Below are 56574 nucleotides of genomic sequence, written 5' to 3' on the forward strand. Positions count from 1 at the left end.
GTGCGGATGGTGCCATCGGTAAACACAAAGGTGATTGACTCGACCTGTCCACGTACGCAAGACAGGGTCCAGTCACCGGACGCGGTGCCGCTCATTACGGCACCCGCGACGTCTGGCAGGTCGATGCCGTTGGCGGTCAGGTTCTCAGGGCCGACCAGCACTTTGAAGGGATAGGGATCATTCACAGTGCCGTCCACCGGGACGCGGCCGATCAGCGCGGTCATGGCGACTGAGCCCATCAATGTCGCGTTTTCGGGGATGGTGTAGACCGGCTTCGCCCCTTCGGTTCGGTCAACGGATCGCGTCAGGTCACGCTCACCCTTGGTGACTGCACGTAGCTGTTTCTGGCTGCGATCAATAGGATTGTCTTTCAAGCCTTCCAGTGAGTTGAAGGCGGTAGGCAGACTCAATGCGAGGGAGGAGGTCTTGGTTTTGCCTCGGGTGTCGGTGCCCGAAGCATCCGAGGGTTCAATCCACTGCAGCGCATCATTGGCAGGATGCTGTCCGTCAAACTGAGCACCGTCGCCAGGCTCGAGCCCCAATCCGATTGGCATATCCTTGCCTTTGCCGGTCAGCCCCGACAACTGATCCTGCAATTGCGTGAGCAGGCCGCGAGCCTGACGACTGTCTTGTTCCGCTTTGAGTCGGGCCTCGTTGGCTTGGCGGCGGCCTTCGTCGACCTGCTGGGTCACACTGCCAAGCGCGGTCTGGATACGCGAATCGACACTGTTTTCCCGCTCGCGTAGGCGGTTGTTTTCCGTCTGCAGTGAGTCATTGTGTTTCTTCAAACCGAGCATGTCGCTGCGCATGGCCTTCACCTGGCCGACCAGGGTGGCGACCGTGTCGCGTGGGGTATCGCCCGCAATGCCGAGCGACTTGGCTTGCTCGGCGGATAATTGAATATTGCCCTGATCAACTGGGTGCTCTGGAGAAGGTGTGCTGCCACCCGGGACCCAGGTTTTCAGGATGATCAGTACCACGCCCAGCAGCGCAGCCGGTACCAGCCATTTGAGCAAGGCGTTAGCTTTCATCGTCAGCACCTCGCGCAACGGGCGGTAGCAGCACGGCTTGCTCGAGGCCGGCACCGCGGGTGACAAGGTAGGCGATCGTGGTGTCTTCAGCGCTGCCGACAGGCCCGAGGAAAGCATGCTGGAAGGCCGCGGCGAACAGCTTGGCCTGAAGTCGACGTGGATCGAGTTGCACCGTCTCTGAACCACGATTGCGCAATTTCACCGCCGTCACCCAGTAATCACCGAGTCGCCAGACGGCGATGGGTGTGCTGGACACGTTTTCGGTCGGCAGCAGGGTCGGCAGTTCGGTACGCAGCTTGAGCGGGACGCGGCGTACACCGGGCAGGGACTCCACGGTGCGCAGCGGCGCGTACAGGCTTTGCGCGGCGTAGCGCGTCAAAGCGACCGGGATCGGTGTGCGTTCTGGAACAGGGACGGTGCTAGATTCAGCCTCGGTAGCTTGCCCCTGAGCATTCTTGAGAATACGTACGGGCTCCAGCGGTTGATCGCCGGGAGTGGCCGCGATATCCAGGAGGATGATCTCGCCCGTCGTGACCGATTGCAGCTGCAGTCGGGTCGGTGCAATGGCTTCCGACGCTCGCAGGTACAGCGTGCCGCCGGTTGATTGCACACGCAGCTTGCCGGTCAGGGTTGAGGGCACACCGACGCGAACAGCCTCATCGATAAAGACCACTCGTTCCTGATTGATCACCAGCGGGACCGCGAGGGGGAGGCGTTCCCAGTGCATCAGCTCGACGGCCTGCGCTACAGCTCCCCATAGCATCAGTGCAACGGTGAGTCCCAGGGTAGAAATCCGCTTCATGGCTCACCTCCAGGCAGGGAGATTTTTTGCGGAGTGCCCTGATAACAATCCAGTGCCAGCCCCCACTTATTGCGTTCGGGGTCCAGATCAAAACGCACCACGCGCAATGGATACCGCACCACCACCCGTTTCACCGGTTCGGCGGCGTAATATTCATCGGCATTGAGATCGAGCTTGACCAGCCAGCTGTCGCGGTCGAGTTGCTTGACCCTGAGTTCCGGATCTTCGCTGTAGCCTCGGCCCAGAATTTCGTAGACGCCACGCACCCGCTGGCGCAGCTCGCCGGCGGCCTTGCGGTACTCATAATCACCGTCGAGGAAGGCCTTGCAGGCGGGTGTCAGGTAGGACTGCAAGCCATAGATGGCGCGGCGATAATCCTGCTCGCCATCCGAAGGCCAGCGGTTGAGTTGGCCAAAGATGTACAGGGCAAAGGCATAGACATTCTCTGGGGGGACATCCCACCACTTGCGAGTGCTGCCCGAGCGCAGATCCGGGGGGACATGCACCGTCAGATCGGTCGGTGCCGAGCGCCAGCCATACCAAAGTCCGGCACAGACCAGGGCCAGAATCACTACCGCCAGACGCAGGCTGAAGATGTGGGCGTGTTGGGCATCCACCTTGTTCCGAAAACGATTCATGGTTGCCACCGGAACAGGGCAGGGCGCAGTCGACGCGAACGGCGAATCGTCCAGGCGCCGGAGTGGAGAATCAAACTTCCGCGCCCCAGGCGCCAACGGCTGGCGAGTATCCATTCGAGCTTGCGGTACAACCAGGTCTCGGGGCGAGCCCGTTTGGCCCGACGCAAAAGCGTACCACCGGCAAATAACACCAGCGCCATGCTTGCGATCATGCTGGTCGGCGCAACGGCAATAGACGAGGTGACGATCCCTAGAGGAACGCCCAGCAGCAGGCCAATGGCGGCGCCAGTGCCGAGAGCTACCCACATCTCATCATTGGTCAAACCGCGCAGTACGGCAGGATCGCGGTTGAGTCGCTCCGGCAGAAAGACCAAGGTGCCGTCGGCAAGGCGTTCGATAGTGTCGTTCATGTCGACCTCACAGAATCGCGGCGGCCTTGGTCAGGAACCAGATGATGATCACCACCAACAGGGCGCCGATGCCGACCACCGCGCCGAGGTCCTTCCAGGTCTTGCGCTGGTTCTGCACGTCGGCATAGACAGTTAGGGAATGCCAAGCCACCCCGAGAAAAGCGAGCAGGGCGATCAACAAACCGAGCAGGATGCCGCCGTCATAGGCGTAGTTTTTGATCGTCTCGATCAACCCGGAACCTTCACCACGCGAAGGAGCCTCCATGGTGGGAAGCTCGGCAAAAGCCAGGCTTGGGCCGAGCACCAACAGCAGGCCGATCAAGCGCTGGCTGGCACGATCACGCAGGTTGTTTTTTAGAGGGGTAAAGCACTTGAGCATGGCAGTGATCTCCTGGATTAGGACAGCGTGAAGAACATCAGGACTAGTAGGGCGAGCAAAACACGTGCGGCGCTGCCGCCAAACGCGCCGAAGCGCACACTGCCGGTGGCCCAGCCCCGGTAAGCCGTCCACATCACCCAGGTGCACCAGAGCAAAGCCAGGACGAGAACCAGGGACAACCAGAGTGTCGAACTGCTCTGTGCCGAGAAACCGGAGGCGTTTTGGAACGCTGCGGTCTGAGCGTCGGTCATGCTCATGGCGACGGTTCCACGGACGGGATGTCGAGGCGGTAATCGCCGACCAGCTCACCAGCGTCGTGAGGTTGAGCACGGGAGGGCGACAGATAGTTCTGCATTCCTTGGCGAATGCGTTGGATGTCCTGAGACAGGCGGGGATAGTCGAAGCGATAGCGTTCGTTTGGTTCGGAGGTCCTGGCTACCTTAGCTTGCGCCGCAAGGCGCTCAATAGTGTCGACCTGCTGCTGAACTAGGCTGAGCTGCTCGCGCTCATGAGCAGATGCGGCATAGCCGCCGCTATGGAACGTCATCAATATGAGCAGTAGGCAGATTCGGAAAAATGTAGTCGGCATGTGGATAGCCCATTTGGAGATGGGGCCAGCATTCAACTAACGTCCAGGACTCAGCAGTAAGAAACACGAAACACGCTGCGTCATTTTATTTCGATACAGTCTCTGATCGTGGAGCGAGTTCGAACACCGTATCGAGAGCTACGAAACGCGGAAAAATGACACGATTGGACCGCAAGTACAGCATTGGTTACTCATGAAAAACGATTAGTAGCCGTTAACTTTTGATTCCGCTAACAGCATTGTTAGCGGGGCGCAGATAAGCGCGGACGAAATCAGTTAACGAAGAGTGATAGCAGAGAGTGAACATCCAACAAGCAATTCGGCGGTACCGTATTCGACAGGCCGTGGGCTTCTCCTTGATGGTCTTCGGGGGGCTATTTTATTTGGTTTCATCGTTGATTTTTCTGCACCATCAAGCAGAGACTCTCGCGAGCACAAAATTTTTTGGGCATTTGGGAGGGGTTGTGCAAAATTTAGTAGCCGATGTTTACCAGGTCACATCACCCTACATCGGTTTTGTATGGGAGCACGCGCCTACCCTCAGCCAGGAAAACCCGCTCAGCTATGGAAATTTGCTGTTTTTCGGTTTGCTGGGTGTGATGATTATTGGAAAGCAAATTCTCCTTTCCGCTAGCCAACTCAAGAGGCGTGTTCAGGTTCAATTCGAACGTCTTGAGGAAGCTCAGTGGCGCAACTCGATGCAAAATGGAGCAGCCACCCAAGTCAACGCAAATCAGATCGGGCAGATCAATTTTTATCAGCAGTCTATGCCGCCGTCCCCTAGCGGTGATTGGTGGCAGCGGCCGTTGGGTATTGTTGGTTTGTCTATTATTGGCGGTTATGTCGTCGCGATTTTGGCTAAATTCACCGGAATGGTTTAACACGTCAGCGTTACATTTTATTAAATGTATTTTTTAAACGTCGCCGCGGTGATGGCTGTCGTTATTCCGAGCATCATCGCGCAAGGCAAAAAGACGGCCATAGGATTGAGCGAAAAGGGCAGGGACAGATACATGATCCAGGGTACGAGCAGCAGGGGTATCACTGCTCGTTTAGCTCGGTGATAGACAAAACTGCTTTCTCGCCCGGCTCCAAACTTGCGCAGGTCGCGGCGCATCAAACCATCGACAAAACCGGTGAACGAGGCCAACAAAAATAGCGGTGTGGCCAGAGCCAAGATGGTTAGGCGCACTACGAAGGTAAAGGTCACATACACCGCCGCCAGTACGAAATCCTCAATGCTCACGTAGAGCTGATTCGCCCAGCTCCAGAAGCCATTGCCCTGGCCCGAAACCCGCGCCTGCCGGGCAAAATCCTCAAAGCCAGTCTTGACCAGCAGCCACTGATTGAGGAGCTCCAGCCACTGGACAATTGTTTTCCCAGGCTGTTGGATGAGAAGTGAAGCTTTGAAGTGCTCGCTGAGCCAGCCCAACTCACTGGTTAGCATAGCCTGACTATGCCGCCAGCCCTGATCACCCCAGAACAGTAGCAGCCCGGCGAACTCGATGAGGATCGAGAACAGCAACGAGGCAATCAGCAAACCGATGATGCGCAGGACTAGGCTGATCGTCGAGATGATCAATCCCGGACGCTGGATCGGTTGTGGCGGCGTGTTCTGGGTGGAAGTCGCCATAGTTCACCCCATTGCGCGCTGCAGAGTTGATGTGGGCAATACGTCTCCTGGATCGTTTTCTGCTGAATCGAAACCTGTTGTGGGGTAGGGCTACCCCACCTGATCCAGATCGAAGTTGGTAGTTGGGCCGCCACCGCTTGCGCTCCACCATTGCCCCGCCTGCGCGTTATAGGCCGCCCGCATCCGTTGAGTGAGTTCCTGTAGGTCCTTGGGCATGGCGTCGACGTTGGAGGGTTTTGGCAACGGCATGCGGACTTTCCAGAGCTGCCCACCGGCCTGGAAGGAGAACATTTGCCCCTTGGGCAAACTGACGATATGAGCAGGCTCGATCAGCGGCACACTGGTGCTGCTGACACGGTCCTGGGAGGACGAGGTGAAGTCCGTGTTGGCGTCCGGATCGGATGTGTCCGTCGCACCCGACATCAGGGTCTTGGTCAGCACGTTAACCTTGGGTAACTGCTGGGTGAGCAGTTCAGCGGTGGCGGTTTCGCGCACGCGGAGCATCTGCAGGGTGTTGAAGTTGCCAATCACCTGGCCAGCTTTGGCGCGGTTGCCGATACGTGCTTCGATATCGCTGAGGGTCTGGGTGTAGGCGGTTACCTGGATACCGGCGCCGCCACCCTTGTTGATCAGGGGGATGAACTCATCGCCCATCAATTCGTTGAACTCATCAGCGTGCAGGTTTATCGGCAGCTTGTCACTGCTGCTGCCTGATGGGGGCAGGCCGTGGTCAATGCCATGTTTGTAGATGTGGCCCGCGACCGAGACCAAATCAGCGAACATGGAGTTGCCCACAGCGGCTGCGACTTCGGCGTCGGTCAGCGCATCCAGGCCGACGTAAACGATGCCGCGTTTGCGAATGATCTGCATCCAGTCGAAGATTGGTCGCGGGTCATCTAGGTCGGTGTAGTTGGGGGCCAGCAGTTGGGCGGTCTTGCCGGTGGTGAGTTTCTCCAGCAGCGGCAGCAGCGAAGCAACGATTTTGTCGAAGTAGGTGCGGTCGTAACGTACTGCCGAGCGCAGTCCATCCAGCACCGGATCGAATACCCGTTTCACCGCCAGGTACTGTTCGATGGCCACCACACGCTTTTCGCGTCCCACCATATGCCGGGGAATGTTCTTCTCAGTGAGTTTGCCTTCCAGTTGGACGATCACTTCCCAGGCTTTCGGATCGGTCTTGGCGAAAAACTGCTGAGCGTATTCGATGAACAGCGCGTCTATATTGACCACATGTCGCTGGATCTGCAGGTAGTCTGGGCGCCGGCCCAACTCGATCAAAGCCCGGGCAATGATGTTGACAAAGCGCCAGGCGAACTCGCGAAAGGCTGCGGAGTTGCCTTCGCCACTGAGTTGCCCAGCGATGCGCGATGCTACCTCCGAGATGCGCCCGAAACGTCCCACCGCGTTGTAACGCGCGGAGATCTCTGGCCAGCCTAGATGGAAAACATAGAATTCCTTTTCCCGACCGGCCCGTTTGGCTTCGACGTACATGCGTTTGAGCAGGTCGGCATCGCCCTTCGGATCGAAGACGATGACCACCTCATGTTCGACGCGGTGAATGTCCTGGGTGATGTACACCTCGGCGAGTCGCGTCTTGCCGACACGGGTAGTGCCCAGCACCAGGGTGTGTCCGACCCGTTCGCCCAGCGGCAGACTGACTTCCGTTTCGTTGGGCTCGACCCCATGCAACAGAGGCGAGCCACCGACTGGGGGTAAAGGGCGCAACGGATTGAAGGCACTGTCCCAGGCGGTGACACGGGCCAGTATCGAGAGCGGAAACGGTGCATGCTCCAGGCGCCGTTCGAGTTCACGGGCCAGCCGGTAGTGGGTCGGTTGGTCGACATAATGGGCGACCGCCGGATCCTGGGCCTCGACCAAGCGCTGGGTGTGCAGGCGGGTCCAGCGAAAGCCGCGACCCATGAACAAACGCTTACGACTGACCGGAATCTGCCGGCTGGTCAGCTCGTAGCGGGGCAGCCGGCGGATATTGCGCCGATAGCGCAACACCTCCCAGGCTTGTCGCAGGCGGATCAGGCCGAACAGGGTATAGGCCAGCGCCGCAACCTGCCCGATCTCGGGTGACAGGGCCACGGCCCAGGGCGAGTACACGCACAACACCGCGGCGGCGATGCAGATTGTTACGGTGTACAACTCGACCGCTGGCCGGAGCTTGGACTCCATCGCATGCTCGGCCATGACCTGACTCACTGTCCCAATGAGGTGGCGGTGATCAAGACGGGGTAGTGCAAAATCTGCAGGCGGGTGGCGATGTCGTTGCCGTTGACCGGCAGGATGGTGATGTCTGGAGCGGCTGCGCGAATTCGGGCCAGGGCTTCAGTGTCGGCTACTTCGACGGCGAGGCCAGCCGCGCCCATTTCCTGCAGTTCAGCAGCGCGCTGACGCAGCCAAGTCAGCGACAGGGGATCGTCACCGACCAGAAAAAATGGCCGCAAGCCCGGCATGTTCAGGGCGCGATACGTGATCTGGCCGGGGCTCAAGTGGGGGCTACGGATGGGCAGTATCCAGGCTTCATCGGCAAACGTGGACAGGTCCGCATGCATGGCCCGATCAGGCTGGATCTTGTTGTTTATTAGCGGCCTGGCAACTTGAAAATGGTGTCGGGTGAAGTCGCTAGGCTGATCCCCGGCTACGGTCAGTTCCGGCTGGGCGAAAGATACCAAAAGCAGGATGAAATAACAGGCGATGGGGATTCGCTTCATGGTGGTGTGCCCTGTTTGAAAGAAACCAGCAACCGTTCGAGTTGCCGGGAAAAGCCGGCGCGGTAACGCGCGGCCGGCGTTCCTCCTGCCGGGCGGTGATATCGGCCGGCAGCTGATACCCAATCACCGGTGGTGGCGTGATGCTCCTGCAACAGCGCGGCGGTCACGGCGAGATTTCGGTAAGGGTCAAGGGCTTCGCAGGGGCTGGAATAACGTTGCCCGTGGTAACCCAGGTTGGTTTGTCCAAGACCGACATCGACCCGCTTGGCGTCATGTCGCGCGAGCGCCTGAAGTAAGGCGTGACAGGCGGCCTGGCGAGTGGCGAAGCGGTAGGGTATTCCGGCGATGTTCAGGGTCCAGGGCCAGGGCAGCAATCGACCACGGACGTGGATACCACTCTCCTGCAGGGCAATTGCGAATAGCACCATAGAAGGGATGTCGGCGTCATGCGCCGCCAATTGATAGGCCGGAGGCGGAAGTTGGTCGGCCTGGACGGCGAGCACCGTCAGCACCAGCGCAAGACCACTCAGTCGAGGCGTTGCCATTGTCCATTCACCTGTTGAAATGTGGCAGGCATTGGCCCCGGGGCACCCAGGCTGAACCAGCGACCACGGTCATGGTTCAGGGTGATCTGCCGGCGTTGAACCTTGACGGGATCGATGCCCGCTTGCCGAGCCCAGCTACGGACGCGTTCATCCTCGCCTTGGCTGCCCACCAGGTAGATATCGAACGCCGTGTCGCTGCTTTGCAGACGCTGGGCTTCGGCGGTACACGCTGAGCAGTGGTCCTCCACAAATAGAGCCTGGCGCGGCGCGGCCGCTGAGCTGATAGGGGGCGGGGATGCCATGCCCTGGATCGGTAGCAGCCCGGGAAACAGCTTGGTCCAGGCCGCGGCGTAAGCGTTTTGGTAGGCCAACTCGCGCTCGGCGCGTTTGGCTTCCAGCGCTACCTGTAATTCGGCATAGCGCTGGCGCTCTTGGTCGGTCTGGGCCTCAACCCCGAGCGCGGTCAACGGATCGAGGTTCGGGCTCCAGAAACCGCGTGGGCCGGATTGGATCTGTTCGAAGCGCGTCCACTCCTGCCCCGTCAGGCCCCAGCTCGCTGCCTGTTCAGAGTCAGAGCGCCCCAGCGGAGCAGACTGCGTGTCCTGGGTCTGTGACTGTGTCGTGACGGGGTTGCCCATCGCAGCGTCCATGGCCAGTAGCGAAGCGAGACAGACGACGGTGGGCAGTAGCGCTCTGTTCATGATCGCTTCTCAAGGGAGGTGCACGGTCTGGTCTGGCTGAGCGGCCACCGCGAAGATGGCTGAGTTCGGCTCCAGCACTTTCAGGTACCAGGCTCCGAGCTGCTCGCCGCTATGCAGCAGCCGAACATCTATGAGAGAGCGACTGTCATGAGGTGCGACTGCCAAAAAGCGCTCACCACCACGGGATTCGACCCCCAACACCGAGAACGGTGGCGAGAGCGGGACGGGCTTGGGGCGAGCGGTCTTTTTCGGTTTAGTCGCGGAAGGCGACGGCGGTGGGGGTGATGGCTGGGTCTTGTGCTCCTGGAACTGCTGCTCGACCTGTTCAAGGTGTGCGCGCAGCGCTGTCAGTTCTGCCACGGTGGCGCGGGCTGCCAGACCATCGCGCAGCTCCTGTATTTCTTGCGCCCACTGATCCAGCATCGGATCGAGGGTATTGGCCTGTTGCTCACTAGTATCGACCATCTGCTTCAGGTCTTTCAGCGCGTACTGCAGCTTCTCTTGTGCATCCTTGAGGGCGCTTGAATCATGTTGCAGGGTGTCCAAAGTTTGTCGGTATTGCGTGTCCGTGCTCTGCAGTTTTGCCATGCGTTGATACTGGTTATACAAACCACCGCTCAGCCCGGCGACCGCCAGGCAAAGGAGCCCGATGATGAGGGTTTGAAACGTTGAGGCTTTCATGACCGCGCCTCCGATTGATGGGGCAAGACGGGTGTAATCAGCGCGACACCGGCATCCGTTTTCTGCTGTTCGAAGCAGACCGAACGGCTGACTTCATCGGTCGTGAGTTGCCAGGCGGGGCCAGCCAGCACTTGTAGCGCGCGGCGCAAAGGGATTGGACCAAGCCGGTAATGGGCTGCAGGCAGAGGCCGGGTAAACAGCAACTTCACCGACGCAGTAACGGGGCAGAGCGAATAGCCCGAGCGCTGCAATACGTACTGCAACGCATCCTGCACTGAGGGGTTTAGGCTGGACGGGATGTTCACTTCAATGATTTGAGCGAGAAGATAGCGTTGTTCCGTGGTGGGCTCGGTGCTGACCAGCGTATAGCGGCCATAGCGGAGTTCTGTCGGATGGTTTCCTTCCGCTGTGTCCCTCGAAAGCTGGGCCCGATTGGAGCCACTGTCGATCTCTGGATGGGTTGGCAATGTATTGGGGATTTGCGCGGTGCAGGCGCTCAACAAACCCAGCAGGCAGACAGGCGTGAAAAAACGCTCCATGGAAAAAACCTCATGACAGATTCAGTGCAAAACCTGACATGAGGTGAAGGAGCAACTCAGTGAGAAAGTTGATTCAAGGCGGGTCGTGTTAACGCTGAACGCGTTGCTATTCATCAAAAATAGCGAGCCCATTCAAGACGGCAGCGTCGGGGTCGAAGATCAACAATCTCGCATCCGCCAATGCCGCCAGGTACAGTACGTTGACTAGGACTTCCGGTGTGCCTGCGTCGAGTTGCTCTTGTCTCAAGCTTGAATAACGTTTGCCCTCAATGTTCAGCAAGTTTTCGTCCGTCCATGGCGTGCCAATCAGCTTGCAACTGATGCCGCAGCAATCCGGCAACTCGAAAAGCTCGAACAAAAGGCCGGTTTGCCTCGGAGCGGAGTTACTTGCCCATCCTTCCAGATAGAACATCGCTTCTTCAGGAAGGTGTGCGGTACTGATCTCCCAGGCTCGACTGTAGTGCCCCGTTTCGAAGCTCAAGCGATGGACCATGGCTTGGGCTTCTTCCAGGGAGTACAGATCGCCGAGGTGATGCCGCTCGTTGAGCATGTCGCCCATCACGGCGTAGATCACTTGGCGCACCAACCCGGTGGACTGGCAGCGTTCATCTAATTCATCCAATTCATCCGGAATGGATTGGCCTTCGCTGATCAAGGCGAAATCGTCATTGAACAGGCAGGTGAACAGTTGCAGCTCATTGTCGGGCAGATGTGCTTGTGAGTCGTGCACTGGTCGAACGCAGGGAGGGCAGTCGTTTTCGTAGGTGATCAGTAGCAGCCGTTCGATATGAAGGTTGTCGTAGCCGCGAGCAAATGGGGTTGAGGCCATCAGCAGAGCTGGGGCTTGGTGTGCGGGGTTCATGAGGGTTCTCCAGAATGAAAATGAACAAGGCGCCCGAAGGCGCCTGTGAGGGTTAAAGCCAGCCGTATTCGGCAAGGGAGAGAGGACGACCTTCACCCACGATGAAGTGATCCAATACACGCACTTCGATCAAGGCCAAGGCCTCCTTCAGCCGTGCGGTCAAGACGCGATCCGCCTGGCTGGGTTCTGTACAACCCGAGGGATGGTTGTGAACCAAAATGGCGGCCGCAGCGTTATGCGCTAGGGAACGCTTAACGACTTGGCGGGGGTAAACGCTGGCGCCATCAATGCTGCCGTGAAAGAGGACTTCGAATGCCAGCACCCGGTGCCTGGCATCGAGAAAGATCACACCGAAGACTTCATGCTCTTGTTGCGCAAGCTGCAGTTTTAGGTAGGAGGCAACAGTGTCAGGCGACGTCAGGATAGGGCCGCGGGCGAACAGCCGACGATCCAGAATATGCTGCGCTTCGTCGATCAGCTGGTTTTCTTGGACAATGCGATCAGCCTCGAAATCCGAGGTCTCAATCAGTGTAAGTTGGGTGCTCATGGCGGTACCTCCGAAGGGAACAATCAGGGGTACACGCCCGAGGGGAGTGGTATCCCCCAAGGTGGGTGTGGAGTCTTGGGCGTTAGCAGATGGCGCGCTGTTTACAGCCGAGTGAATCGGTGGCGTTGACCGTGTAGATGTGAACCACAGCCGTCGCAAGGCGATGGAGAAAAGGTTCTTATTCCCCAGCCGGCTTCGGGATCGAAGTCGGCACTGATGGGCATCAACCGAACTAGCTCACGATGTATCGCGGCGATGCGTTGTTCGACCTCATCCTGCGAGTAATACAGCGATAAGGTGCTGTAGTCCTCGTAAGCTGTAGCGAACAGGCAGTCGTCGCAAAGCCAGAAGGATTCCATAATGGTCCCCTGTGCTGATTGAAGAAAAGGCGCTCGACGGAGCGCCTTGATGAGGAACATCGTGGACTGTTCAGGCGGACTGAACGGTACGGGTGGCATCACGGCGGGCCGTGCGCGGAGCGGGTGGAGATTCAGGTTCCACCCGAGCCTCTATTGGGTTTTCGGTATCCTCAACTTCGGCATCAGCCGACGGTGGGGATGGTTCACTGTTTGGCGCTTGCTCAGCAGGTGCTGTTGCTTCCTGCCTGGCGGGTGCTTTGTATTCGAACGTGCCGTTGATCTTGATCCAGTCGATGAACAGCAAACGACCTTTCAGGCTGGCGCCCGGTTGGCCTTGTTTCTCGCCTTTCTCATAGAGAAACGGATCGATCCACAGGTCGCCGATACGGAACGACAGCAAGACCTTTTTCTCGGCGTTGACGGCGTCCATATAGAGACGAATCAAGCGTTCAGCTTCACCCCCAGCGACTTTGCAGTCGAAGCGGGTGTACTCCACCGCATCGGTGGCACCGTGCAGGGCTGCGATATCGCAGGCAATGAATGGTTGGCCGCGGCGGACTTGGACTTCACGAACACGGTTGAGGTAGCCGATACCGACGGTGTGCAGGTTGAAGTAAGTGGTCGCTTCTTTGGATTGGTTGGCGTGGGCCATGGTGGTTCTCCTGTTTCAAGGGGAAACGGCGACGCACAGTCCCTGATGGGGAAGTGAGCCCCCGTCAGGGTGGGTAAGGTGAAGAAGAGCGATGAACGACTCACCACCGGCAAGCCGATGACGATCAGAACGATGCGTCTGGCGGAATAACGGTGCAGCTGAGGAACGTCTGCGGTAGTGGTTAGCAGACATGGGGTAGTGGGCATTCATCACCGCTGAGGCGGTAACCGTGCGAGCTTCCGAACGCTGATCGCACTTGGGTAAACCACCACGAACGTGGCGTAGCCTTGAAGGTTCAAGCTACCTGGGCTGGGCTGTCAACGACAGCAAACCACGCCCTTTGTATAAGCCTGTCACAGGGGAGCGTCAAGACGCTGCAACCCGATTTTTTATAGCCGGAATACAGTGGCAGTCACTGGACTGAAGAAAGTGAAGAGTGGGCCTGACGGGATGCCAGGCGAGGAAGAAAAAAACCACCTTTGACGGTCTTACGCAGTCGACCAGCGCCTCGCAACACTTGGTTGAACTGCGCCATGATTCGCCAACCGACCCTTGTCGTGGCCTGGGTCGGAACATGCTGGCACGCATCCGCGCACAAAAGGTGCCCAGTGTTTCCCCGGCGGGCTCCGGGACTGAATACGATCGCCGAAGCGGATGACCGCTGTTGCCGGGTAGAGGCAACAGTGGTCATCCGCCACCACGATCAGGTCAAGCACAAAACGGGAATGAAATCCCGCAGAAGAGAAGGCTCCGAACTCGACGAGTTCGACCGAGCTACCCGGAGCAAATCGGTCTTGGGTCGCCATTGGCGATGATCCTGAGGCACTACAGCAGAGAGGGTGGGACGACGTCAAGGCAGAGAACGCACCGTTCTCATAATGATCGTCCCATGGAACATCATGAGCGACGCGTATCTTTACTGATCGACACAGTGCCCTTGCAATCTGGGTAGTGGGAGCATGACCAGAACTGCCCTGATTTTCCTTTACGTCTACGCATCGAGGCATTGCAAATGGGGCAGGCCGGGCCGGCTTCGACAGGTACCGCCAAGGTGAGTGCGCCACAGTGTTCGACCAATTGTGCAATCCAGTTCGCCTGCTTGGCGACGAACGCATCAAGGGTCAGGCGTCCCGTTTCGATTTCGTCCAGGGCCTGTTCCCATATCGCGGTCATGCCCGGATCTGCGATTGCGGCGGGTACCGCCTCAATCAGGGTATGGGCCGCTGCGGAGGCCATTAAGGCGCGTTTTTTCTTCAGCAAGTAACCGCGATCAATCAACCCCTTGATGATGCCGGCTCGCGTGGCTTCGGTACCGATACCGGTAGTGTCCCGAAGTTTCTGTTTCAGGCGTGGGTCGTTGACCAGCTTGGCGACGTTTTTCATCGCCTTGATCAGATCGCCCTCGGTGAGTGGTTTGGGGGCGGCGGTGCGCATGGACTTGAGTTCGACGTCGTCCACTGCGCACTGCGTGCCCTGTTGCAAGACGGGTAAGACTTGGGACTTGTGACTGGGTTCGTCCTCCTCGGTGTTTTCGGAGAGCAAGCCTTTCCAGCCCTGGACCAGGATCTGTTTGCCAACAGCGGTCAATCGTTTTTCGCCACATTCCAGTTCGACCTGGGTTCGATCAAACTCATGAGACGGAAGAAATTGCGCGAGGTAGTGGCTACGAATCAGTTCGTAGACTTGGCGTTCTTGTTCGGACATCCGCGCAAGGTTCGCCGGCTCGGTGGTGGGAATGATGCCGTGGTGCGCGGTGACCTTGGCATCGTTCCACACGCGGGAGTGCAGTGATCGATCGAGTCTTCCGAATGCGGGCCGCAGGGTGGGATCGGTTTTGAGCAGGGCATCGAATACCCCAGATACCTCGTCGAACATACTCTCTGGCAAATAGCGGCAATCACTGCGCGGGTAGGTGGTGGCTTTGTAGGTTTCATACAGAGCCTGGGCGATATTCAGGACTTCCTGAACGCCGAGTCCCAACTTGCGCGAGCAGACTTCTTGCAGCGTGCTCAAGTCGAAGGGCAGGGGCGCCGCTTCGCGGAAATGCTCAGTCTGCAGCGAGAGTACTGTGGCGGTCTTGCTGCAAGAGATCGCTTGGACCGTTTGACTGGCAAGCGCCTGTTGCAGGCAACGACCCGCTTCGTCCTGTCCTGAGCTTGGCGGTAACCACGATGCGATGAATCGCTGACCCCTCGACGATAAGTGCACTTCAACGTTCCAGTAGGGCACCGGAACGAAACTGGCAATCGCACGATCCCGATCGACCACTAGGCGTAAAGTGGGTGTCTGTACGCGTCCAACCGACAGCACGCCGTCGTAGCCTGCCCGCCGACCGAGGAGGGTAAACAAACGACTGAGGTTCATGCCGATCAGCCAGTCAGCACGGCTGCGGGCGAGGGCTGAGTGATAGAGCGGGAAGGTCTCCTGACCAGACTTCAGCGAGGACAATGCTTTGCGAATCGACGCCTCGTTGAGTGCCGACAACCAGAGGCGCTGAACGGGGCCTCGATACTTGCAGAGTTCCAGTAACTCGCGGGCAATCATTTCACCTTCGCGGTCGGCGTCGGTCGCGATGACGACGGTGGTGGCTTTACTGAGCAGGCGCTTGATGACTTTGAACTGTGCCGCAGTCTTGGGTTTGACCTCGACCTGCCACTGCGCGGGAATGATCGGTAGATGATCTAACGACCAACTCTTGAAGTGTTCACCATAAGCTTCAGGCGGTGCTGTCTCCAGCAGGTGACCGATACACCAGGTGACGGTTGTCTCGGGTGCGATTAGGCAGCCATCGCTGCGCCGGCTGGCTCCGAGAACTTTGGCGATGTCACGACCTTGGGAAGGTTTCTCGCAGAGGAAGAGGCGCATAAGACTGCTCCGGATGGGGTCCGGAGCAGAGTTGTTGGAAACAGCAGCTACGAGATATGAGAAACCTGACTCGCAGGTACCTCATATTAGTCGGTGAGGACTGCCTTGACGATCCGATGCTGTTACCCCGTTTTAGCGTGGACGACAGTGTGGGTCTTCACGAGCAGCGAGTAGTAATACGCCAGCAACTTCGCGCAAAGGCGCAATTTTTATGCCTAATGCTCGTCATTCCGGAGGTGGCGGCCCTGTGCGCTTTTTTGGCTTCGACGCAGGTGAGCTGGCTTGCTCTGTATTTTGCCCGACGTGTTTCGCAGATGCTGCCGGTTCATTGGATCGCTCCCGCATGACCACGCTGTGCACTCGATGAGGCAGGATGCCGACTCGACGGGCCTCGATCTTGAAGGTCACCCGCGCGTTGTCTTCGCTGTCCTCCCACTCATCTCGTATCGTGCGGCCCTCGACCAGCACACGCATACCTTTCTGGTACAGCGTGCTCCAGTGTTCAGCCTCGCGGTGCCAGAGCTCAACCGGCGCCCAATAGCCGCCTCGATCTTCGTAGCCGCCCTCGCGTGGCACGGGGTTGTCGAAGTACACATTCAGCCGTAGCAAACGCCGTGGCTCGTCATTGCCTGAGGCGAATTCCTGGAACTCTGGCGCACTGCCGATGTTGCCTTCGCCGACGAAAAAAGTACTCATCGTGATATCTCCGCTGCGGTTGTGAACTGGCGCAGCAGCCGTTCGGCACTGGCCATTTTGATCGCGCAGGTCGAGGCCTGGCGGTAAAGCGAATGCACCACGCTCATCTGCAGGTTCAGTGCAATACGGTTGCATTCGAAACGGTGCAACCCCTCGCGTACGGCCTGCGGTTGGGTCTTGTTGCGGACCTGGCGTTCCCAGACCGCAACCCCCATGCGGGCGAAGTCACGGGTTCGCCAACGCAAAAAGGTGCTGCCCGCGCTGGTGTTCTGCAGCACCAATCGAATATCCAGCAGTGAGTACGGGGGCTGTCCGGCTTGCTGCACAACAGCTTCCATCAGGTGACATAACTGCGCCTCGATTTCCCTCGCCACCTGCGCCAGGTGGTCCAACTCCCCCTTACCCTTAAAAGGTTTTAAAAGGCCTTTTAGGGAGGCAGCGTGTTCGAGCTGTCGATAGGCATCCGGTGTTAACGCTTCGAAGGGCATTGGTTGAGCCGGGATCATGAGATTCATGCTTCGTCCTCCGGCTCATCCACCGTCGCAGATGGCTCTCTCGCTTCCTCTGCCAATGCGTCCGCGTCATCCACTGCCACAGCACCACGACGAATGATCGGTGGCGCGAACTGGGAGCGGCGATGACCCTCAAGAATGTCCATGGGGGGCAAACCCATCTTCTCGATGGCCGCCAGAGCACGGGCATTGTTCGCTGCCATGTCATCACGGGTGACGCCAGAATGCCGATAGCGCTGCGCCTGGCCGAACAGGCTGCGCAGCAGATGGGCGCCGTCATCGATCCAGGCTTCCATGTCGACGCGGCCGATCAAGGCTGTGTGATGGGCCAATAGGGTACGACGCACCAGGGTGTCGTAGTCGGTCAGCAGGTAGACCGCCAGAAAACCCAGCTGGCTGCCGATGTACAACGGCAAGGTGACGGGGTGGATGTTGAGGTTGTCGCCCATGTCGATCTGTGTCGGCAGGTCCTGTCTGATCCGATCCAGCTGTTGGGTCAGTTCCAGCATCCCAGCCTTGGCCTGCACCAGTTTTTCTTCGAGTTGTACGATGGCCCAGTCGGCATAGGGATCGTCCTGAGCCGCGGTTTGTTTGATCAGGTTGGTGACACTGATGTAGCCGGCCATGCCCATGATCGAGTGAACGCCTTCGCGTGCGGTCCGCCCTTGCCAGATACGGGCGGCGTGGTGAGTGTGCAGGGTCAGGGTGATGCTGCTGCGCAATGAACCCAGGTTGAGTTGGTAATGATCGGCCACGGCGTTGTCCTCGCATTCGCTTGGACGGAAACGTTGCGGCAGATGAGGGTCAAGGACAGCCAAAAAACTGAATGCGGTCTGTTCGGTTTGGTTTAAGAGGGCTAATTATGGAGACGTCAGTAGATTTGATGCCACCGGCATCAAATCTACTGACGTCTACGTTCATCGAAAGAGATGTCCCGGCTTTTCCCTAAGAGTTTCATAGTTTGGTCCGATGTGTTCGTAGAGTGGAACACCATGGATTTGATGCCACTGGCATCAAATCTACTGAGGTCCACCGCGTTTGCCACGCAGTTGGCGCAGCTCATTCAGGCACGCTTGTGCGAGGGCAGACGCGGGTTCGCCCTGTTGTCGAGATGGCCGCGAGGGAGCGGGTGGAGGTGATTCTGCAATGGGTGAAGGTTCGGCCTGACCTGCCCAAGGACGAAAGTCACCTTTCAGTGCGCGCTGGATCAGGCCCATCAGATACGCCGCTGGCTTGCGGATTCCACCGGCCGCACAACGTGCTCCCGCTTCGTTGAGCACCGCCTGCCGATCCGCTGGTTTGAGTTTGTTCAGCGCCACGGCGACGGCCTGACGCTCGCTTGGGCTCAGGTGCAGCGCAGCGGGCCAGTGCAGGTTATCCACCGCTGCGGTCGCGCGCGGTACTGTACAAATACTTTCTTTTAATACAGTACAGGCGGCGTTCGGATTCCGAACGGTGTCTGAAACATTGACGTTCAGGCCCGGTTCGGAATCCGAACGAGGGCCTGCACGATTCCGAACGCGGTGATCTTCCTCCCGTTCGGAATCGTGGAAGGCATCAACGGCTGGCTGATCCAATCCTTGCTGCGTCCAGTGTTCGCCCCAGCTGTCGAGCCGCGTCGGTAACCGATCACGATCGATATTCGTGTCCTGGCGGACTTCCTCCACAACGTGCTGAGCGACAATACGCACCGCCTTCGTCGCATGACCGAGGGCATGCCCGACCAGCGCCAGGTAATCCTGATCCAGTTCCATGGCTTCGGCGGGGGTTAACGGCTCATCGTGCAGAACATACAGAAAACCTTGAAGACGTCCGCTGAGCTGATCGCGTCCGCGACTCACCAAACTGAGCCAGCGCGTCAACCTGAGCATCGTCAACACCCGAGCAATGGTTTCACGGGAGGCTGACGCACCGTAGGGCACGCTCGACAGGTAAGGCTGCAAATCCTCATAGCGCGGCGTGACCACGCCCTGGCCTTGCAGCATGAGTCGAAACACCTGCCAGGCATTGCGTTCCAACGGCGTCAACCGACTATCCAACAGCAGCCGACGTGGCACGACTTCGTGAGATTGGCCACTGAATAGAAAGCCAGCTTGCAGGGCCTGGTTGGAGGGTTGTTCAGTGGTAGGGCGTACGGGCCAGCGTTCACTCAGATGCTGGGTGCATTGCTGCAGGACACGCTGCCAACGACTGGAAGGGGCTGTGTTCATGTGCCGTTGCTGTACTGGTCGATTTGTTGCCAGACGATGGTCAAGCTGACTTGTTGCTCCTCCGCCAGCATCATCATGGCGTCGAGCTGGTCCTCGGTACTGTCCTGAGCGCGTAGTTGGCACCAACGCTGCCAGAGCGCATGCTCCTGCGCCTCGCTCAAATTCTGAGGGCGACCTTTTCGGGTTTCTATCTTGAGCAGACGTCGACGCAGGGCGGTTTCCGAATGCGCCAAGCCAAAGCATTGGTACATGATGGTGCTGCTGGCGCCGAGCTTGAGCGCGCGGTTGATCAAGCGCTCGTTCTGCTCGTCACGTTCGGCTTGCTCGATCAACCGATGCAGCACCGGCGAGTCAATCTTGATCTCAACCCAGGGGATGGTTGCATGGGCCAGGCGCGACAACGTAGTGGGCGGTAAGGATTGCAACAGGTAGATGTCGTCCTCACCCAGTCCGAGTGCCTTGCAGCGCTGCAGGTTACCCTGGCGCAGCTCATGCAGTATCTGGGTCAGCATGGCCTGGTTGAGCACATTGAAGGACAGGTTCATGGCAGCTCCTTCGGTGAGCTATCTTCAGGGGGAATCGTTAAGTCGATCAGACGCCGGGCCAGGCGGATCAGGCGATACAGTTTGATTAACAGCCTGTCGGGCAGCCGCTCCAGTCCCACGTCCACGGCGGGACGATTTGTGAGCGGGAGTTGATAGATCCCCAGCAACAATTGGCCGAACAGCGCTGACGGCAGTTGCTTACGATCTTCCCAGTTGACGTCGTCTTGAGCGCGCAGCAGGGCCATGAGCAGTAGGTGAACGCCGGTTGCGTGAGGCGCTGCAAGATCAACTCGCTCGATGTTCAGGGCGAAGCCCAAGCCAAGCGGCTGACCGATGATGCTCTCGGGGTATCCGGCATAGGCCGCCATTTCTCGCGCCAGTCCGGCAATGGCTAAACGCAGTTGTTCGGGTGTATCCAGCGTTGGTGTGATCGTCCAGAGGTCGTCGATTGGGCAGGTTTCGACTGGAGACGTCGCTTTGGTGGCTATCTCGCGATCGATTTGCTCACGAATCTGTTGAACGCGTGATCGAGGATTGACCGCTGGTGAAACATTTGTTTCGGGTTCTGCGAGCAGTTCTTCTGAAACTGACTCTATCCTGCTCTCGACCTGGGTTGATTGTGATTCAGTGTCGGAGGAGGGCGGTTCTGCCGCGGCTTCATGTTCGCTTGGCGAATAGATGTTCTCTGAGGGCCTGGTAGTGACAGCCCCAGGCGTGGATACGACCCGTTGGGTATCGCTCAGCTCCAGGGCCAGCATACGGTAGGACTGTCCGAGCAAGCGGCTCATGCGTTCGAGTAATTCATCCTGGATCTTCTCAAGATCAAAGGATTCAGGATCGCAATCGAAGTAACCCATGGATTCCAGCCAGAACTCTGCAAATGCAACTGTGGCAGTTGGATAACGGTTCCAGATTCGCTCAGCCTGACTACGTAGACCGATCAGACGCTCTATCTGAGGCTTACCCAACCCGGCATACAGAGTTTGTGGAATGGCGGGTAATAAGTGTTCGAGGGTGTCCAGCATCCGGCTGATGTGCGACTGTGAAATCGGATAGCCCCCAGCGGCAAGACGTCGAGCCAGCTCCCGTTGTGAGAGCTGTGGGCCATCCGATTCAAGCATGGTTTTGAGTTTGGCTACCGCCAGAGCCCGTTCGATGAACGTGAGTTGGCCGTGCAGATCGCTTTCCGCCAAATGGCCGAGTAGGGCGTTGGTTTCATTGCTCCAAGGTCGGAACAGGCAGTGAATCCGAAAGAAACGCTCGTCGCGAGTTTCCTGCCACAGCTCGCCGAGAATCGCCAAGCGCGTATTACCGCCGTTGCGGATGATGAAATAGGTTTCTCCCGGGCGACGGGTAATCGGCGGTGGTTGATCCAGCCCGCGTTCACGGATCGAAGCCTTGATATCGTCATACAGCGGATTACGAATGAATCGAGGGTTGTGTTCGTAGGGCCGCAACTGCTCCAGAGTGACCAGCATAGGCGTGTCAGTAGGTGGATCGGATAGCCGCTCCAGTTCTGGACCTCGAGGGAAGTGGTCCTGGTGCAGCTTGTCGGTGATCTGCGCCTGACTGAGCTTCTTCATCGGAACAACCTCAGTTAACGCCGGTTACGCAAATGGTCACCGACCTCGAACTTGACGATCTTGGCAGTCCCCGAACCTTCGAAATGTCTGGAAAGCTCTGCGAGGAGCCAACCCATGGCCGAGCGTCCACCCTGCAGGCGAAAGACGACAGTGCAGTATTCATCGCCAGATGGGTGGTGTGGTCGAGTGAATGGTGGAGCGATGATGGGAAGTTGATCCAACATCAGAAGACTCCTTGCCAAACGCTGTTGGCTATAAGGTCGAGCAAACACAATGATTGGGCGAGAAGTGCCGGCATGGTGAATGGTGTCATTTAACCTCCGTGCACCTGCCCACCCTAGAAATCGCTTCGCGCCATTCCGGAAACAACTCGATGGCCAGCGCTTGCATGGTTTCCATCGCGGATGGCGAGCGTCGTTCCCGTGACTGGCGTGTCTCGACTCGGTGGACCGGTAGGCCAAGGGAGGCGGCGTTGAGGTACGCCACTCGCTCCGGAATTGCGGTGTCTAGAACCGAGATGTTGTTAGCCCCTGCGAAGGTCTCGCGCAGGCCACGGATGATCATCCGGGTGTCCACTCGAATGGCATTCACCTGGTTCAGGAGCAGTCGTAAGGGTGGGGGTGGAATGCCCAGGTGGCGGAAAGGTTCGAGTTCGCTGAGTAGCTTCAAGGTGCCACGCTGCAGTTCGCGGGCGGCGAGCATTTCCGGGGTGATGGGAGAGAGGGCAAGGTCGGAGGCCAGGATGGCCATCTCCAGCAGCACGCTACGCGCACCTTGGGTGTCGATCAAAAGCAGGTCGTAACGGGCGCGGAAGTTGTCGAGCAGATTGCGTAGGCGTAATCGCCCGTCAGGGGCGTGCAGCAGCAAGGTACTCAGTCGACCTTGATCGTCGTTGGAGACGATCAGATCGAGCCCTGCAATCACTGTCCTGGAAATAATCTGGGCAGGCATAGCTAGGTTGAGTGCGATGAACTCGTACGCACCGACATCAGCCTTCTGGCTCAAGGCGTAATAGCTGGAGAGGGTGGGTTGGCTATCCAGATCCAGTAGCAGGACGCGTAGGCCTGCGTCAGCCAGTAGGCCGCCGAGATTGGCGGCTACTGTGGTTTTGCCCACCCCGCCTTTGGTGGAAACCACCGATACCACACGCATGGCATCAGGCCTGTTTGCCTAAGCGTTCAACGACCCACTGCTCGATTTCTAGCGAGTCCCAACCGACTGCCCGCAATCCAATGCGTTTAGCCTGAGGGAATTTACCTTCCTTCATCAGGTTGTAGATGTGCGCGCGTTTGAAGCCGGTTTTTCGCTCCACCTCGTCACGTCGCATGATGTGGCGTTCTACCTGCAGTTGAGGTGCTTCAACGATGGGTAAGGATTGGCTGGACATGCTGGTCACTCCTGGCGCCGATTGGCGCGTGGTGGGAAGTGACCTGAATTGAATAGCAGAAGTGGGGGAGAGTCATTGCACTGCAATCAGAGGTATTGCAGTGCAATTGCTCCACTCAGATACCTTTTTTGAGTATGCGATTGGCTGCGGCGAACTTTGCATCCAGCGTGCGTTTGCTCAGGCCAGGATCGTCTTTGCGATGAGCTGAGATGGAATTGACGATGGAGGATTGACTATCAAATACTGAGTGCGGTTTACCTGATGGCGAGTGTCCTAAGATTAGTTCAAGCAACGCCCCTATGACTTTCAGGTAGCCGATTTCACTGCGGTCACTGAGTTTACTGTTGGACTTTAGTAACTGATGGATATTTTCTCTTTCCAACCCCATTGCCTCAAGCTCATCGAGTAGTTGTTGATAAGACGCTTCTATATTTTTTATCCGCAATTGCATTGCATCTCGGTCGGCTTGTAAGGCCAGATAGGTGCCAGGGCTGATAGCTCCTTGTTGGTTGAAGGACTGTTCGAAAAGAAAGCTTGGTCTTTGGTCAGGGTAGTAGCGCGCCATCCAAACTCTGAGGTCAGTATGGCGGATAGTTATCTGACTGCAATCGATGGGCGTGCCAATCGTGACCGACACGCCGAAGCAGCCATAGGCCAGGTCGCCATGGCGAATGGCATCTATAATTTTTTCGGTATTTGCCTGTAGGCACGGCCATTGGGGGAAGTATTTTGACAGGAGCGCAGGACAGTCCCAAGCCGATTCTAGTATTTGGGTTTCATGAGCCATGAGATTGCACCAGCGTATAGCTGCGTCAATGGGCCGATAAAAAATTTTTGCAAAAACGTTGTAGCTGTCGGGTTCATACATAGGAGCAGCCTCATATTCGAGGGAGCAGATCCGCTAACTACGTTTTTATGGCCTTTACTAGCTGGGCTTCCGTGCGGCAACTGTCCCTTGATTCGGTTTTATTTGTTGGTAAATCGATATCCTTTTTTTCGTGAGAGATCCGAGCATTAAGCACCTAATGCACTCTGGTTATCGAGTTCTTACGCTTGTTTCAATTGACGATTTAGACGCACAGCACCACGGTGCTTCTCCCAATAACCTATGCATCGCTAGACTTTGAAAGAGCTTATTCTGTGGTGCAGCAACTGACTTTGCTTATTCAGGAGTCGTGCTCCATCAGCCAGGTCATTGACATAGTGGGAGACTCCATCACTCAGTCGGTGAATGGTGATGATATTTTCGTTCACCGTTTCCGCGACAGTACTCTGCTCCTGAGCAGCCAAAGCAATGTGTTGGTTCATTTCATTGATGCCCTGAATGTTTTCGCTGATTCGCGTCAGGAACTCACCGACTTGCCGTGAGGTGCCCACCGCATCCTGCAGCGCATTCTGGCAACCCTCCATGGCTTCTCGTGCCTGATGCGCTGCGCCCTGTAACTGGGTGACAATATTTTCAATGACTTCGGTCGACTGGCGGGTTTTTAGCGCCAGGGCACGGACTTCGTCAGCGACCACGGCAAATCCTCGTCCTTGCTCACCGGCTCGTGCGGCTTCGATGGCGGCGTTCAGGGCGAGAAGGTTGGTCTGCTCGGCGATCCCGCGAATAGTGACCACCATCGCACCGATCCCCTCGCTGTCTCGCATCAAGTCACCCAGTTTCAGAGCGGTATGGGCTATCTGTGTCCCCAGGCGTTCGACCATTTGCTGGCTGGCGTCCATCATGGCGTTCCCTTCGCAGACATGGGCTGCCGACTCGCGTGTTTGTGCGCTAGTGCTCGAGGCGTGTCTGGCAACCTGGATGGCGGATCGAGCGAGTTGCTGCACGGAAGCGGCTACGGATTCGACCTGCTGAACCTGCTGGGCGGTAGCGTGCGAGGTGTGACCAGTTGTTATGTCCATTTCACCGGCATGCTGATCGAGAGCGCTAGAGACGAGCCCGACATCCGCAATCAGGTTCGATAGCCGTTCAAGCACTAGGTTGAAGTTGCCAGCCAACTCACCAATTTCATCAGGGCAACTGGCATCTAGGCGTTTACTCAAGTCAGCTTCACCTCGTGCTATCTGCGCCAGGCAAAGGCTGACCTCTTTGACTGGTCGCAGAATGTGACGCCGGGTCAATAGCCACACAGTCCCCAAGGTAGCGAGCAACAAAACTGCGGTGACTGCCAAGTTTTGCAGTAATACAGTTTTCAGGGTCGTTCTCAGCGCCTGGTTGTTGAACTCAATATCCAGCATAGCCAGCGCCTGACCATGATGCATTACCTGTGTGTTGAGCCGGAAGGAGACATTAGCCGCGTTTTTCTGACTGACAGAAGTTGAACGTTGCGTACGGGAATCGCGCACCGTTAGTCCATTAACATCGGGGGCGCGCAACAGTTCATTCAGCAAGTTTTCGATCTGAGCCTGATTACCACTCGCGAGCGGTTCGCTTAGGGATTGTGCCGCAAGCTCAAGTAACGTAGTGGCTTGCCTGAGTTGCTGTCTGCTCAACTCCCGAGACGTGAATTGATAGTTGAGCGTCGCGACAGCGAGTGAAACGCAAAGCATGACCAGTGTGAGCGTCATCATCATTTTGCCTGCGAGCGAATATTGCATCATGGATCTCGTTTTATTGGCGTGGTCTTTCAGCAGAAACGATGCAGGGTTAATTTCATCCTGATGCGACTCGCGGCATTGCGGAGTAGGCGAGATAATCGGCGAAACGCGGATCTGAAATTTGTGTAGAATTAAGAATTACTGAGGTAGCACAAGTCATAGGCGATCTCGGTGTGAACGACGGATATGTTCTCGGTAGCGCTAATCTTCAGTGCAGCCGGACAAACGCAAAAGACACACGAACGGCTATTGTGCTCGGTAGGAGTTACCTGCAGATTGCCGTTCAGCTCGTTGAGGCCCACCTTCCATTTGTCGACCCACTTCCATATCCAATATTTATTTCGACGAACGGTTAACTTGGAAGCCAACGCGTCCGTGGCGGGGAAGAGTTGAGCGCCACCTCGACGTATCGCTACATCGAGGATAATGCTCTTGACCTCAAAAGGTGTGCGCGTAACGTACCTGCACGACGTAGTCGTTGCGTGCGCGGTTCTCTACTTCGGTCTCACGATAAGTGTTGAACCAGACACCATCACCATCGCCTACTTTCCAGAACACCCCAGGGCCAATCCCAAGCACTTTTTCGCGAGAGTCGGCGAGGCGGTGACCATTGACCTCATCATCACTTATTTGTTTGAAGTAATACCCATTGAGGCCAACTGAGACGTTGGGTATCACTTCATAGGAGGCAGTAAAGTTAATCCATGCCGCTTTGCCTGCCTGGGTATCACGCACAGGCTGACCTTCGAACAGTTGCACTGAACTGCTGGCTGGGTCCTTGTTTTTAAAGTTTTGCAGATAGTGCAAGCGCCAGCTCACTTCCCAGCGGGGTGCGGGCATCCAGGTCGCCGCCCAGTAAGGATTGATCGAGTAGAAGTTAGATCCTTGGTTGAGGTCCTTGTGTTCATCGTATTTACCGACGGGTAACAACACATCCAGTGCCAGGCGCTGGACGAAAATAGGTCGTCCATGCTCATCGACAATAGGATCGAACTGCACCAGCGGGCCGGTGGTGACGTCGCCAACTCCAGTGGCGTTGTCCTTGAGTTGTGGACCGTTGCTACCAAAGTCACCGTCGAGTGAAACGATCGGCACAATGATGTTCCAGCCCAGGTGTGCGCCCGCGCCAATAGTGTTGGGCGAGTAATAGCTGAGTTGGTTGATCAGGCTGGTGACATTGATCTTCGGGTTATCAAAGTCTTTGATTTCCTTACCCGAGTTATTTCGAATCGAACTGGCGCTGGTGTACTTCAAGTATTGCTGGAACGAAAAGCCGGGCAGGCCGGCAAATCCATCGTAAAAACTGGTGCCTCCCAGATTGATCCCGTTCGGCTCCCCAACGCTAGGCGGTGGAGGGCCGTTGGCGGCTACAGTTTCTAGGGACGAGAGAGTGGCGAGGACTAGCAAGGCTGGACAAATTTTTTTTATTGTGTTCATCGTTGTTGGCTCTATTGTTATTTTTTTTGGCGCTATTTGGTAATTCCCAGAGTGCTTTTGCATCAAGCAATCTGGTACCAATGTGCTTTTGGCACATTATTTTTTTGCTTGCGTGGTACCTGGGCTCGCGGCATCAGACGCTGAGGGCTTTGCTCTGAATCGATGGAAAGGGCAACCCGCGACTTTCGCCTGCTCGCTCTGCTGATCTGGTGTTTTAGATGCACCCGCAGCGCGCTTGGCGGCATGCGCCACTTGCCGGCGTTCCGTGAAGGTGTCCTTCGGATCAGGGATCACCTTTTCCCCCATCCACAGAAAACCGGCAGTAAACAAACGCAATGCTTTCCTGGCCAACGGTGAGGGTCGTTTGAGTTCGTAGGCGCGGATCAGATGATCGGGATAAAGACTGATCACCCAGGCAAATACCAGAGAGTGTGAGAACTTTGGAAAATAACGATCGGCGAACTGTTGGATTATTGCTCGCGCCGCCGGTGGGCCCATGTCGTGTTTGGGAATATCCTCACTTTCCCAGCGATCCATGAAGGCCATGATTCCATCAAAGGAATCAGGGAAGCCTGTAATCGCTTCGCCCGTCCCGGCGTTGCGAAAAATGGTTGACATCTGGTGCCAGTATTTAACAGCGGCGAGCTTCTCTTTTTCGCTCATGCCCGCCATACCTACGCGTTGCATCAGGCGATGCATGCCGGCTGCTTCATAGCAAAGCGTGTAGACGTAGGTGTCGTTGCGGCTGAAGCTCTCGCCAAATCGCTGAGCGTAGTGGGAGTGTATTTTGTTTATCGACTCAACGTTTTCGCGGGTCTTGTCGTGGTGTGAACCGTAATGCCACCAAACCTGCATCTTCCAGGATGTGTCATCGGAGCGTCTGAATGAGTTTTTTAGAATTTTCCCGTCACCGTTGTCAATGAGAGGCAACGCGTCCAGTTCCCTTACGAAGAAGTGAGGGAAAGTGACGGCGTACACAAGATTCATGATGAAGTCGGTTGGCCGATAAGCCGCAGAGAGTTTCCAGATCTCGTCATAGTCGGTAGCAGGGTCGAGCTGATCAATACGCGCGGCGATCCATTTGCGGGTCATCGGGTTTTCCTCTTATTTTTGTTGTCATCTCACTGGGCGCATGGTCATTGCGCTTCCTGCGGATGGCTTACAAGTTAGAAGAAGTACCGAGCGCAGTCATTAGGCCGGAAAACCAAAATAATGATTGGTTTTGGTATTGCAGTACGGCGGCCCTCGAGCGCTTGAAACGTGCGTTGATGGTCTATCGACTGGGATACATCAATCTCACTGTTTACCTGTTTCTATTCCCTTTCATGCTTGAGGACACGGCCCTCGTACTGGGTGATCAGGTGCAAGGCGCAGCGTATTTCGAGCTCTCGTTGCTTGATAGGACAACCCAGCAGTAGTTCTATCTGTTGCAGTCGATACACTAGCGTGTTGCGGTGAATACCTAGCGCTTCAGCACCGTGGAGCAAGCTGTTGCCTGACTGCAAGTAAGCGCTGAGTGTTTGGCGGTAGCCGCCGGCTTTCTCTGATTTGTTTGCCAGAGGTCCGAGCACGGAGTCGACATACCACGCGGCCTTTTCAAGATCCTGACCGACCAGGATCGTCAGGACATGGTCAGCCCAGCGCATGACGCCTTTGATTGGGGAAAGGATTGCAACGCTACTGACATCTCTGGCTTGAAGATGAGTACGCCTGAACCCAGCAGGGCCCTTCGCTGGTTCACCCAGTGCACATTGAGTTCCACTTAATTGCCCCAGTGTTTCTTCAAGTCGTTTCAGTTGGGTCGGAGTAGGGGCGCGCGGTGTACTGACCCAAGCCCATGTCAAATGCTGAGTGAAGGAAACTACCAGCGGTGTATCGCCGATGATTGCATCTTGTAAATTGCGTTGTAACTCACCCAAGTCTGAGCTGAGCTTGGTGTTGAGATCAGAAATAATGATACCGACATGGAAATGCTCAAGATCCAGGCCATGATCTTTTTTGATTTGCTTTAGCTCGAATGGTTGAAGCGCGCCCGCATTGCCGATCAACTTTTCCACAAGGGCGCGGCGTCTCGCGATTTGACTTTCCATCAGCACCTGACGCTCGTCCAGGTAGCACAGCACAAAGTGCTCGATGATTTCATCCACCACGCATGCACCGTTGGTGACTAACCGTTGAACCGTTGAGGGTGCAAAAGTCCTGGACGCCGACGCGGTGAAAAAATGATTGACCCAGATAGTCTGGTTGGCTCGCATGTTTTTGACGATGCTGCTGAACGGTACTTCGCGACGTGCAGCTTGTCGCGCCATTGAAGGGATCAATTTCAGCGTAAAGTGCTCACTGTTTCTCGATAACGAACTCATGAATATATCGAGGATGAGCGTTTCAAGGTTGAGGCGTATCTCTGGCGTCGGCAAGTCAGGCACCGTTTGAAATTCGTCCTGCAAGCGCTTGAGGGAACTGGCGGCCTCCTCAAGCGCCCAGGCCACCGCACCTTCACCCATCTTCAACACAGCATTGGTCAGATGATGCTGACCAATCACCGCCTTGGAAAAAGCGTCCTCGACCGAGCCTTTTGGCTGCAGGTGAGAATAGAGATCAGTAGTCAAACGGTACTCCCTGTGAGTCGTAATGATTATTTATGTACGCATCACGCAGCCGCCCGTGGGGATCCAGCGCACTGTGATTGCAGTATAGCGTCGCGGTGATACTGCAATACCAAAAACGCCGTCGAGCTTGGATGGACAGACCGGAGACTGGCCCGGGGCGAGGCCCTATCGTAAGTGGTGGTGTTTTTAAATCGAGAGCACCCAGACGTTGCGCCATGAGCGCTTCTGTCTGACGACTGAAGGCCGCTGATCAGAGGCCTCTATTTTCGTATTCACTATGTGCACTCAAGCGAAGAGAGGATCTACATGTCTGCCCCTAAAAAGTGGATTCAAGCCAAAATCCAAAGCCTCGACCCAAGCAAGGATTACATTGAAATCTGGCGTTTATCGAACAGCTACGGGCTGAACGACTTCATGCAGAACTTCATCTACGCGTTGACCTTCCCTAATTTTGTCGTCACCGATTGGGGCTCCAGAGCGGTCTGGCGTGAAGACGGTGGCAAAGTCGTTTCACGGTCCACCTCGCGTGTAGAGCAGACCGGCAGCGCCAATGCGCTGTGGTGGTTCTACGGTCCTGAAGACAGCCGCACCATCAAGTCGGTTGAAGGTATTAATAATCTTCATGCGCATTGGGCCAAGCAGTATCCCGGTGCCTTTTCTTATAATGACGATTACGTGTACGTCTGTGCATTCACCGCCATCACAATGCACCGTCTGAAGTTGAAGATGGGCGCCCCGGGCCTCTCCGAGAACGAGAAGATTGCCGCGCACTTGTTCTGGCGTGACATGTGCAAACTCTTCCGTGCTGAAAACGATCAGCCGATCACTGGTTACCCGGATAGTTTCGACGCGCTCGTGGAATTTTGCGAAGCCTTCGAAAATGCTCCAAAACCCAAGCTTGAACGTGGCAATCTCATTATCACGGCGATTCATGAGCAGTTTGTCTTCCGCTTCTTCCCCAAGGAGTTGCATTGGTTTGGCCATCAGTTACTGCGCGCCATGTCATTGACCACCACGCTCGACACCATGCAGGTCGACCGCCCTGACCCCGCCGCGGCCCAGCTTTTGCCGCAACTGGCCGGCTACATGATGGGCATGATGGAAATGAATGCCGACGATCCGACTGAAGCCTATATCGAAGAGCGGATGAACATGTCCAGTGAAGATAAAGCCGAAGTGCGAAAGGGCATCCAGGCGCTGGACAAGCAATTCCCCGAGCATTACGTCGAAACGTACAAGAATGATCCTAAATTTGTCGGTTGCCCTTTTCATGCCGCTTTGGGCGATGGCGTTACACCGCAAAATGCAGCCGACAAACAAAGCATCAAGTCCATAGAGGCTCAGGTAGCGGCTTTGGGCGGCGACGAGTAACGCCAACTCACCTTGTTGCCCTGCATGACAATCAGCCCCGACAGGGGCTGACTGCGTGGTGCATTAAAAAGGGTAGTGGTGACCACCTGGCTGCCAGGTCACCCAGTGTGCGCGAGTGAATTCATCGACGGCATAATGACCGTTGAAACGCCCGAGCCCGGAGTTCTTTTCACCTCCGAAGGGCGCGTTTGGCTGGTCATCGACGGTGATGTCGTTGATGTGCGTCATGCCGGCGACGATGCCACGAGCGAACTGCAACCCGCGCGCCATGTCTTGGGTGAATACCGCACTGGACAACCCATACTCGCTGGCATTCGCAAGTCGCAGGGCGTGCGCTTCATCGTCGGCTATGAGCATTGGTAACAGTGGGCCAAATGTTTCATCTACCGCCAGGGCGTCATCGGCTTTTACGTTGCCGAAAACATGCGGTGGGAGCAACAGACCGTTGGCTGAAGCGCCGAACAGTTTAGTCAGGCCAGCGCTGTGTGCCTGATCAATCTTGCGTAACAGGCCATTCAATTGCGATTGATTGACGACAGGCCCAATCACGGTGTCCGCATCATTAGGGTTACCCACTTTCAGCTTGCTGACCCTCTCCACCACAAGTTCTGCAAACGCCGGGTATAAGGTGCGATCAACAATCACTCGGTTGACGCTCATGCATATCTGCCCTTGATGCAGGAAACGGCCGACCACGGCTGCGTGAGCTGCCACTTCAACGTCGGCATCATTCAGCACCACCAGTGGCGCGTTACCACCGAGTTCAAGAGCAACGCGTTTGATGTGCTTGCCACCCGTGGCGATGCGCCCGACATTGCGCCCCACGTCCGTAGAACCGGTGAACGAGATCAGCCTGGGTACTCGATGTTCCACGAAGGCGTCACCGATTTCCGATCCGGCGCCCACAACAACGTTGATGGTGCCCGCAGGGAAGCCCGCCGCCTCCAGTAGGTAGGCGATCAACAATCCGCCGCTGACAGCGGTATCACTCGCAGGTTTCAGCACTACGGTATTACCTAATGCCAAGGCCGGAATAACGGAGCGCATGCTTAGATAAAGCGGAAAATTCCATGGGCTGATCACCCCCACAACGCCAAGTGGATCACGGAACACAAAGCTCTGTTCGCCGGGCTTGTAGCTGGTCAAGATCCGACCCTCTACTTGCATCGGCATGCTCGCGCATTCTCGGACCAGGTTCAGCGTGCTTTGCCACTCGATGCCAGCCTTGATTCGAGTGCTGCCCGACTCTTTGATGAGCCAGTCGATAATTTCTTCACTGCGCTGCGCAACGATAACGGCAAGCTTTTCAAGCAACATAACCCGTTGGCCGGCGTGTAGCGCAGCCCACTCCAGCTGTGCCTTTTCGGCGGCCAGATAGGCTTCATCCAGATCGGCGACCGAGGCGAGCGGCATGTCCAACAGCAACTCGTTGTTGAAGGGGTTGCGGTTGTCCAGGCGTTTGGTTGAGCGACCTGGCTGCCAGCGGCCGTTAATGTATTGATGACCTTGAATGGCAAATGGAGCGGGTGCGTTCTGGTTGTTCATTTAGGCGACTCGATCAATTTAATGGATTGACTTCCCTGCAAAATCAGGTGCGCATCCAGGCGCGGCCCCAGGAGTTAAGAGTGTGCTCACTCTGCGGCCATACGCCGGCTTCACGGTCTGCTGGCGCCAGTTCAAGTTCGGCCGAGAATTCCAGTCGGTTCCGATCGGCATCGACCACCATGAAAAACAGATTGTTGCCCGGACCATGACGGCCAGGGCCGAAGAAAATGCTGATGCGCTCCTTGGCAAACCGGTCGCCCCAATCACGAATGTCATTCCACTCATTGGTTTCGTAACAATGGTGGTCCCATTCATTCTTCGACCCACGGAAAAAGGCGAGGGAGTGATGCTCGTCGTCGGAGCGCAGGAAACACACCATGAGCTGGCCGGTTTCCTGGTCGACCACGTTGTCGGAAATGGTGAAGCCAACGGTGTTGACGTAAAAGTCGATAATCGTCTCAAGCTCGGTGGTTTGGAACACAACGTGCTGCAACCTCGACGGCATGCCTTGCAGTTCAGCACTTGTATCGGGAAGTACTACGCCGAATATTGTCTGGCGACCCTGTGGATCCCGAATGGCAAACGCGCCTGGCTCAAGTAAAGGCGAGGTCACCGGATCCATCTGGCATTCACGCTCAATCAGGTTCTGACGCAGCGCTTCCAGTTTGGCGTTGGAGTGGAGGTTGAAGGCAGCGGCCAGCAGGCCGCTATGGTCGGCTGGCGAAATGATTGCCGCTCGTTTCGGCCCCCGCATCACCTGGCTGCCATCTGCTTGTGGCGATGCGCGCATGTCCATCATTCGCGTATAAAAATCTACCTGGCGTTGAGGTTCTTTGCTTGCCAGGTGCAGGTAGCACAGTTGAGCAGGGGTCGAAGTCTGGAGGGTCGTCATGGAAAACTCCGCGATCAAAGAGTAACTGGGGAATGGGCGGTATTGGCAGCCGCGACGGCGACTGTCGTAGCCTGTGCAATGCCCAACAAGGACTGAAGAGCCAGAGCTGTTTCTGACTCCTGAGCCTGGTCAAATATGGCGGCGACATAGCGGTCGGGACGTAGCAGCAGGAAGGTGCTGGCCTCGGCAAACAGTGCGCTTAACTCACCGTTGCGATCATGTACGATCGTGAGTCCCGCCAAAGGGGGCGGAAGCGGAGCGTCTTGTGGAATGATCACGATGCGCTTGGCATCCAGGTGGGTCCAGAGCGGGTGCTGCAGTTGATCCATGCGTTGGCTGCGCAGATCGCCATATTGAATCAAGGCAAAGCCCGGGCCGATGTGCTCATCCAACAGTTGCGCGCAGCCGTGAGAGTCGAAAAGAGTCGGCTGCGGCAGCATGGTCCCGGCGCGCAGGTTGCCGGCCTTACCTTGGGATAACACCAGGCCCTGGGTAAAACGAGGCTTTGGTTTAAACTTCATTTGCAGAAAGTAATCGCGCAGAGGCGGGATCAGCCCGATCACGCGGAAGGTGCTGGTAATGAGTTTGGCGCGCAAGGCTGAAGCCGGCGCCATGACCACCCCGAGATTCAGCGCCAGCTTGATCAGCGCCCAGGCATGATCGCGGCGTTCGCTTTCATAGGTCTCGAGGGCGCTTTTCGCCATTTGTCCCCGGAGTACCGCCACAAGTTTCCAGGCGATGTTATGCGCATCACGCACACCACTGTTCATGCCTTGGCCCGCATAGGGTGGGGTCAGGTGCGCAGCGTCACCGGCGAGAAAAACACGACCTTCCTGCCAGCGAGAGGCAACCCTGGCGTGGAAGGTGTAGACCACTTTGCGCACCAGCGAATAAGCTTTTTCACCCCGGAACGGCCGCAGCAAGTTGCCAAGGCTAGCGTCGCTGAGCATTTGCTCATCAGTCTCGTCGTCTTTGAGCATGAACTCGAAGCGACGTGTCTGATGAGGGCCGGGCACTTCTACGACAGGTCGCTGCGCGTCGCAATACACACGAGTCTGCCAGAACGGGTCATCGTCCTGATCCAGATCCACGACCAACCATCGGGACTTGAAGCTGGAACCCACCATATCGATACCCAGTTGTTTTCGAACCGGGCTTCTGCCGCCATCACAGGCAACCATGTACTGGGCGTGCACCTCAACCGTGTCACCGGCCGCATTTTGTATTCGAGCGAGAACGCCTGAGGCGTTCTGTGTGAAGTCGATCAGTTCATGGCAGAAAAGCGGAGTCAGGCTAGGGAAACGCTCCATACCTTGCATCAGCGTGCGTTCGAACAGGGGTTGCCTGAACGCATTGCGTTTGGGGTAGCCGTATTGCTTGCCGACAGGTTCGACCTTGCCAAAGCAACGTCCCCCTGGCTTGTCGAAGTAGTGAACGCCGTAGCCTTTGACGACGTCAGCCAACACGGCTTCATCCAGCCCGGCTGCCTGCATGGTTCGCAGCGACTCATCGTCGATCGAAACGGCACGCGGTTCAGTCACGGTGCCGGCTTTACGATCAAGAATGGTCGTACGCACGCCGGCCTGTCCGAGGAGGTTGGCCAACGTGAGTCCTGTCGGGCCGGCACCGATAATCAGTACGTCAGTATTCACGGGTGTAAGGGTTGTCATTTTTATTCCCTCGGTGACCGCCGGGCTGGTCAGTCCAGTACTTCTGGTCTGTGCGCCAGCGCGGTCATGAGTTGTGAAAGATTGTCGGCAAGGGCGAGGATTTGCTGGCCTTGCACTTCATCCTGTTCGCTATCGCGTTGCGAGGTCGGGCGCACGCAGCTGATGCTGCCCACCACTTTGCCGTCGCCATCGAATATGGGGGCCGCGAGGCCAAAGACGTCAGCATCGACTTCGCTGGTGCTCAGCACATATCCCTGGCGGCGCAAGCGTTGGAGCGAGCGCCGGAACACCTCCCAAGTCTTGCCAAGGTTGCTGGACTCGATGTCACTCGGGTTTTCCAGAAACAGTTGGCTTTGATGCCGTGAGCCCATGTTGGCGAGGATCGCTTTAGAGGTCGCTCCCATGAACAAAGGTCTTGGCGATCCTCGCGAGTAGCTCACTTGGTTGGAAAGGTTGCCGGTTTGATGGATACAGACCACTTGATCCTTGAACAGCCGACACACCAACCAGGCTTGCTCGGCACCCCATTGCGGAAAGGTCGACTCCAGGGAGTGCGCCGCGCGTACCAACGGATCACTGACGCGCAGTTGGCGATCCCAGGTGATGATTCTCGCGCCCAGCGCATAGCGACCGGCCTCCACCTGAAACAGCAAATTGGCCTCGGCCAGTTCGCGTACATAACGGTAGGCAGTGGAGCGTGTGAACCCCAGCGCATTTCCCATCCCGTCGACCGTCCAGATGGGATGGTGCTCGGTGAACAGGTCGAGAATTCGCAGCATCCGCTCCAGGCTGGAGCCTTTGCTGTCTGCCAGGTGCTCGGTGGTGTCTTCGGAATCAAACGGTTTTTGCATGTCAGCTCTCGTCTACAATACTGTTGCGCAGGATACCAATGCGCTCGATTTCGATTTCGACGATATCGCCCGGCTTCATCCAGACTGGTGGCTCGCGGAATGCACCAACGCCGCCGGTGGTGCCGCTGACGATTACGTCTCCAGGGGCCAGTTCAGTGAACGCGGTGCAGTACTCGATCAACTTGCGCACATCGAAAATCATGTCGCTGGTGCGCGTGTGTTGCATCACTTCGCCGTTCAAACGAGTCGTCAGTTCCAGGTCCTGCGGGTCGACGATTTCATCGCTGGTGACCATCCATGGGCCGAATCCACCGGTGGCCGGGAAGTTCTTCCCTGGAACAAACTGGATCGTGTGCTTCTGCCAGTCACGTACGCTGCCGTCGTTGTAGCAGGCATAGCCGGCGACGTAGTCCAAGGCGTCCTCCGGTTTGACGTGGCGAGCGGTCTTGCCGATCACCACGGCCAGTTCACCTTCGAAGTCAAGCTTGTGGGACACGGTTGGGCGAACGATGGGCTGCAGGTGTGCGGTCTGGCTGTCGGCAAAGCGGGTGAAAATCATCGGGTAGGTCGGCATGTCCCGACCAGTCTCGCGCACATGCGTGGCGTAGTTGATCCCGATGCAGAGCACTTTGCCTGGGTTGGCAATGACCGGCAAAAAGGTGATTTCACTCAATGCCAGGCGAGGCAGGTCTTTCAGCGCATCAGCCCCCAGTTCGCTCAGTCGATTGCGCGCGATGGCTTCTTTGAGGTCCGCACCCAGGTGAGACTTGAGTGATTCCAGGTCAATGACGTGGTCACCTTTAACAATGCCGTACGTGGAACGGTTTTGGTAAACGAAGCTTGCGATTTTCATGGGTATGCCTCTGGTTGCATCAATGATGTGTAACAGACTGTGAGGGTGTGGGTTGTTGTTTGCTCGCGGGGTCAAGTCGTAGCAAGGTAATCGCCGTCAGCGCGATGATTCCCGGAACCAACGCTGCGCTGAGGATCTCTGTCAAAACCCAGCCGGCTGCCAACATCAAGCCGCCGCAAACGGGCCCTGTAATGGAACCCACTCGCCCGACGCCAAGTGCCCAGCCGATGCCTGTGGAGCGTATTTCCTGTGGGTACAACTCGGCGGCCAAAGCGTTAAGACCTGCCTGCGCGCCTTGCACCAAAATGCCCAGCAACAACATTGCGGGGAAAAGCGAATAAATAGAAACAGGCAATTGGCTGAGCGCCAGCACGATTGTCAGGTAGCCCATGAATTCGATGGTCAATACGTTGACCGACCCCCAGCGGTTCATCAGCCAGCCTTGTACGACCGAGCCGATCACACCTCCCAGGCTGAAGAGAATGATGGCGCGAATGCCCATGCTCAGCGGTGCATGGGCTGCCACTAACAGCGTCGGGATCCAGCTCATAATGAAGTACAAAATCAGCAAGTTCATGGCATACGGCAGCCAAAGCAGCAGGGTGCGGCGCCACATGCCGGCTGTGAAAAGACGACTCAGGGAGGTAGAGGAGGTTGCCTGTTGGCGTAGTTGGCCAAGACTGGCGGGCAGTTCTGCGAGGTTGGGTGCGAGCCGTTTAATGATAGCGCTGAGGGCAGCACGACTGCCGGGTTGGCGACTGAGGAACTCAACCGACTCTGGAAGCCGCCACACCACAACGCCGGCGACCAGCAACGGCAGCGCGCCACCGATCAGGAAAAGGTTTTCCCACCCCCAGGTAGCGAGCAGTTGGTCGACCGTCAAGCCAGCCAGCATGGCGCCCAGTGGCATGCCACAGAACAGCAGCGTCACGGCACTGCGCGAGTAACGTCGCGGGCTGTATTCAGAGATCAGCGCCACCAGGTTGGGAATTGCCCCGCCGAGGCCTATGCCGGTCAGAAAGCGCACGACGAGCAACTGCGAGACGTTGTTAACAAAAGCGGTCAGTAACGCGAATGTGCCGAACAGCAGGATCGACAACACCAGAATTCTCTTGCGCCCCAAGCGATCCGCCATAGGGGCCAGTAGCAGTGCGCCGAGCATCAAACCAAATAAACCCGCCGCGAACACCGGTGCCAAGGCTTGGGGCGTTACGTTCAAGGTTGATGCCATGGCAGTCACCAGAAAACCGACGATCTGGGTGTCGAATCCGTCTAGCACTGCGACCAGTACGCAGAGGGCGAGCCCCTCCCATTGCAACCGGCTGACAGGGAGGGCGTCAACGACGTCGCAGAGGATATTGCTGGGTGTAGGCGTATGCATGAACTGGCCTCTTATTGTTTTTATTGTCTGGGCAGGCAGGTGCCCTTGACTGAGGCTAAATCTATTACGAAGCAAAAATCCTGTAAAGATAAAATAAACCAAAATCCTAAATAGCAGGAAATATGATATTTTGGTTTCTCGTCGGCATGCACCATGGCAATGAGAGCCGCGTGCGGCTGCGTTTCCCTTATCAGGCTGCGGATGTCAGTTCATCAAATGAATAAGTGGATCACTCAATCATTCGGTCGCTTGATAGGCCGTTTTGGCATGCAGCCCGAGCTTCAGTGGCCTTCTCGGTCAGCACTGATTTTCAGTCTGCACACAACCACGGCAGCTCTCTTGGCGCTGGTCATCGCTCAAATGCTGGACCTGCACCATCCTTGGTGGGCTGCGATGACAGTCTGGCTGGTGGCGCAACCTACGCGAGGCCTCTTGATCGAACGCATCGGCGCGCGGCTGATCGGTACGGTGGTGGGAGCCATGGCAGGCGGACTTTTGCTGACGGTGTTCTTTGATCAGCAGCACTGGCTAATGCTCGTACTGGCAGCCTGGATCGCAGCGTGCGCCGGGTATGGAAACCTGTTTCGACATTTTCGAAATTACGGTTTTGTGCTGGCAGGCTACACCGCAGCGATCGTCGCGCTGTTTGGTATTCAAGACCCCGTGCTCGATGTGGACCTAGCCCTTGGCAGAATCTATTGCACCGTCATCGGCGTGTTGGCTTCAGCTTGTTTTTCATGGACGTTTACAGGCAAGTCCGCGTCCCTGGAATCCGTGTACAACCGACTCGATGCGCTGATTGTGGCCAGCGTTCACTACAGCCTCAAAAGGTTGCAGGCAGGCACTGCACACGATGCCAAAAGTTTTAGTGCGCTGTTGCAGGAACTAGCGGCGCTTGATCTGTGCCTGGATGAAATTGCTACAGGTTCTCGAACAATGCGTTTACGGGTCTTTCGCACTCGCGACACGCTGGGCGCGCTTGTCGATTTGCTCGTAAGTAGCCATTTCGATGTTGGCGAAAAACTCCGATTTCCCTCTGACCTGTTGGTAGCAACTCATCCTGAATCGGCAGCTGCAATGGTGCTCGCGGTGATCAATGAGGTCCACAAAAACACTGAAAACCTTGCCGCAGGCACGCTGTTCGTTGAAAAATTACAACGCGTCTTTGCAGCGTTGAATGCTTGTGAAACGCCAGGCAGGGAAGCGTTGCAATCAACTCAACAGCGCGACTGGCACGCAACATGCCTCGCGGGCTCCAGACCCTTGATTGCGATGTCCATCGCCACCGCAATGTGGTGGGGCCTGGGTTGGTCAGACGGTCCAATGATGGTCATGACGGCCGTGTTGTTCGCCTCGCTGTTCTCCAGCCATAGCCACGCCAGTGCGGCGTTAAAAGACGTACTTGTTGGCTCGACCGCTGGAGCCGTTCTTGGCGTGACCTGCCGTTTTTGGCTGTTACCTGAAGTGGGAACGGTGTGGGAGCTGGCCTTGGTTATCGCACCGTTTTTGATGATCGGAGCGTTGCTCATGGCTCGGCCCGGTACAGCAAAACTGGCCATCGACCTGAACATGACCTTTTTGTTAATCGCTCAACCTGGATTGCAGGTAGACACCTCCCTTGAACATACCCTGTTGCAGATGTTGGCAATTCTGGGCGGGGTGTTCACTGCCGTGCTGACCTACCGATGGTTGGTTCCTTCATCGCCAGGCTCCCAGCGCAAGCGCCTGTGCAAGCGCATTGCGCGGCTCGCACTGAAGATCTCGGATACACCTGCCCCACCTGCTCAGGCACGAATTTATGATCAAGTCAGGGGTCTTCTGACAAGTCTGATCAGCCTCGAAAAAAAGGCCTCTCCACTGCTCATTGCTGCGTTCGAATGCGCAGCGATTGCTCAGCTTTTCGCTCACCACCGAACTGATGAACATCACACCCTTGCACTGCACCAGCAATTGGAAAACCTCGCGACTTCCAGGCTGGCAAGCAAGAAGAATACTGGCGCTGACCTACTTTGAATCAACCGGAGAACACCCATGTCTGACCGCCCAACACCGTGGCAAAACTTTACTGGCCAATACATCGCCGGGGCCTGGCGTTCCGGAAGTACGCGCAAGGTCCTGGAGAACCGCAACCCTTATGACAACGCCCTGCTGACCGAGCTTTCGCTGGGTGATGTTAGCGACCTCGACGACGCCTACCAGGCGGCAGCAACCGCGCAGAAAGCATGGGCGCAGACGTTACCTAATGAGCGCTCAGCCTTGTTCATGCGCGCCGTTAGCGTACTGGAAGCCAGGCACGAAGAAATTGTCGACTGATTGATTCGTGAGTCAGGCAGCACGCGTACCAAAGCCGAAATCGAGTGGTCAGCGGTACGTTCGACCATGATCACGGCCGCGGCCATGCCTTCGAGAGTCGTCGGCCGCATTCTGCCAATCGACACCCCCGACAAAGAAAGCCGCGTTTACCGTAAACCATTGGGTGTGGTCGGGGTTATCAGTCCCTGGAACTGGCCGATGCACCTTTCCAATCGGTCTATCGCACCGGCGCTGGCACTCGGTAACGCCGTCGTCGTGAAGCCTGCCGACGATACGCCGGTGACCGGTGGTTTGTTGTTGGCGAAAATTTACGAAGAGGCCGGTTTTCCGCCGGGAGTTTTGAACGTGGTCGTGGGAGACGTGGCTGATTTGGGTGATGCCTTTACCCTGCACCCGATTCCAAAATTCATCTTCTTCACGGGATCGACTCGGGTCGGGCGGCACATTGGGCGCGTTGGCAGTCACAGGCCCGACGCTCAAGCGAGTCGGGTTGGAGTTGGGTGGGAATGCTCCGTGTGTGGTGCTTGATGACGCGGACCTCGATCTGGCGGTGCACGCCGCCGTTGTGGGGCGCTTCCTGCACCAAGGTCAAATCTGCATGAGCAGTAACCGGATTATCGTCGACGCCTCGTTGCAAAAGGATTTCGTCGAAGCGTTTGTCGAGCGCGTTCGCCAGTTGAAAGTCGGCGATCCTGACCTTGCAGATACAGTCATTGGCCCGCTGATCAACCGTCGCCAGTTGGAGGGCGCAGTGGCCCGGATCGAGGCGGCGAAAGCCGAAAGCATCGAGTTGTTGCTCGGTGGCGCTGCACACGGGTAGGTACTGCCGCCTCATGTGTTCGTCAATGTCGATAACATGAGTGACTTGGCCCAGGCTGAGCAATTTTGTCCTGTAGCGCCGATCATCACTGCGCGTGACGAGGCACATGCGCTGGAGCCGGCATGACTCACATCAACGACATCTCGGTCAATGATGATCCGAACAACATGTTTGGCGGCGAGAAAAACAGTGGTATCGGGCGATTCAACAGCGATTGGATCATCGCGGAGCTGACCAGCGATCACTGGAACTCGGTGCAACACAAACGTCGCGCTTATCCGTTTTAAGGTCAGGGTTTTAGTGGACTGATCGTATGGCATGAATGCCCCTTGAAAGGGGCGTTCCTTCATACAAAGACTGCCCTGCAGCGATACGTTATTTGCAGGGCAGTCAGTTGTGCGTTGCTGTTGCCAGAACGCTCGGCTAGACCTCTACCGGTGGGTTATGGGATCCAGTTCCCATGAAAACCCAGCGGTATATGATGATCCAGCTTTACCCGTGCCAATGGTGCGCCCGTGAAGTCGCTCGCGTCGTGGATCACCAGTTCGCTTTTGTTTGTCTGGGGATCCCACCAGACGACCAGCAACCAACCATCGTCTTCACTCACCGCATCGGGTTTGGCCACGAATATCGGCTCGGCAGGGGACACGTCCCTGTCACCTTCCAGTGTTTGGTACTCGGTTTTGCCTGAAATAAAATCTTGCTTTATCAGGCAATTGAAATCGTGGCTGTCACTTTTGGGCTGGTGTACACCGGCAAAGTAGCCGTATTGGTGTTTTGCACCCAGGAGTTTTTCATTGATCCTAGGAAATTCGACGGAGAAATTTCCGACCCGTGCTCGTGTCATCTGACCGGCATCGAGATCCAGGGTCCAGCGGTACAGCGCGGGAGGTGTGAACGGCGAGCGTCCAGCGTCAGGAAAAGGAAACGGAAAGAAATTCTCGACTTTTATATCATCGACAAACTGGAGGTCACTGACGCAGCCGTCGACGATTATTTTGCCATCTTCCTCGTAGGCGTTGACGAAGTGTGTGGTTTGGTAAGCTTCATCGGTGAACCATTGAGTTGCACCGGTCTGCCGATGGACCACCAGGGTTCGATTGCTCTGCTTTGGGTCAAACGTCCACGCAGATTTGCCTGCAGGAACTCGGTCGGGTGATTCTGGACGCCAGTTGATGGGCCCAAAGAAGAAGACAAAATGATTTTCAGTGAACATGAAGTCGTGAATATAGGCGGGGGCGTCAAGTGTAACGACGTGCTGTTTCAGGATGTTCCCTTGTTTGTCAGCCAGTGCACAGACGAATCGGCGGGTTTCGGGTTCGACCGTATACAATAGTAGTTCATTTTTTGCGGCGTCGGTATGGATATGCGCGGTAACCAGTGCATCAATTGCGCCGTGGAAATCAAAGGTACCAATGGTTTCCAGGGTGTTTCGGTCAAGTTCATAATAGTGTCTACCCGCCTCTTGCAGAGCCAATACGCGTCCGTCGATTTCCACGACATTGACGTTGGCTACTTGCTTGACGGCAGCCGGCCCCTTTTCAAGCTGTGGTTGAGCTACTTCGTAAGACCCGTAAATACCGTTGTAGAGCGATCTACCGGCTGCTTCTTCTTCCTTGAAACCCTCGGTGCGCACCCATTTATTGCGGTAGTTGACAGCGCCGTTGCTGATATAAAACCCATGAACCATGCCATCTCCGTCGAACCAGTGGTATCGGTCAGGGCGAGCAGGCTCCCAACGCTGGTTGGATCCGGTTCGAAAAAGCACGCCCTCAAGTTCAGGCGGCACAGTACCTTCTATGCGAAGTTCATTGGCGATGATTTCGTTGGAGAGGGGTTGGCGAATACCTTGTAAAAAGGGGCTGCTATTGTTCCACATGATGTATCTCCCGAAGGCTAATAGGGGTGTCTTATTAAGGGTTAATAGAATGCTAGCCTTTGGTGTTATTGCTGTCTCCGGGTTGTGAGTACGAATTCTTATGGAGTGTTGGTACTGAGGTGCATGCAGTTGTTTATGTTGAGCTCGTCACGGTTTATGTGGTCGCGCGATCAAGGCAGGATTGCAAAGAATACCTGCCGTTGACCTGCCTCAGGTTCGCGGAGTTGGTGTTTTATTTATACCGGCTTGCCAGACTCAACTATCCGTACAGACTTTTTGTGGGTAAATGCCAGGTAGCTGTATCGGCCGTGATATTCGCCCATCCCTGAACCGCCCACCCCACCGAACGGCAGGTATGGCGAAAACGCGTGCACCAGCACGCCGTTGACCTGAGCATCGCCGGCTTGAATGTGGTCGATGACGGGGTTGGCATTGGCTGTGTGGCCTGTGAACACATACACGGCCAGTGGTTTGGAGTGATGTTGATTGATGAGATCGACTGCATTATCCACCGAATCAAAAGTCAGCACCGGCAAAATGGGCCCAAACAGCTCTTCGGCCATCAGCGCATCGTCCCATTGCACTTGGTCGACCACGGTGGCGCTGAATACGCGCCGTTCTGGGTCTGCATCGCCGCCGACCAGCACCTTGCCCGCGCTCTTGCTCAACAAGTTTTGAAGACGCGATACTTGTTGGCTCGTGACGACTTTTCCCGTGGAACCTATGTCGGGCAGGTCCTGCTGAATGCGCTGCGTCAGGCGAGTTAGCAGTTCATCCTTGATGCTGCTGTGGACGTACAAGTAATCCGGTGCGATGCAGGTCTGGCCGCTGTTGATGAACTTGCCAAACATCAGCTGCGACACCACCAGATCGACATCGGCATCGGCCAGGGCAATCAAAGGGCACTTGCCGCCTAGTTCCAGGATCACTGGTGTGAGGTGCGCGGCGGCTGCCTGCATCACTATCTTGCCGACGTTAGGGCTGCCCGTGAAAAAGATGAAATCGAACGGCAAGCTCAGCAGGTGAGTATTCTCATCGCGTCCACCCTGAACCACAGCTATGTAGTTGGGAGAGAACGCTTCCTGAATGATTTTCTCGAGGACCAGTGAAGTGTTGGGGGTGGTTTCGGAGGGCTTAAGGATGCAAGTGTTGCCGCCAATGATTGCGCCTATCAGCGGCGTCAGCGTCAGGTTTACGGGGTAGTTAAACGGCCCGATGATGTAAGTAACGCCAAAGGGCTCTTGCGTGACATAGCACTGGGACGGCGCAATCAGGTCTGCGGTGGGTACCGTTTCTGGTGTCGCCCACTCGTCAAGGTGGGCGAGGGCGAAATCGATTTCGTGGAGGACTGCGCCGATCTCCGCGAGGTCCACATCGGCCTTGGGTTTTCCTAAATCTTCGTCCAGTGCGACGTACAGCGCCTCTTTGTGATTGAGCACTGCCTGTTTCAGGCGCTCCAGGCTGTGTTTGCGAAACTCGATGGGGTGGGTTTGGCGGGAGGCGAAATAGGCACGCTGCGACTCGAATACTGCATCGATGGACTCGGAGCTTGGATAGTTCATGGGTTGTCACCTTATCGAATTCAGTGGATGTTTATGAGCGTCACGCAGATCAGCGAAAGTAATCTTCACAGAGCATTTTGGCAGCGTGCAGGGCCAGCGCCTGAGTGGGCGCGTTGGTGTTGCCGCTAGTAATGTTGGGCATGATCGAGGCATCGATGACACGCAGATGCTCCACGCCTTTCACACGCAGGCGACCATCAACGACGGCACCTTCGTCCTTGCCCATGCGACAGGTGCCGACCGGGTGCCACATGGTGGTGGCGACGCGTTTGACCCATTCGCCAATCTGCTCATCGGATTGCACGCTGGGACCCGGTGAGACCTCTTCGTCGATCACCGGCGCTAGCGATTCCTGAGTCAGGACATGGCGCATGGCTTTCACCGACTCAACGGCCACTTTCAAATCGTATTCGTGGCCGATGAAATTTGGGTTGATCAGCGGCATAGAGGTAGGGTCAGCGTCAGCCAAACGTACCCAGCCGCGGCTTTTAGGCTGAAGCACCACTAACTCGAAGGTCACGCCGGGGCGCGTACCGGTAGGGCTCAAGCCGTCTTTGGAAATGATTGGTACGTGATAGCACTGAACGGTAGGGTCGCCCTGTAAGTTCAGGGGATCCCAATAGCTGACCGTCTCGATACCGCTGCCTGCGGCCGGGCCGTCTTTGGTCAGGATGTAGCGGATCCCTGCCTTCAGCGTCCCAAGGCCCTGGGCAACGCTTTGATAGCCCAAGTTCCCTTTCACATAGGCGCTGAGCGGTACGATAGGGTGGTCATGTAGGTTTTCGCCCACGCCGGGGGAATCGACCATCACCTCAATGCCGAATTCCTGCAACTGGGTCTTGGGGCCTATGCCGGAATGCATGAGAATCTTCGGGCTGTGTACCGCCCCGGCGCTGAGTATGACCTGCTTGCCCTGGATTTGCTGCGTAGTCCCGCCCTGGAGTATTTCGACCCCTACCGCGCGGTGGCTATCGATCAGCACCCGAGTGACCGTTGTGTTCGCCAGCAAGGTGACGCGGCCACTCTCCAGATGACGGCGCAGGTGCGCGACTACGGCACTGCAACGGCGACTGTTCTCGATGTTCGATTGCACCGGTGACACACCGATCTGGCTGGCGCCGTTGTAATCCGGATTGTAGGGCAGGCCGTATTCCTGAAATGCCTTCAGGCAATACTGGTTCAGTTCGTTGATCCCTTTGGGCAGCTGCACGGCCAGATTGCCTTGGGTGCCATGATGTTCATCATGGAACGTGTCGTTTTTTTCTTGCTCGATGAAGGCACGCCACATGCTGGCGTGATTCCAGTCCCCGTCGCCTGCGGTGGCTTCGTCCCACGCATCGAAGTCGCGTTTTTGGCCACGCACATACGCCATGGCATTTACCGACGTGCCTCCCCCCAACACCTTGCCGGAGCGAAAGCGTCGCTCAGTACCATGCTGGGCGACGGTGGAATGGGTCCACACGTGTTTATCCTTGGCCAGGATGGTGCCGAAGCCGGCTGGAATATGGATCAGCGGGTCGGAATCCTTGCCGCCGGCTTCGATCACGGCAATGCTGGCCCGACTGTTCTCGGCCAGATAACTGGCCACCACGCATCCGGCTGCACCACTTCCTACAATCAGCACGTCAAAGCTTTTAGTTGTCATATTTACCCACTGCGGATCGCTCTTGAACGGATGAGTATTGAGGGGGGATAGCGCACTGCCTATCAGACATCGCTATCAAAAGCCGAGATCAGGAATCGTTTAAGCGGGCGCTTTCGCTGTTCAGATTTTACAAATCTGAACAGTACAGTTGGACAACACATAGTACTTTGCCACTCTTTAAAAATCAAAAATAGCGCATTACGATAAAAGCGCTCTATATTGTCTGAGCAAGCTTGCCTACAATCCGGCCAGGCAGGTCCGTAATGATCGATCTGACAAGAGGAGCCTCCAGTGCCCAAAACGCTGCTGCAAAAACTCTGGGAAACGCACGTCGTACGTCATGACCCGGACGGTTCGGCGATGCTTTACATCGATCTGCAGTTGATCAATGAAGTCACCAGCCCCCAGGCTTTTGAAGGTTTATCGGCAGCGGGGCTGAACCCTTGGCGAAGCGGCACGATCATCGCCACCTCGGACCACAATGTGCCGACTAGGGACTTGGCTCTGGGCATTCAGGATCCGGTAGCGAAAATTCAGGTTCAGACGCTTGAGCGTAACTGCGATGACCTGAACCTGCGCCACTTTAAAATGGGTGATCAAAGGCAGGGCATTTTGCATGTCATCGCGCCTGAATCTGGCGCCAGTCTTCCGGGAATGACCATCGTCTGTGGCGACTCTCATACCAGTACCCATGGTGCTTTCGCGGCCTTGGCATTTGGCATCGGCACTTCCGAGATCGAGCACGTTCTCGCCACCCAGTGCCTGCGTGTTTCACCCATGGCGGCGATGAAGGTTCAGATCGACGGCGAATTGCAGCCGTTCGTGACCGCAAAAGACTTGGCCCTGAGCTTGATTCGCAAAATCGGTACTGCGGGGGCCACCGGTCATGCAATCGAGTTCACGGGCAGCACGGTCAGTAGCATGTCCATGGAAGCGCGGATGACCCTTTGCAATATGGCAATCGAAGCCGGAGCTCGCGTCGGGCTGATCGGTGTAGACGAGACCACACTGGCCTACCTGCACGGCCGACCTCATGCGCCGCGAGACGCAGGCTGGGAGGCCGCCGCTACGTTTTGGCGCACGCTTCACAGCGACCCTGGGGCAATTTTCCAACAGGTGGTGAACCTGGATGCAGCAAAAGTTGCCCCTCAAGTTTCATGGGGAACTTCTCCGCAAATGGTGTGCGATGTTCTAGAAAAGGTGCCCGACCCCGCGGACGAAGTAGACCCCGCTAAACGTCAGGCCTTGGTCAGCGCGCTCGACTATATGGGGATTACAGCGGGCACAGCCATCGTTTCAATCGAACTCGACAAGATTTTCATAGGCTCCTGCACCAATGCACGCATCGAGGACCTGCGGGCAGCTGCCCAGGTTGTAGTCGGTCAAAAAGTATCCACGCGTATCAAACAAGCATTGGTGGTGCCGGGATCAGGACAGGTCAAAGCCATGGCTGAAGCCGAGGGCTTGGACAGGATATTCATCGACGCTGGGTTTGAATGGCGCGAGCCCGGTTGTTCGATGTGCTTGGGAATGAACGAGGACCGGCTGCTCCCTGGGGAGCGTTGTGCATCTACGTCCAATCGCAATTTCGAGGGGCGTCAGGGGCAGGGTGGCAGAACTCACCTCGTGAGCCCGGTCACTGCAGCAGCGGCGGCCCTGGCAGGACATTTCGTTGATATAACCGCTGCCCAGATAAGGAGTTGAAAGGCCGTGAAACCATTCAAGCAGTTTTGTGCAGTAGCGGCGCCGCTTGATCGAATCAATGTGGACACGGACGCCATTTTGCCGAAGCAATTCATGAAATTGATCAGCAAATATGGCTATGGCGATTACCTGTTCGATAACTGGCGTTATCTAGACCAAGGCCAACCTGGGGACGACTGCTCGGTACGACCGCTCAACGAGCAGTTCATGCTCAACCAGCCCCGGTTCAAGTCAGCGCAAATCCTGCTGTGCCGAGATAATTTCGGTTGTGGTTCGAGCCGCGAGCACGCGCCGTGGGCCTTGCGTGATTTCGGGTTCAAAGCGCTGCTCAGCACCAGTTTCGCAGATATTTTTTATGGCAACTGCCTTAAGAACGGCGTGCTGCCCATCGTGTTGACCAAGGATGAAATGGATCACCTGTTCTCACTCGCGGCCCGTGATGCTGCGTTGCAACTTGAGATCAATCTAGCGGACCAAACCGTTTCCCAGCCTGAGGGCGTGATCTACCGTTTCGAGATCGATGCATTCCGCAAAAAATGCGTGATGTTGGGGCTCGATGAAATCAGCCTGACGCTCGCTCAAGCCGACGACGTGCGCTTATACGAAAGCAAGCGACGCGCCACCGAGCCTTGGCTGTTTCCAGAGAGCTGACGGCGTTGTGTATTTCATGATCCAGAAGACGCCAACACCGTCATTTTCTGCGTCATCTCGGCCCCGGCCTTCGCAACAATAGGCGCGAGCAGTGTTCTGACTTCCGGGGAGGCATCGACGACGGGTATCACGATGCTGATGCTGCCGATCACCCGTTTATCGTCAAAAACGGCGGCTGAAATACCCGCAGCGCTATTGCCCAATTCGCCTGAAGTGATGACTACGGACTCGTTTCTCAGCGATCTCAGTGTCTGCTTGACTTGCGCCCAATTGGCCCCAAGGCCAAAGCGCTCGAATTCGCCCGTTACGCCTTCGTAGTAGGGTTTGACCTGGCGCAATGGCAGGTGCGCCAGGATGACCTTTGAGGCTGCGCCTTGGTAAAGGGGCCTTGGGAGGCCGCGCTCATAGCTGATGTCTTGCTTGAAACGGGTGGTGAACTCCTCATGCACGCACATGACGTGCTCTTGGAAGTACCGGCATAAAATCGCGATGCTGTCAGCGGGGGCCGCATTCAGCATGTCACCCATGACCAACCTTGCAGCCTGGATCATCGGATCACCCAACCGCATTTTTCTATCCAACGCGATGATTGCTGGGCCCAGCACGTAGCGCCCCGGGGTAAAGGCGCTGATGTATCCGGCACCCGACAGGGTTCGAAAGTAACGGTACGTATGGCTCGCCGATAGTCCTAACTCGATCGCCGCTTCGTCCACAGACCAATCAGATTTGCTGTCTCCACTGAACAATTCGAGCAGGCGCATCAAGCGATCCTGGGAGCTGCCTTTGGGATCTTCTGCGCCTGAGACTTGCATGGCTGACGCGCCGGTTACCTGCTGCTTTATCAACCCTGCCCCCTTAGAAAGGTGTGCTTGACGGAGCCCGCATGTTACCGCCAAGCTCGACCACGAGGTGAGTAAAAACAAAAATAGCGCCATAAGATAAAAGCGTTGACACTTTTTGGAAAAAACATAATTATCGTATTACAACAAATAATACAAAACACCTTAAGGTGTGAGGGTTCCATCATGAGCCAGCTAGCGCAGCCATCGTCCCCCGTCCTCGACATCGCCCCTATTCTCGATCACGGAGAGTGGACGTCCTATCAAAAGCGAATTCTCTTCTTGGTCGCCCTCGTCATGGTGTTCGATGGCGTGGACGCGCAGGTGCTTAGCCTGTCGCTGTCCTCCATTTCAGCCGAATGGGGTATCAGCCGCGCAGCCTTTGCACCGGTGCTTGGATTCAGTTTCGTGGCCATGGCACTGGGGACGGCCCTCGGGGGCCTGTTGGGCGACCGCATCGGCAGAAAATGGACCCTCATCGCGTCCAGCGTAACGTTTGGCCTGATGACGTTATTGGGCGCGCTCGCCGATGACATCGTCTTTCTGGGCGTCTGCCGAGTGATTGCATCGTTGGGCATGGGAGCAGCCATGCCTAACGTCACGGCAATGCTGGCTGAGTACACACCTTTGCGCCGGCGCAGCCTTGCCCTCGCCATCGGGATGAGCGCGTTGCCTTTTGGCGGTATTGTCGTTGGCCTGTTAGGGGCGCAAATTCTTCCTGCCCTTGGCTGGCGCAGTTTTTTCGTGATTGCGGGGTGTGCGCCATTGATCGTCGCGCTGACGCTGATCATTGGCGTCCCAGAGTCGCTGAGATTTCTGGTGGCGCGCGGCATCAAGCCGGCAGCGTGCCTGAACATCATTCGCCACCTGGGGCATGCGGTGTCATTGACCACCACGTTGGAGGACAGCGGCGAAGCGGCTGCAGTCAAGAAGGCTTCGGTGCGAACGTTAATGGCCAGCGAATATGCCGGCGACACACGGGTTCTGGCGGTCGCTTTCTTTACCGTGATTCTGTCTAGCTACCTCATGTTTACCTGGTCCCCCTCCCTGTTCGTCGAGGCCGGTTACAGCGTCAGTATGTCCAGCGCAAGTATGGCGTTGTTCAGCCTCGGTGGCCTGATTGGAGGGGTGGGCGGCGGCTGGCTGTTCAGTCGCTTCGGTTCGCGCAAAACCATGCTCTGCATGGCGGCGGGGGCGTTGGCCTGCTGCGCTGCGCTGATGGTAACGCCGTTGCAACCTGCTGCGAATTCGCTCCCTATCATCACCGTTAGCCTGCTGCTGCTCGGCCTCTGCGTACCGGGCACACAAGCAATCCTATTCGTGCTGGCGGCGCAGATATTCCCTACCTCAATGCGTGCAAGTGGCGTCGGTTTGCCCGCAGCTTTCGGACGGCTGGGCGCGGTGCTGAGCGCTTTCATCGGCCCCTGGATTCTTGCCAGCACAGGCACTCGGTTCTTCGGTTTTATAGCAGCCATGATGTTGATTCTTTTTGTCGCGCTGACCCTCGTCCGTCGCCACATCGCACGGACCGCAAACCAAGACCGTAGCGATGCACGGCTGAACGAAGTTCGATAGATAGGTAAGGAGATATTTGTGAGTAACAATGCCTTTAGAGATCACATTGCCCATGACAACATGACGCCCCTCTGGGAGGTATTGCGCGGGCTTACCCCGCGCGAGCCCAAGCAGACGGCGGACCCCGTAATCTGGCGCGCCGAAACCATTCGCCAAAATATGAAAATGGCCTGTGAGGTCATCTCCGCCGAAGATGCGGAGCGCCGTGTGCTTGTCCTAGAAAACCCTAAGTTTCGGGGCAAGTCGCAGATAACGTCATCCCTCTATGCGGGTATTCAAATGATCCTGCCCGGGGAGGTCGCCCCCAGTCATCGCCATACGGCGTCTGCGCTAAGACTGATTTTAAGTGGCCAGGGTGGGTTCACTACGGTGCATGGCGAAAAGGTACTAATGAACCCGGGTGACTTTGTCATCACGCCCACGAACGTTTTTCATGACCATGGTGCGCAGGGCACGGAACCTGTGATGTGGCTGGACGGCCTGGATGTGCCTGTTGTGCAAATGCTCAACGCCGGTTTCTCTGCTGATGACCCGAATCTACGTCAGGCCCTGACACGCCCGACAGGCGACTCCAATGCGCGATTCGCCGCTGGCCTGAGACCTGTAGGCGACACCCACGGCGGCCCCGTCAGCCCACTTTTTCACTACCCCTATTCGCGCACGCGTGCAGCGCTTGAACAGTTGTCGCTCGTCGATGAGTGGGACGCGTGCAACGGTTTCAAACTGATGTTTACCAACCCAACGAATGGGCTGTCCCCGATTCGCTCGATGGGTGCCTTTATGCAGATGTTCCCAGCAGGGTTCAAGGGCACGAGCTTTCGTGAAACCGACGGAGCTGTTTGCTGCGTGGTTGAAGGCAGCCTGCGCGTTCAGGTCGGTGACCAAACGTGGACAGCCTGCAAGGACGACGTATTTGTTGTTCCGGGTTGGGCATGGCGTTGTTTTGAGGCGGACGAGCAATGCGTACTGTTCAGCTTTTCCGATCGACCGTTGCAAGAACACCTCGGTTTTTGGCGCAGCGAAATCAATCCGAGCGCAACTACTACACCAGGAGAAAAACCATGAAAATTTGTCTGTTTAACGATAACCGTTTGGGCCTGATTGAGGGCGACATTGTCTATGACGTTTCCCAAGCACTGCGTATTTTGTCACCTGCCCGTTATCCGTTTCCGCGCCATGACCTGCTGATCGCTAACCTGGCCGAGCTACGCCCCGAAATCTCGCTTGCCAAGGGAAGCGCAGCGGTCTTCAAGTTAAGCGATGTCGAGCTGCTTAGCCCCGTCGGTAACCCAGGCAAAATTGTGGCTGCGCCTGTCAACTATCAAGCTCACCTTGATGAAGCCATCGCAGACACGGAGACGTTTACACGTGCCAATGTCCGAAAAATCCAGGAGACGGGCCTCTTCCTGAAAGCTACCAGCTCGCTGATCGGTGTCAGTAAACCGATTGTGATTAATCTTCCAGAGCGCCGTACCGATCACGAAATCGAGCTAGTCGCTGTTATTGGCAAGCGTGCCAAGGATGTGAAGGCGAAAGACGCACTGGCCTATGTTGCCGGATACAGCATTGGCCTGGACATCACGATCCGCGGGCCTGAAGAGCGAAGCTTGCGCAAATCGTTGGACACTTACTCGGTGTTGGGGCCATGGCTTGTCACGGCTGATGAGCTCAGCGACCCACAGGGCTTGGAGTTGCTGCTGGAGGTTAATGGTGAGAAACGCCAGCACGCCAATACTCGGGATTTGATCATGAACGTGGCAGAGCTGATCGAATTCGCCTCGACCTATTACACACTTGAGCCGGGTGATTTGTTGTACACCGGAACGCCCGAAGGTGTGGGTCCCATTGTTCACGGTGATCAGATCAAAGCACGAATTGAAGGGATTGGTGAAATTGTTGTCGAGGTCGTGTCGTCATGAGCCTACAAGATCCAATTGTAATCATTGGGGGGGGCATTGGTGGTCTGGCAGCAGCGCTGGCACTCTCACATAAGGGCTTCAAAACGCTCTTGATCGAACAGGCCGAAGAGTTTCGCGAAGTCGGTGCGGGGATCCAGGTGGGCCCTAACGGTTTTCGCGTGTTGGAGACGCTCGGCGTTGCTGATCAAGTACGCGAACTGACCGTGTTACCCGATGATTTGATCTTCATGGACAGTGTCAGCGCTGAGATGGTTACCACCATCCCGACAGGCGCAGCGTTTCGGGAACGTTTCAAGTATCCCTACGCCTTGGTGCATCGTGCGGACCTGCATTCGGTTCTTCTGGCCGCGTGTCGCGAGTCCGCTGATGTCGAATTCAGGATCGCCACAAAAGTGGTGGGCTACGAAGATGATGGCCTGTCCGTATGCGTGACCACTGACCAAGGTGAAACCATTCGGGGTTGCGCACTGATTGGCGCAGATGGATTGTGGTCGAAAGTCAGAGAGAAAATTGTCGGTGACGGTGCGCCTGTGGTCTCCGGGCACATTGCGTACCGGGCGGTGTTGCCCATTGAGGACGTGCCGCTTGAGTTTCGACGCAACTCGATGATTCTTTGGGGGGGGCCAAAGTCCCACCTGGTCCAGTACCCGCTTCGAGGTGGAAAACTATTCAACCTGGTGGCAGTCTTCCACAGCGACCGCTATGTAGAGGGTTGGAACACCGAGGGCGACCCTGAAGAATTACGCCGTCGGTTTGCCGGCACGTGTGACACCGTACAAACGCTCCTGTCCAAAATTGAAAGCTGGCGGATGTGGGTATTGTGCGATCGTGAACCCGTGAAAAACTGGAGTCAGGGACGTACCACACTTCTGGGCGATGCAGCGCATCCCATGTTGCAATACCTTGCACAAGGGGCGTGTATGGCGATGGAGGATGGCGTCGTACTCGCACAGGAGATCGAAAAGTGTCAGGGTGATTTTGAGTCGGCTTTTAAAGCCTATCAGGCTCGCCGATACCTTCGCACGGGCCGTTGTCAGGTCATGGCACGTGTTCATGGTGAGTTCTACCACGCCGAGGGAGTTGCGGCCGAACTACGTAACAACATGCTCGGCACCCGTACTCCTGAACAGGCGTATGCCGGTCTCTCTTGGTTGTATGACGCGGTAATTTAGAAATCCAGTGACGATCAATTATTCAACGGTGCTCAGTTGCCGGGTTGATCGTCGCTTTCAGCTGCACGCAATGATCATTCTATAAAAATAAAAAGGGTGAAATCGTGAACAACAAAAATTGCGCGCCACTCGTGTGGCCGGCGTTACTGTATTTTTGTGCGCCGGGCTTGGCATGGGCTGAGGATTCGGATTTTTTTAAAGATTCAACCGCTACACTGCAAGCCAGAAATTACTACTTTCAACGCAACTACTTAGATATTCGTGGGACCGAGAAACCCAAGGCTGAAGAGTGGGCTCAAGGCTTCATTCTTAATTTCAAATCCGGTTATACCCCAGGTACTGTTGGGTTTGGTATCGATGCTGTTGCCACCTTGGGTCTCAAACTCGATAGTGGCCGTGGGCGGGTAGGGACGGGCTTGCTGTCTATCAAGGATAGCGGGGCCCCTGCCGACGATTACAGTCGTTTGGGGCCAACCTTAAAAGCCAGGTTTTCTAAAACCGAGCTGAGACTGGGTGAACTTCAACCCGACATTCCCGTGTTGCCCTTCAGCGACATTCGGTTGCTTCCACCATCCTATCAGGGTGTCTCCTTTTCCAGTAGCGAACTTGCTGGACTGACCCTTCAAGGCGGGCGTATCAAATCGACTAGCCTTCGAAATGAAGCCGGGGACGAAAAATTGATCGCCATGTTGGGCTATATCCCGCAACGCGCGTCGCCCAGTGATGCCTTTAATTATATGGGGGGTGACTATAGTTTTAATGAGTCACGTACCACCGTCAGTGGTTGGTACGCCCAACTGGAGGACATTTACCGGCAGAGTTATGTTGGCATTAAGCATAAGCAGTTAGTGGGGCGTTGGTCACTAAGCGGTACGTTGGCACAGTATGATGCTGTTGAAGATGGTGATCACCTAATCGGGAAGGTCGATAACCGCGCTCTGTATGGCACACTCGGGGTGGCAAGGTCCGGGCATGCTGTGACCGTAGGGTACCAAAGAATGTACGGTGACACCGCGTTCCCCCGGGTGTTCGCCAATATTGCGCCCTTGGCCAATGAACTGCCCACTTATGACTTTTCATCACAAGACGAGGTGTCTTATCAGGTGCGTTACGACTATGACTTTGCGGCGGTGGGGGTACCGGGCCTGCTGTTTTCGACTAGATACGTCGTGGGGAACAACGTTGAGACAGGGCGCGGCTATGAAGGTAAAGACAGCGAACGCGATATCGATATGTCTTATGTTTTCCAGAGCGGGCCTGTCAAGGGATTCGGCATCAGGCTTCGCGACGCGGTAGCGCGGTCTAATTACAGAACTGATATTGACGAGTATCGCGTCGTCCTCAGTTATACCTGGAAGCTCCTATAGCGTTGCGTTCGCCCCAGCCCTGCGTGCCAACATCAGGCTTAACCCCAGGACCCGTGCGCGGTCACTGTGGGTCTTCTGCTCAGCCCCCCCCCCTCGCGGCTGCACCCCACTACTTAGTGGGGGGAAGGTTTTGCAGGAGCTTGACCTTGCTTGTTAGCACGGTCAGTACAGTCGATATCCACGCGCGATCCTGGGACACCCAAGGAAACTGTGAGCACTGTCTGGATGTGTTATCCCACAAAGTTTTGACTGGCTCTGGTACGAGTTCCGGGGGAAACACGACCCAAGAATGGCAGTCGTGGATTTCACGCTAGATGTCCGCTTCTCGCGGATTTCTATAGCTAGATAGGCCGTCCGTCCGTCGATTGATCTTGAACTGATGATCTGCATGCTGGACGTGGGCTATTGCTACGGCATTCGCTCAGAGCCGCGATTGTGCGAAGGCCCATTGAATATGGCGTATCGCTGGTTCTGCCGGTTGAGCCTTGAAGATGAAATACCCAATCATTCGACGTTTTAAAAATCCACACGGCCGTTTTCGCGACAGCGATCTCTTTCGCTGGTTGTTTAATGAAGTGCTGGGTCGCTGCATGGACGTAATCTACGAATCTATGAGAACTCAGCACTAATGATGCCGGCTTATGAAAGTGGTAGTGATCCAGTGGCGGCGTACGCTGGAAAAGACATCATTGATTCGGTCGGTTGATGATCGTAAGTGGAGGACAAAACTGCACTGGGTCGATCACCCAGCAGGTTCCAAGCGCGCTTCTTTTCTTCGGCGTAATCATGATACAGGTAGTGACGTCTCACCCGAGATCCGGCCAGTACATGGTTTTGGCACCGATCGATAACATCCAGATCTGACTGCTTGCAGGCCCTGGCAGGAATTGGCACAGTGCCAACAAGTCTGCATAACTGCGTTCGGACAACCAGCGCCGTCGTGTGACGAACTCGTCACGGAAATAGCCTAAGTGCACGATGGGGCCGCCGAAGGAGCTCAGTCCAAGGCGCAGAAAGATGAGAAAGACAGAC

General features: G+C 56.3%; 52 protein-coding genes and 6 pseudogenes (2 of these 58 cut by a window edge). 12 read left to right on the forward strand and 46 right to left on the reverse strand.

The genetic code is table 11. From position 1 onward, the window contains the following. The 7 genes in view from FHL16_RS08875 to FHL16_RS08905 are tightly spaced (at most 17 nt apart) and all read right to left on the reverse strand, a layout consistent with a single transcriptional unit that may run on beyond the window. A protein-coding gene (locus tag FHL16_RS08875) for a TIGR03752 family integrating conjugative element protein (RefSeq protein ID WP_020300908.1) crosses the window boundary here: on the reverse strand, nucleotides 1–1031 show its 5' portion. 490 nt of this gene lie to the left of the window's left edge; only the first 1031 of its 1521 coding nucleotides appear in the window; it begins with the start codon at nucleotides 1029–1031; the stop codon falls past the left edge of the window. Next, nucleotides 1021–1833 carry a TIGR03749 family integrating conjugative element protein gene (locus tag FHL16_RS08880; RefSeq protein ID WP_020300907.1) on the reverse strand — a complete coding sequence of 271 codons (813 nt, stop codon included), beginning with the start codon at nucleotides 1831–1833 and terminating at the stop codon, nucleotides 1021–1023. The genes FHL16_RS08875 and FHL16_RS08880 overlap by 11 nt, the downstream gene beginning before the upstream one ends. After that, a complete protein-coding gene (locus FHL16_RS08885; RefSeq protein WP_020300906.1) occupies nucleotides 1830–2471 on the reverse strand; it encodes a PFL_4703 family integrating conjugative element protein in 642 nt (213 codons plus the stop codon). The genes FHL16_RS08880 and FHL16_RS08885 overlap by 4 nt, the downstream gene beginning before the upstream one ends. Beyond that, the gene (locus FHL16_RS08890) at nucleotides 2468–2881 is read right to left on the reverse strand and encodes a TIGR03750 family conjugal transfer protein (protein WP_020300905.1); all 414 of its coding nucleotides are present in this window, start codon (nucleotides 2879–2881) and stop codon (nucleotides 2468–2470) included. Before FHL16_RS08890 ends, FHL16_RS08885 begins: the two co-directional genes overlap by 4 nt. Before the next feature lie 7 nt (nucleotides 2882–2888). After that, entirely contained in the window at nucleotides 2889–3260 is a 372-nt protein-coding gene (locus FHL16_RS08895) for a TIGR03745 family integrating conjugative element membrane protein (protein WP_020300904.1), read from the reverse strand. A gap of 17 nt (nucleotides 3261–3277) precedes the next feature. Continuing rightward, nucleotides 3278–3517 (reverse strand): TIGR03758 family integrating conjugative element protein, encoded by a 240-nt coding sequence (locus FHL16_RS08900; protein WP_020300903.1) that lies wholly within the window; start codon nucleotides 3515–3517, stop codon nucleotides 3278–3280. Next, nucleotides 3514–3849 (reverse strand): integrative conjugative element protein, RAQPRD family, encoded by a 336-nt coding sequence (locus tag FHL16_RS08905; protein WP_020300902.1) that lies wholly within the window; start codon nucleotides 3847–3849, stop codon nucleotides 3514–3516. Before FHL16_RS08905 ends, FHL16_RS08900 begins: the two co-directional genes overlap by 4 nt. Before the next feature lie 299 nt (nucleotides 3850–4148). On the opposite strand from FHL16_RS08905, the gene FHL16_RS08910 reads away from it, so the two are divergent. Further along, a complete protein-coding gene (locus tag FHL16_RS08910; RefSeq protein ID WP_020300901.1) occupies nucleotides 4149–4730 on the forward strand; it encodes a hypothetical protein in 582 nt (193 codons plus the stop codon). A gap of 20 nt (nucleotides 4731–4750) precedes the next feature. Here the strand turns inward: FHL16_RS08910 and FHL16_RS08915 are convergent, their stop codons facing one another. From FHL16_RS08915 to FHL16_RS09040, 27 genes and pseudogenes are all read right to left on the reverse strand, one after another. Then, nucleotides 4751–5482: a TIGR03747 family integrating conjugative element membrane protein gene (locus FHL16_RS08915; RefSeq protein WP_032903626.1), complete on the reverse strand. Its 732-nt coding sequence runs from the start codon at nucleotides 5480–5482 to the stop codon at nucleotides 4751–4753. Nucleotides 5483–5572: 90 nt separating this feature from the next. After that, entirely contained in the window at nucleotides 5573–7678 is a 2106-nt protein-coding gene (traD, locus tag FHL16_RS08920; RefSeq protein WP_020300899.1) for a type IV conjugative transfer system coupling protein TraD, read from the reverse strand. Nucleotides 7679–7686: 8 nt separating this feature from the next. Further along, entirely contained in the window at nucleotides 7687–8202 is a 516-nt protein-coding gene (locus FHL16_RS08925) for an integrating conjugative element protein (RefSeq protein ID WP_020300898.1), read from the reverse strand. Next, the gene (locus FHL16_RS08930) at nucleotides 8199–8747 is read right to left on the reverse strand and encodes a hypothetical protein (protein WP_020300897.1); all 549 of its coding nucleotides are present in this window, start codon (nucleotides 8745–8747) and stop codon (nucleotides 8199–8201) included. The genes FHL16_RS08925 and FHL16_RS08930 overlap by 4 nt, the downstream gene beginning before the upstream one ends. Next, nucleotides 8729–9448, reverse strand: coding sequence for a TIGR03759 family integrating conjugative element protein (locus FHL16_RS08935; protein ID WP_032903628.1), 720 nt, complete (start codon nucleotides 9446–9448; stop codon nucleotides 8729–8731). Before FHL16_RS08935 ends, FHL16_RS08930 begins: the two co-directional genes overlap by 19 nt. A 9-nt stretch (nucleotides 9449–9457) precedes the next feature. Beyond that, the gene (locus FHL16_RS08940; protein WP_020300895.1) at nucleotides 9458–10129 is read right to left on the reverse strand and encodes a hypothetical protein; all 672 of its coding nucleotides are present in this window, start codon (nucleotides 10127–10129) and stop codon (nucleotides 9458–9460) included. Next, nucleotides 10126–10668, reverse strand: a complete 543-nt coding sequence (pilL2, locus tag FHL16_RS08945; RefSeq protein WP_020300894.1) for a PFGI-1 class ICE element type IV pilus protein PilL2 — start codon at nucleotides 10666–10668, stop codon at nucleotides 10126–10128. The genes FHL16_RS08940 and pilL2 overlap by 4 nt, the downstream gene beginning before the upstream one ends. 106 nt (nucleotides 10669–10774) lie before the next feature. After that, nucleotides 10775–11530, reverse strand: coding sequence for a DUF5983 family protein (locus tag FHL16_RS08950; RefSeq protein ID WP_020300893.1), 756 nt, complete (start codon nucleotides 11528–11530; stop codon nucleotides 10775–10777). Nucleotides 11531–11582: 52 nt separating this feature from the next. Then, nucleotides 11583–11963 (reverse strand): annotated as a pseudogene (radC, locus tag FHL16_RS08955) (RadC family protein); the annotation flags it as partial. Between the two features lie 215 nt (nucleotides 11964–12178). Further along, a complete protein-coding gene (locus FHL16_RS34380; protein ID WP_032903653.1) occupies nucleotides 12179–12436 on the reverse strand; it encodes a hypothetical protein in 258 nt (85 codons plus the stop codon). Nucleotides 12437–12506: 70 nt separating this feature from the next. After that, nucleotides 12507–13088, reverse strand: coding sequence for an STY4534 family ICE replication protein (locus FHL16_RS08965; protein ID WP_020300891.1), 582 nt, complete (start codon nucleotides 13086–13088; stop codon nucleotides 12507–12509). Between the two features lie 897 nt (nucleotides 13089–13985). Continuing rightward, entirely contained in the window at nucleotides 13986–15953 is a 1968-nt protein-coding gene (locus FHL16_RS08970; protein ID WP_020300890.1) for a DNA topoisomerase III, read from the reverse strand. Between the two features lie 225 nt (nucleotides 15954–16178). Next, a complete protein-coding gene (locus tag FHL16_RS08975) occupies nucleotides 16179–16649 on the reverse strand; it encodes a single-stranded DNA-binding protein (RefSeq protein ID WP_020300889.1) in 471 nt (156 codons plus the stop codon). Beyond that, entirely contained in the window at nucleotides 16646–17164 is a 519-nt protein-coding gene (locus FHL16_RS08980; RefSeq protein WP_032903630.1) for a DUF3158 family protein, read from the reverse strand. The genes FHL16_RS08975 and FHL16_RS08980 overlap by 4 nt, the downstream gene beginning before the upstream one ends. Continuing rightward, a complete protein-coding gene (locus FHL16_RS08985; protein ID WP_077748049.1) occupies nucleotides 17161–17916 on the reverse strand; it encodes a PFL_4669 family integrating conjugative element protein in 756 nt (251 codons plus the stop codon). Before FHL16_RS08985 ends, FHL16_RS08980 begins: the two co-directional genes overlap by 4 nt. A 264-nt stretch (nucleotides 17917–18180) precedes the next feature. Continuing rightward, nucleotides 18181–19371 carry an STY4528 family pathogenicity island replication protein gene (locus FHL16_RS08990; protein ID WP_020300886.1) on the reverse strand — a complete coding sequence of 397 codons (1191 nt, stop codon included), beginning with the start codon at nucleotides 19369–19371 and terminating at the stop codon, nucleotides 18181–18183. Next, nucleotides 19368–19916: a DUF2857 domain-containing protein gene (locus FHL16_RS08995; RefSeq protein WP_032903632.1), complete on the reverse strand. Its 549-nt coding sequence runs from the start codon at nucleotides 19914–19916 to the stop codon at nucleotides 19368–19370. Before FHL16_RS08995 ends, FHL16_RS08990 begins: the two co-directional genes overlap by 4 nt. Then, complete coding sequence (locus FHL16_RS09000) at nucleotides 19913–21499, reverse strand: ParB family protein (protein ID WP_077748050.1); 1587 nt, start codon at nucleotides 21497–21499, stop codon at nucleotides 19913–19915. Before FHL16_RS09000 ends, FHL16_RS08995 begins: the two co-directional genes overlap by 4 nt. Nucleotides 21500–21513: 14 nt before the next feature. After that, a complete protein-coding gene (locus FHL16_RS09005) occupies nucleotides 21514–21723 on the reverse strand; it encodes a hypothetical protein (RefSeq protein WP_076964377.1) in 210 nt (69 codons plus the stop codon). A gap of 85 nt (nucleotides 21724–21808) precedes the next feature. Further along, nucleotides 21809–22651 (reverse strand): ParA family protein, encoded by an 843-nt coding sequence (locus tag FHL16_RS09010; RefSeq protein WP_020300883.1) that lies wholly within the window; start codon nucleotides 22649–22651, stop codon nucleotides 21809–21811. 4 nt (nucleotides 22652–22655) lie between these two features. Further along, complete coding sequence (locus FHL16_RS09015; RefSeq protein WP_020300882.1) at nucleotides 22656–22886, reverse strand: AlpA family transcriptional regulator; 231 nt, start codon at nucleotides 22884–22886, stop codon at nucleotides 22656–22658. A 115-nt stretch (nucleotides 22887–23001) separates the two neighbouring features. Next, on the reverse strand, nucleotides 23002–23754 hold the full coding sequence (locus FHL16_RS09020; RefSeq protein ID WP_032903637.1) for a hypothetical protein: 753 nt from the start codon (nucleotides 23752–23754) through the stop codon (nucleotides 23002–23004). Nucleotides 23755–24002: 248 nt separating this feature from the next. Then, nucleotides 24003–24791: a methyl-accepting chemotaxis protein gene (locus tag FHL16_RS34955; RefSeq protein WP_371101270.1), complete on the reverse strand. Its 789-nt coding sequence runs from the start codon at nucleotides 24789–24791 to the stop codon at nucleotides 24003–24005. 69 nt (nucleotides 24792–24860) lie between these two features. Beyond that, nucleotides 24861–25490 (reverse strand): annotated as a pseudogene (locus tag FHL16_RS34960) (HAMP domain-containing protein); the annotation flags it as partial. A 435-nt stretch (nucleotides 25491–25925) separates the two neighbouring features. Further along, a complete protein-coding gene (locus FHL16_RS09030) occupies nucleotides 25926–26924 on the reverse strand; it encodes a SphA family protein (protein ID WP_032904495.1) in 999 nt (332 codons plus the stop codon). Between the two features lie 96 nt (nucleotides 26925–27020). After that, nucleotides 27021–28016: a hypothetical protein gene (locus FHL16_RS09035; RefSeq protein ID WP_077748051.1), complete on the reverse strand. Its 996-nt coding sequence runs from the start codon at nucleotides 28014–28016 to the stop codon at nucleotides 27021–27023. Between the two features lie 221 nt (nucleotides 28017–28237). Continuing rightward, the gene (locus tag FHL16_RS09040; RefSeq protein WP_020300877.1) at nucleotides 28238–29533 is read right to left on the reverse strand and encodes a PucR family transcriptional regulator; all 1296 of its coding nucleotides are present in this window, start codon (nucleotides 29531–29533) and stop codon (nucleotides 28238–28240) included. A gap of 306 nt (nucleotides 29534–29839) precedes the next feature. On the opposite strand from FHL16_RS09040, the gene FHL16_RS09045 reads away from it, so the two are divergent. After that, nucleotides 29840–30904, forward strand: a complete 1065-nt coding sequence (locus FHL16_RS09045; protein ID WP_020300876.1) for a hypothetical protein — start codon at nucleotides 29840–29842, stop codon at nucleotides 30902–30904. A 63-nt stretch (nucleotides 30905–30967) separates the two neighbouring features. On the opposite strand, the gene FHL16_RS09050 is transcribed toward FHL16_RS09045, so the two are convergent. Genes FHL16_RS09050 through FHL16_RS09075 form a run of 6 tightly spaced genes read right to left on the reverse strand, consistent with a single transcriptional unit; the run spans nucleotide 30968 to nucleotide 38096 of the window. Then, on the reverse strand, nucleotides 30968–32449 hold the full coding sequence (locus FHL16_RS09050) for an aldehyde dehydrogenase family protein (protein ID WP_047531102.1): 1482 nt from the start codon (nucleotides 32447–32449) through the stop codon (nucleotides 30968–30970). Between the two features lie 43 nt (nucleotides 32450–32492). Continuing rightward, a complete protein-coding gene (locus FHL16_RS09055) occupies nucleotides 32493–33341 on the reverse strand; it encodes a VOC family protein (protein WP_020300874.1) in 849 nt (282 codons plus the stop codon). 14 nt (nucleotides 33342–33355) lie between these two features. Continuing rightward, the gene (locus tag FHL16_RS09060; protein WP_169868539.1) at nucleotides 33356–35011 is read right to left on the reverse strand and encodes a bifunctional 3-(3-hydroxy-phenyl)propionate/3-hydroxycinnamic acid hydroxylase; all 1656 of its coding nucleotides are present in this window, start codon (nucleotides 35009–35011) and stop codon (nucleotides 33356–33358) included. 29 nt (nucleotides 35012–35040) lie between these two features. Next, on the reverse strand, nucleotides 35041–35862 hold the full coding sequence (locus FHL16_RS09065) for an IclR family transcriptional regulator (protein ID WP_020300872.1): 822 nt from the start codon (nucleotides 35860–35862) through the stop codon (nucleotides 35041–35043). 1 nt (nucleotide 35863) lies between these two features. After that, nucleotides 35864–36715, reverse strand: coding sequence for a fumarylacetoacetate hydrolase family protein (locus tag FHL16_RS09070; protein ID WP_020300871.1), 852 nt, complete (start codon nucleotides 36713–36715; stop codon nucleotides 35864–35866). A gap of 19 nt (nucleotides 36716–36734) precedes the next feature. Continuing rightward, nucleotides 36735–38096, reverse strand: a complete 1362-nt coding sequence (locus FHL16_RS09075; protein WP_020300870.1) for an MFS transporter — start codon at nucleotides 38094–38096, stop codon at nucleotides 36735–36737. Between the two features lie 216 nt (nucleotides 38097–38312). On the opposite strand from FHL16_RS09075, the gene FHL16_RS09080 reads away from it, so the two are divergent. Together FHL16_RS09080 and FHL16_RS09085 are read left to right on the forward strand one after the other, a co-directional pair. Next, a complete protein-coding gene (locus FHL16_RS09080) occupies nucleotides 38313–40109 on the forward strand; it encodes an FUSC family protein (RefSeq protein ID WP_020300869.1) in 1797 nt (598 codons plus the stop codon). A gap of 18 nt (nucleotides 40110–40127) precedes the next feature. Continuing rightward, nucleotides 40128–41516, forward strand: a pseudogene (locus FHL16_RS09085) (aldehyde dehydrogenase family protein). A 155-nt stretch (nucleotides 41517–41671) separates the two neighbouring features. Here the strand turns inward: FHL16_RS09085 and FHL16_RS09090 are convergent. From FHL16_RS09090 to FHL16_RS09100, 3 genes are all read right to left on the reverse strand, one after another. Continuing rightward, the gene (locus FHL16_RS09090) at nucleotides 41672–43108 is read right to left on the reverse strand and encodes a carotenoid oxygenase family protein (protein ID WP_077748052.1); all 1437 of its coding nucleotides are present in this window, start codon (nucleotides 43106–43108) and stop codon (nucleotides 41672–41674) included. 236 nt (nucleotides 43109–43344) lie between these two features. Then, the gene (gene mdlD / locus FHL16_RS09095; protein WP_020300865.1) at nucleotides 43345–44670 is read right to left on the reverse strand and encodes an NAD(P)-dependent benzaldehyde dehydrogenase MdlD; all 1326 of its coding nucleotides are present in this window, start codon (nucleotides 44668–44670) and stop codon (nucleotides 43345–43347) included. Nucleotides 44671–44719: 49 nt separating this feature from the next. Beyond that, a complete protein-coding gene (locus FHL16_RS09100; protein ID WP_032904492.1) occupies nucleotides 44720–46315 on the reverse strand; it encodes a GMC family oxidoreductase in 1596 nt (531 codons plus the stop codon). 291 nt (nucleotides 46316–46606) lie between these two features. Between FHL16_RS09100 and leuC the strand changes: the two genes are divergently transcribed. Then, entirely contained in the window at nucleotides 46607–48019 is a 1413-nt protein-coding gene (gene leuC, locus FHL16_RS09105; RefSeq protein WP_020300863.1) for a 3-isopropylmalate dehydratase large subunit, read from the forward strand. Between the two features lie 6 nt (nucleotides 48020–48025). After that, entirely contained in the window at nucleotides 48026–48670 is a 645-nt protein-coding gene (leuD, locus tag FHL16_RS09110; RefSeq protein ID WP_020300862.1) for a 3-isopropylmalate dehydratase small subunit, read from the forward strand. Nucleotides 48671–48684: 14 nt separating this feature from the next. Here the strand turns inward: leuD and FHL16_RS09115 are convergent, their stop codons facing one another. Further along, entirely contained in the window at nucleotides 48685–49431 is a 747-nt protein-coding gene (locus tag FHL16_RS09115; protein WP_032904489.1) for an IclR family transcriptional regulator, read from the reverse strand. Between the two features lie 264 nt (nucleotides 49432–49695). Between FHL16_RS09115 and FHL16_RS09120 the strand changes: the two genes are divergently transcribed. The 6 genes and pseudogenes from FHL16_RS09120 to FHL16_RS09145 all read left to right on the forward strand — a co-directional run. Continuing rightward, nucleotides 49696–51084, forward strand: a complete 1389-nt coding sequence (locus tag FHL16_RS09120; protein WP_020300860.1) for an MFS transporter — start codon at nucleotides 49696–49698, stop codon at nucleotides 51082–51084. An 18-nt stretch (nucleotides 51085–51102) separates the two neighbouring features. Next, on the forward strand, nucleotides 51103–52149 hold the full coding sequence (locus tag FHL16_RS09125; RefSeq protein WP_020300859.1) for a cupin domain-containing protein: 1047 nt from the start codon (nucleotides 51103–51105) through the stop codon (nucleotides 52147–52149). Further along, nucleotides 52146–53003: a fumarylacetoacetate hydrolase family protein gene (locus tag FHL16_RS09130; protein ID WP_020300858.1), complete on the forward strand. Its 858-nt coding sequence runs from the start codon at nucleotides 52146–52148 to the stop codon at nucleotides 53001–53003. The genes FHL16_RS09125 and FHL16_RS09130 overlap by 4 nt, the downstream gene beginning before the upstream one ends. Continuing rightward, nucleotides 53000–54175, forward strand: a complete 1176-nt coding sequence (locus FHL16_RS09135; protein ID WP_077748053.1) for a 3-hydroxybenzoate 6-monooxygenase — start codon at nucleotides 53000–53002, stop codon at nucleotides 54173–54175. Before FHL16_RS09130 ends, FHL16_RS09135 begins: the two co-directional genes overlap by 4 nt. Nucleotides 54176–54279: 104 nt before the next feature. Further along, entirely contained in the window at nucleotides 54280–55542 is a 1263-nt protein-coding gene (locus tag FHL16_RS09140) for an OprD family porin (RefSeq protein ID WP_077748054.1), read from the forward strand. Between the two features lie 355 nt (nucleotides 55543–55897). After that, nucleotides 55898–56135, forward strand: a pseudogene (locus tag FHL16_RS09145) (transposase); the annotation flags it as partial. Between the two features lie 46 nt (nucleotides 56136–56181). Here the strand turns inward: FHL16_RS09145 and FHL16_RS34385 are convergent. Further along, nucleotides 56182–56400, reverse strand: a pseudogene (locus FHL16_RS34385) (site-specific integrase); the annotation flags it as partial. Beyond that, nucleotides 56394–56574 (reverse strand): annotated as a pseudogene (locus FHL16_RS09155) (chromate transporter); its annotated part runs 35 nt beyond the window's last position; the annotation flags it as partial. The pseudogenes FHL16_RS34385 and FHL16_RS09155, both read right to left, overlap by 7 nt.

The sequence above is a fragment of the Pseudomonas sp. FSL W5-0299 genome, from assembly GCF_005930655.1.
Lineage (GTDB): Bacteria > Pseudomonadota > Gammaproteobacteria > Pseudomonadales > Pseudomonadaceae > Aquipseudomonas > Aquipseudomonas mandelii.

What these genes read in the sequence shown, in the direction of transcription:
- FHL16_RS09055 (WP_020300874.1), bottom strand. Translation starts at nt 33,341, where the DNA reads ATGACGACCCTCCAGACTTCGACCCCTGCTCAACTGTGCTACCTGCAC.
- FHL16_RS08895 (WP_020300904.1), bottom strand. Translation starts at nt 3,260, where the DNA reads ATGCTCAAGTGCTTTACCCCTCTAAAAAACAACCTGCGTGATCGTGCC.
- FHL16_RS09020 (WP_032903637.1), bottom strand. Translation starts at nt 23,754, where the DNA reads ATGTATGAACCCGACAGCTACAACGTTTTTGCAAAAATTTTTTATCGG.
- traD (WP_020300899.1), bottom strand. Translation starts at nt 7,678, where the DNA reads ATGGCCGAGCATGCGATGGAGTCCAAGCTCCGGCCAGCGGTCGAGTTG.
- FHL16_RS08885 (WP_020300906.1), bottom strand. Translation starts at nt 2,471, where the DNA reads ATGAATCGTTTTCGGAACAAGGTGGATGCCCAACACGCCCACATCTTC.
- FHL16_RS08890 (WP_020300905.1), bottom strand. Translation starts at nt 2,881, where the DNA reads ATGAACGACACTATCGAACGCCTTGCCGACGGCACCTTGGTCTTTCTG.
- FHL16_RS08965 (WP_020300891.1), bottom strand. Translation starts at nt 13,088, where the DNA reads ATGGCCCACGCCAACCAATCCAAAGAAGCGACCACTTACTTCAACCTG.
- FHL16_RS09120 (WP_020300860.1), top strand. Translation starts at nt 49,696, where the DNA reads ATGAGCCAGCTAGCGCAGCCATCGTCCCCCGTCCTCGACATCGCCCCT.
- FHL16_RS08935 (WP_032903628.1), bottom strand. Translation starts at nt 9,448, where the DNA reads ATGAACAGAGCGCTACTGCCCACCGTCGTCTGTCTCGCTTCGCTACTG.
- FHL16_RS09075 (WP_020300870.1), bottom strand. Translation starts at nt 38,096, where the DNA reads ATGCATACGCCTACACCCAGCAATATCCTCTGCGACGTCGTTGACGCC.
- FHL16_RS08975 (WP_020300889.1), bottom strand. Translation starts at nt 16,649, where the DNA reads ATGAGTACTTTTTTCGTCGGCGAAGGCAACATCGGCAGTGCGCCAGAG.
- FHL16_RS09005 (WP_076964377.1), bottom strand. Translation starts at nt 21,723, where the DNA reads ATGTTGGATCAACTTCCCATCATCGCTCCACCATTCACTCGACCACAC.
- FHL16_RS34380 (WP_032903653.1), bottom strand. Translation starts at nt 12,436, where the DNA reads ATGGAATCCTTCTGGCTTTGCGACGACTGCCTGTTCGCTACAGCTTAC.
- mdlD (WP_020300865.1), bottom strand. Translation starts at nt 44,670, where the DNA reads ATGAACTATCCAAGCTCCGAGTCCATCGATGCAGTATTCGAGTCGCAG.
- FHL16_RS08930 (WP_020300897.1), bottom strand. Translation starts at nt 8,747, where the DNA reads ATGGCAACGCCTCGACTGAGTGGTCTTGCGCTGGTGCTGACGGTGCTC.
- FHL16_RS08905 (WP_020300902.1), bottom strand. Translation starts at nt 3,849, where the DNA reads ATGCCGACTACATTTTTCCGAATCTGCCTACTGCTCATATTGATGACG.
- FHL16_RS09035 (WP_077748051.1), bottom strand. Translation starts at nt 28,016, where the DNA reads ATGACCCGCAAATGGATCGCCGCGCGTATTGATCAGCTCGACCCTGCT.
- FHL16_RS09130 (WP_020300858.1), top strand. Translation starts at nt 52,146, where the DNA reads ATGAAAATTTGTCTGTTTAACGATAACCGTTTGGGCCTGATTGAGGGC.
- pilL2 (WP_020300894.1), bottom strand. Translation starts at nt 10,668, where the DNA reads ATGGAGCGTTTTTTCACGCCTGTCTGCCTGCTGGGTTTGTTGAGCGCC.
- FHL16_RS09065 (WP_020300872.1), bottom strand. Translation starts at nt 35,862, where the DNA reads ATGCAAAAACCGTTTGATTCCGAAGACACCACCGAGCACCTGGCAGAC.
- FHL16_RS09100 (WP_032904492.1), bottom strand. Translation starts at nt 46,315, where the DNA reads ATGACAACTAAAAGCTTTGACGTGCTGATTGTAGGAAGTGGTGCAGCC.
- FHL16_RS34955 (WP_371101270.1), bottom strand. Translation starts at nt 24,791, where the DNA reads ATGGACATAACAACTGGTCACACCTCGCACGCTACCGCCCAGCAGGTT.
- FHL16_RS08915 (WP_032903626.1), bottom strand. Translation starts at nt 5,482, where the DNA reads ATGGCGACTTCCACCCAGAACACGCCGCCACAACCGATCCAGCGTCCG.
- FHL16_RS09090 (WP_077748052.1), bottom strand. Translation starts at nt 43,108, where the DNA reads ATGTGGAACAATAGCAGCCCCTTTTTACAAGGTATTCGCCAACCCCTC.
- FHL16_RS08995 (WP_032903632.1), bottom strand. Translation starts at nt 19,916, where the DNA reads ATGAACCTGTCCTTCAATGTGCTCAACCAGGCCATGCTGACCCAGATA.
- FHL16_RS09015 (WP_020300882.1), bottom strand. Translation starts at nt 22,886, where the DNA reads ATGTCCAGCCAATCCTTACCCATCGTTGAAGCACCTCAACTGCAGGTA.
- FHL16_RS09135 (WP_077748053.1), top strand. Translation starts at nt 53,000, where the DNA reads ATGAGCCTACAAGATCCAATTGTAATCATTGGGGGGGGCATTGGTGGT.
- FHL16_RS09030 (WP_032904495.1), bottom strand. Translation starts at nt 26,924, where the DNA reads ATGAACACAATAAAAAAAATTTGTCCAGCCTTGCTAGTCCTCGCCACT.
- FHL16_RS08880 (WP_020300907.1), bottom strand. Translation starts at nt 1,833, where the DNA reads ATGAAGCGGATTTCTACCCTGGGACTCACCGTTGCACTGATGCTATGG.
- FHL16_RS09045 (WP_020300876.1), top strand. Translation starts at nt 29,840, where the DNA reads ATGTCTGCCCCTAAAAAGTGGATTCAAGCCAAAATCCAAAGCCTCGAC.
- FHL16_RS09050 (WP_047531102.1), bottom strand. Translation starts at nt 32,449, where the DNA reads ATGAACAACCAGAACGCACCCGCTCCATTTGCCATTCAAGGTCATCAA.
- FHL16_RS08990 (WP_020300886.1), bottom strand. Translation starts at nt 19,371, where the DNA reads ATGAACACAGCCCCTTCCAGTCGTTGGCAGCGTGTCCTGCAGCAATGC.
- FHL16_RS08940 (WP_020300895.1), bottom strand. Translation starts at nt 10,129, where the DNA reads ATGAAAGCCTCAACGTTTCAAACCCTCATCATCGGGCTCCTTTGCCTG.
- FHL16_RS08925 (WP_020300898.1), bottom strand. Translation starts at nt 8,202, where the DNA reads ATGAAGCGAATCCCCATCGCCTGTTATTTCATCCTGCTTTTGGTATCT.
- FHL16_RS08950 (WP_020300893.1), bottom strand. Translation starts at nt 11,530, where the DNA reads ATGAACCCCGCACACCAAGCCCCAGCTCTGCTGATGGCCTCAACCCCA.
- FHL16_RS09060 (WP_169868539.1), bottom strand. Translation starts at nt 35,011, where the DNA reads ATGACAACCCTTACACCCGTGAATACTGACGTACTGATTATCGGTGCC.
- FHL16_RS09010 (WP_020300883.1), bottom strand. Translation starts at nt 22,651, where the DNA reads ATGCGTGTGGTATCGGTGGTTTCCACCAAAGGCGGGGTGGGCAAAACC.
- FHL16_RS08980 (WP_032903630.1), bottom strand. Translation starts at nt 17,164, where the DNA reads ATGAATCTCATGATCCCGGCTCAACCAATGCCCTTCGAAGCGTTAACA.
- FHL16_RS09070 (WP_020300871.1), bottom strand. Translation starts at nt 36,715, where the DNA reads ATGAAAATCGCAAGCTTCGTTTACCAAAACCGTTCCACGTACGGCATT.
- FHL16_RS09115 (WP_032904489.1), bottom strand. Translation starts at nt 49,431, where the DNA reads ATGCGCCTGCTCGAATTGTTCAGTGGAGACAGCAAATCTGATTGGTCT.
- FHL16_RS09000 (WP_077748050.1), bottom strand. Translation starts at nt 21,499, where the DNA reads ATGAAGAAGCTCAGTCAGGCGCAGATCACCGACAAGCTGCACCAGGAC.
- FHL16_RS08900 (WP_020300903.1), bottom strand. Translation starts at nt 3,517, where the DNA reads ATGAGCATGACCGACGCTCAGACCGCAGCGTTCCAAAACGCCTCCGGT.
- FHL16_RS09080 (WP_020300869.1), top strand. Translation starts at nt 38,313, where the DNA reads ATGAATAAGTGGATCACTCAATCATTCGGTCGCTTGATAGGCCGTTTT.
- FHL16_RS08970 (WP_020300890.1), bottom strand. Translation starts at nt 15,953, where the DNA reads ATGCGCCTCTTCCTCTGCGAGAAACCTTCCCAAGGTCGTGACATCGCC.